This window comes from Trichocoleus desertorum ATA4-8-CV12 (assembly GCA_019358975.1).
GTDB lineage: Bacteria > Cyanobacteriota > Cyanobacteriia > FACHB-46 > FACHB-46 > Trichocoleus > Trichocoleus desertorum_A.
The window spans coordinates 1-44,016 of the sequence record JAHHIL010000049.1 but is presented as its reverse complement, the minus strand read 5'-3'; the positions used below and the strand labels follow the sequence as shown (position 1 = coordinate 44,016).

The window sequence follows — 44,016 nt, the reverse complement described above, 5'->3', positions numbered from 1 at the left end:
GCGATCGCTTCTCTGATTTTTTGAATTTTGAACTTTGAATTTTGAATTGTTCTGCCGTCGCTTTGCGATCGCGATAATCCACTTCACTCGTATCTTGAATCGCTAAAACGGCTTGATAGCCTGCCGTTCGTTCTACGGTCCGCCTCTGATGCGAGCTCAAGATCTCTTGATCACTCACTCGCGCGTTATCCCACAACCCATACACGCCCTGCACCGCCGCTTCATCTCGGCTTGCTTGCGGCACACTTTCATTGGGCTGCGCCACCAGGTCTTCCACGATCTTCACCAGCCGCCGATTCCGCCGCTCATCCCCTAAATCTAAATCCCATAACTCCTCCGCTACCCAACTCATTCCTAACTCCTCACGGCATCTGTGCAACACCTGACGCGCAACGGACACTCGGAATACAAGACGGAAATTCTATTGCATATGCATTCGGCTGTTGAAGACAGCAACAACCACCACACGGCTGCCGCACAAAACTTTCATCCTTATCCATTTTTCTAGAGCTTTTCACCCCGAAGCCGAGAGCGATCGCTCTTAGGAGTAAGAACTTTTGTTGCAATCCGGTCTCTCTAACTCACCTCAATCCCTTACACTTAAAGACATTCAACCCTTTTCTATCGCCAATGGGCGTTTCTTGAAGCGATCTCAACATCTCTTCCATGAACGAAAAATTTAGTCATGTTTGGTCATGGAAACCGTGTACTTTCCTTAAATTCGCGATCGCTGTGGGGAGGGGAGGGAAAGGAGGCGATCGCTCAATCGCTTGCCAAATAAGCCTTTTGATGACTTCTCTGTTTGTGAAGAAAGATGTGACAATGGATAGCGTGAGGCGGCTGGAGCGGGATTGATAAGCTCAGTTGAATCCGGCTATCCGAAATCTTTAAACCAACGCTAGAGCTATACTTTTCGGCATCTACTCCACGAAACCGGAATTTCCAGGAAGAGGTGTACCAACCCCTTTGAAGAGTTTTGTAACGAAAAGTTTCATTTGGCATAACTTTGGCGCTTCATATCTGAGACCAATATAGAGAGTTCGCCTTGGCTCTTTGATAGTTAAAGCGTAGGTTCCGGTAGTTATGTCAGACATCAATGCCTTAATTGACCAAGGTCTGGAGAGAATGCAAGACCTCTCCCAGGAAGCGGACCGTGCCTTAGATGGAGTAAGCCAAATTGAGCAATTCTTAACAACCTTAACGGAAAGCCTGACTAATACAGAACAGTCAGCTCAAGAAAGTTTTGAAACCTTAGGGAATAAGCTTACAGAAACTGAGCAAAATCTTGAGACTGAGTTACAAAGTGCCAAGGAAGATTTGAATGAACTGCGAGAGAAAGCCGCAGCCGTAGAAACTCAGTTAGAGGAAATGGCGAGTGAGATAAAAAGCCAACTGAGTGATTTGAAGAGTCAGGCAGAAGAAATGCTCTCACAAATCGAAGATAAGGCGCAAGAAACCCAAGAAAATCTTAGTAGTTTATCCCAGCAGTCTCAAGAGTTTGAGTCTAATGCTGATAGTTGGGAAGATACTGCTACCAGTAACATTGAGGCGCTGCGTCAAGCCGTTGAGACAGCGAGAAATGGCTTCGACGAAAATCAGACTGAGTTGATGGAACAGTTCGGAACGCTGGAGCAGGAAATCGGCGAAAAGCTAGAAATTGTGATGGAAGATTTTGGTGAATTGATGGAGGAGAGTAATAACCAGTTAACAGAACTCGATAATGCTCTAGACACAGCCGCTAATGAGGCAGTTACAGAGATAGGGCAAAAGTTTATGGAGGCTAATGGTGAGATTACTAATGCAGCACAACAATTGGCTGAGGCTCTATCAACTTTGGGTGAATCTAGTACAGACAATTGTGAGCAGATGAATGACAAGTTTGGCGAAGTTATAGACAAGATTGCTGACGTAGTCGAAATTATTCAGGAGGTTATGCCAGTTCTAGAAGAGGTCGCGGAAAAACTGGGCTAGTTCATAGACTACGTAGATAAAAGACTTGTCGGGTGATAACAAGAAAAAGCTCTGAAAGCTTTACCCAGTAAGGATTACAGCGATTTTTATCTAAAATAGCTATAATCCTTACTGGGTAAAGCTTTCAAGGATTTTTGGTCTTATTTCCAGACAGCTCTAAAGAAGAAGTAGAGGATATGGAAACCGTACTCTTGGTTTTTATCGTTGTTGCGTTTTCGATGCTTATTGCTGGTGCAAATGGAAGCAGAAACTTTCGTCGTTCTAGTAGGCGTGGTGGAAGTAGAAACAATAGCTACATCGACTACGGCGGCAGTTCTAGTAGTGATTACAGCAGCAGTTCTAGTAGCGACTGCGGTGGCAGTTCTAGTAGCGACTGCGGCGGTAGCTCTGGTGGTGACTGCGGTGGCGGCAGTGCAGGCGGCAGTTAGTTATTGACTGAGCGATCGCCTACTACACTCAAATCAGTTGGATTTACATTGCATTAGTTCACAGCAAGAGATCGCATTCCAGAGCAGGTATCGAAACGAAAATTGTTTCCCAAAGGAGATGGTGTAAATTGTCATGGCAGAGGTTGTAGAGCTTAATCAAACCGTTGAAGAGACTAGTGAGAGTTTAGATCGGCTTTTAGCTGTTCTTGAGCAAGCTTGTACTCAATTTGATCAAGTTTGTTCAGAAATTGAATCAGAAAGTGATGCTCTGAATGAAGGAACTGAAATAGCAACTCACTGGGAAGCGTTAGCCCAGACTTTACAAGAGGCTGAGGATAATCTTGAGAGTGCTGAAGCGGAAGTAGTAGAGGAGTTAAAGGGGCTGCAACAGGTTACGACTGAAGGAGTCAAAGGATTAGATGAAGCTCTACAAACCCTCGAAGAAATTCATAGTGCTTTTGAGACAGAGATTAATGAGAGTAAAACCAAACTTGAAGGAGAGATGACGGAAGTTGAAGAAGCTTTTGCTGAAATGGTAGAAGCGGTTGATCAGGTTGAAGAGTCTCTAACTGAGGCAATCAATGAAACAAAAGAGTCATTTAATAATTTAGATGAAGCCGTTACAGACCTTGAGCAACAAGTAAAAGCATTTTCTGAGATAGACACAGATTTTGAGGAATTGATTAGTGAGATAACTGAGAGCCAAGAAGAAGTAGAAACTGCCTTAACTGATTTCAGTGAGCAATTGAGTCAGGGAGAGAGTGAGTTGACAACTTCTTTTAACGATTGTGAAACAGAAGTAACAGAACTGTTTGACACGTTCAAGACAGAGGTTGAAGAGATTGCTGACAACTATAAAGAGGAAAGTTCAGAAGTTCTCTCCGATCTTGGTGAGGAGTGTGAGAACACATTCCAAGACGAGATAGAGACCGCTGTCGAGGAGGTAACCGAAGAGGTAGTTGAGGCGATTCTTGGTGAGGTGGATGAGAGTGCAACGGTGATGAATTCAGGAGAAGATACGACTGCTGAATTGGAGCCAATCTTGGCAGAGTTAGAGGCGGCAGGAACAACAATGGTCGCGGTTAATGATGCGCTGGAAGAAATTGCTGTGGGTTGATCAAGCAATGTCTTTACCTTTTGGCGACGTTTACTACGTTAAAGAGATTTGAATTATGAGTGGATCAGCTAATTTGATGCCTCGGATCGACCAAGCTAGGACTCGTCTCCAATCAGCTAACAATTTGTTGTCAGAAGCCCAAGCAATACAGAAGCACTCAGCTTCGGGTCTTTCAAGCGGCAGTGATTATGATCGGGAGATCGTCCGAGGTGGTCGAGCTAGGTACACACCCGCAGAGGCGGCTGAATATACCACTAACGGCCCTAACGACGAGGTTATGGCACCTAAAGATAAACTAGTTTCCGATATCTTTAACAGCCCCATCAATCCTGTTATTGGGCTAGCGAACCTACTCGGCTACGATACCTCGCGGCGATCGCCCACCAAAGACAACGACTTTTACCGTGATTATGCCCAGTATATGCCAGGTTACAACATAAACGGCATTCCCAGTGGTGCTTGGGCGCAGAATGGAGCAACCAATTATGTCGGACATGGCATAGGGCCGGGGAATGCGTGGTATAACGCTCGTAATTCCTTGGTCAGTCAGCAAAGATCCATGATTGAGGCAAATATTGCTGCCGGAGGGTCTGGTCAACTCTCCTTTGGCGATGTGTATCAGGCTCACGTCAACGCCTACGACACATCAGGCGGTGGGGGGAACGGCTTCATCGATCCGGCACACTTCGGCATAGCAGTCTATGGAGTACCTTTGCTCGAAACAGTAGGAATTAACTCAGGCCCCTTCACGGGTGCCTCCATCGATCTTTTGAACAACCCTGAGGATAGCGTGACCGAGGGCTGGGCGAAACGGATAGCTCTAGCCGCAGTTGAGACAACTGTTGTCCCTGGTGGAGTGGTTCTGGGTGTGCCCGGAGCCGTCTGGAACACGGCAAGTGCCATTGATCGCGGGATGCTCGGAGATTGGAAGGACACCATCGTTGGATTGAATCCCTTGGATTGATTGGCGAACCTAAGGTTCAAAGATGAATTTGGGAGAATCTGCGATCGCTTCTTCACTAATCAATATTGGCAGAGTTAGAGGCGACGATAACGACAATGGTTGCTGTTAATGATGCGCTTGAAGAAATTGCTGTGGGTTGATGGCTCGATGACTCTGCAAGTTTGGCAACGTTCATTACGGAGATTTGAAGATGAGTGGATCAGCTGATGAGTTGGGCGCTCGTATCGAGCGAGCCAGAAGGGGTGTTCAGACAGCCAATGAGCTGTTGTCAGAAGCTAGGGGCAACCTTGTGACTCTTTATAGGGCTATCAGTGAGATGGAATTAAAAGATGTGCTTCGATATGGAGACTATTGTTTAAATCCCCACGGTAGCGGTAAGTACTTTGCCCTTGATGAAGCAGGCGCTCGAAGATTTGCCAGCACAAGTATCAATGATGGGTTACGCATGACCATAACTAGCTGGCGGGTTCCTGAGGCGTTTCTTGAATTCGGGGATACAGTTGACGATCCCGGAGGAGCAATAGAAGCAATTCACTTCTCAGACGAAGTTCTTCCCGATCTTTATCGCTTCACCGGTCAAATTGAGATTATAGATGCACCTTGGGTACCTTCTATCGGGGGAGATTTTGGACAGGGCGGTTCGTCTTTCGCCTTTCGTCCTGACCTACCTACAACACCAGGAGCAAATTCATTTCTTGAATCACCTACAGCACGAGCTGCAAACATACCTGGGGGAGCTGCTTTTCGAGGGGCTGACAGAGTGTTAGGACCTTTGGGATATGCAATGGATGCCTACGAGTTGAAAGAAGCTTATGAGGCTGATGGTGGATTTGGTGAAAACTTCCGGTCAACGGCAGGTGGGATTGCAGGAAGTATGGGAGGTGCGGCGGCTGGAGCTAAGGCAGGAGTGGCAGCAGGTGCTGCAATTGGTGCCTTGTTTGGGGGAGTGGGTGCGGCTCCAGGTGCAGTAATTGGTGGTTTAGTTGGGAGCATAGCTGGAGGAATTGCTGGAAACACGATCGGCTCTGAGATCGGTGAAAACCTAGGCTAAATTGCCCTTGACATTCTTGTAAGAATGGATGCTGGTTGATAGACCAACAACTCTGCCAGTTTTGATATATTCGCTACTTTGAGGACATTTAAAAATGAGTGCAACAGCAGAATCACTAGAACAAAGGGCGACAGAAGTTCCAGAAAAACTGAACACTTTGGTTGAGGAAACAAAAGAAGTTCAGACTGGCGTAAATGAATTAGAAACTAGCCTTGAAGAAAAGCAATCCCAAGCCACAGAACTTCTTAGTCAGATTGACACTGCTCTCGATGAACTTCAAACAGAAGTATCAACTCAGAAGACAGAGACAGAACAAGCGGTAACTGAGTTAGAAAGTGATATTGAGACTTTAAAAACTGAAATCACTGAAGCGCAAGAGCAGCTAGTTAGTGAAATTCAAGAAGCTCAAGAAAAATTGACGGCTCTCCAAAGTCAGTTAGATGAAGGGCAGACAACTGTAGAGACGGCTGGTGAAGAAGTTCAGACGGCACTCAATGAAGCTCAGGAAAAAATTAATTCTAGTCAAGAACAGCTAGCCAATGCCGTAGATTCGACTAAGCAGGAAGTTGATGAGCTACAACAGAGCCTTGAAACGGCAAAAACAACTGCCAATGACCAAATTAACCAATTAACTGAGGAAATAAAGGAAACTCAACAAGAAGTCAGCGATAAGATTCAAGAAATCATTGATAGTTTTACTGACTTGCAAGAAGAGTTGGAAACAAAAGTCACGGATGTTCAAACAGAAATTGTGCAAGGAGAAGTTGAGCAATTAGTAGAAACTGCTCAGCAAAAGACAGAGGAACTCAAAGAGATGGTTGAGCCTGCTGTTCAGAAGGTAGTAAACGCAGTTCGAGATACGAGTAGCCAACTTACAGATGCAAAAGATGATGCCGTAAGTGAGCGCGAGGAGTTAGAGCCACTCATCAATGAATTGAAAGAATTGATTGGACCACTAGAAGAAGGAATTGAGCGGGTGAAAGAAGTCGCTGAGAAAGTGGGAGTTCCATTTGGTTGATGAATAAGGGCTACGCTGTCAACCCGCCCGGAAATTAATTTCCGGGCTAATAGCTCAAGTCCGTTAAAACGGACTGAAGCCTCTATGTTCAGTCCTCTTAAGAGGACTTTAGCCATAAGCCAGGGATTAAAATTCCTGGTGGGTTGACAACGGAGCAGTTAGTTAAATTTCTCTTTTTCGTTACAGACTTATAAACCGAACAAATTGAAGGGGGAGCAATGGCTGATTTTCAGACAATGACATCAGAGACAACAGCTAAATTAACGACACTGTTTGGGCAAACTGAAGAAACACAAACTAACTTGCAAGAAACACAAGAACAGGTGTCGAGAGTTCAAGAACAAGTTGAGGCAGCTTGGACGCAATTGAATGACCAGGCTCAGTCTCTACTAGAGCAAGTGACAACTAGCAAAAGTGAACTGACTGCTGAAGCTGAGTCAGTTAGTCAGGTACTAGAACAACTCAAGAGTAGAATTGAAGCCTTGGGAGAAGAGCTGACGCATGAGCTAGAGGAAACCAAGAATGCGATCTCTACTTTAGATGATCGGATTGAAGCACTAACACCAGAATTAGAAGAAAGCGTAAAAGAGGCTGAGGAAGCTCTAAACTCTGTACAAGAGAAAGAAATTGGCTCAGAAATAGAAGAAATCGTTTCTCAAACAGATGACTATTTACAACAAGTAGATAGTGAACTAGAAAGCTATCAAACAGCTATAGACCAACGAGTTGAAGCTCTGCAAACCTACATTTCTGAACAGTGTACACCTGAAATCACCACGAAAGCGACCGAATTTGTCCAGCAGCTTGAGGGAGTGGTAGAACACTTCACAGAAAAGTTCCAAGCAGTAGGAGATGGGACTGAACAAGCGGCACAAGAAACAGTTGACCAGGTAAGTGAGGGTCAGGATAGCTTGTTTGAAGAACTTACGAGTACAACTCAAAAAATTGAGGAACTGATGGAGAAACTGACCAGTGCAGTTGATGAGGCAAGTGCAAGCGTGATAGATGCTAATGCTACTTTGGTCGATGGCATCGATTTAACAAATACTGGTTTCAAAACAGCGACAAATTTGTTGACAGAAGCCAAAGAAGCTCTAGCGCAGGTTTAAGTAGGTAGGCAGAATCAAATCAGAACATTATAAAACAGCTCCCTCATTGCCAAGCAGGGAGCTGTTTTATATCTTTTAATGTCTACGTACTTAAGTCAAATTCGCTTGAGTTTCTGTAACTCACTCAGCTCCTTCCTCAAATTATTCTGTTGTTCTTTATGTTTACTCATCCGCAATTTGAGTGGTAACTGACTACCTTCTGCTTGTGCAATAAATTGCTCGGCAAGCTGCTTAACGGTTCTAATAAGTTCATCCAACCGTTGTTCTTCTGCTTCTAAAGCTTGTATGATTTTTTGGCTTATTTTTTCTACCAAGCGATTTTTTACAAAAGACTGGTAGTAACTACGCAACTCATTTCTCATCTTCTCTACAGCTTTTTCTTGTTCGGCTTCCTTAAAATCTTGATAAGTACGCTTCAAAAATTTAAACAAGAAGTAACAAAGACCAGCTAGGAAAAGAAATGATACCAAAGGGGAATTTTGGAACGCTTCACGTATCGGTTGAGTAATGCTTTGCATCAATTGCCTTCTACCACCACCACCCGCAATCCCTAGAACACTCAAGAAGCTGAATAGAAACATAAACTGCATCCATTGGCTTCTGACCTTCTTAAGAAGATAGAATAACGGAGAAACTTCTTGATATCGAGTTTCACAAGCAGGTTTTTTGAGGGATGAAGCAAAGATTTCTTGAAAGTCTATCGTTTGTCTAGGCTGCAAAGCGGAATGGCTCAAGTTCAAACCAGGAATAGAACTTAGTGTTTCATAATTCCTCTGTAAAATTCCTTTCAATCCCCCTTCAGTATACTGAGTACAAATTCGTTCCCATTCTTCATTAGCCCACTGACTTAATTCGGAACGACAAAGGTCTATCAATGCAGTATTTGCATCAACAATTTTCTCTTTAGACTTACTACTTTTAATCCCTCGCCGCTCTGTCACTTGTTTAGTGACGATTGCCCTCAGCTCAATATACTTACAACCCTCTTTCTTTATGACCTGGGATTTTAGCTTATCTACAGCTTCGCCGATTTTAGAAGTGAGACTTTCGCTCAAATACTCATCCAATAAGTTTGCCCTTGATTGGCTGAGTTTAGCTTTAGCCTGTTTAAAAATCTCTATTTTATCATCAGATAGTTGTCTAATACTTTTATCCGTTTTCTTTTGTAAATCCTCGCCTTTTCCTTCTCGTAATTTTGCTTCATCTTGCTGAATTTCGATTTCCAGAGCTTTTTCTTGATTATTGAAAAATTTTTCTATTAAAGCAATTTGGGATACCACCTGTGCAGTCAGCCGTTTTATCAAAATGTCTTCAGGCTTACGCTTGACTAGTTTTTCTAGGGACTTGCAAAAACTGTCTATGTCTAGTTCCTTTGCATCCGGATCGGCAAGGGGCGATCGCAAAGGAACTAGCTCAAGAGATAAGCTAGAATTTTGATTTTGAAGCCGAGCCTTAACATCAGCGATGCTAGTTTTAATCTCTTGAGCTACCGGGTGATGAGGCTCTGGGATTTCTACCACTAATACAAGTAAAGAAATTGGACTAATACTAGCTTTCTCAATCAGCTGTTTTTCATCAGGTGTTAGCATCTGGTTGGGTTCAAGCACTAAACATAAAACATCGCAGTCAACCAGCTGCCTGTAAAATTCATCCAGTTTAGGAAAAACGTCGCTATCCAAATGGGATTGACACTCAAAGATAAATTCTGGACTTTTTTCAGTTGGATTTTCGTAGCCTAGAGTGATGCGATCGCCTGATTGTAACGCTTGACACTCCTGTAACCGCTGACCATTTAAATAAGTACCATTGGTGCTGTTAAGGTTGCAAATTTGCCAATTTGGATTGCTAGAATCAACTTCGGAATTTAAGACAGATTGAATTTCGGCATGACGTCCAGAAACCCATGCGTACTGGTTTGGCAGACAAATCTGACACTGAGAGTCATCGCGCCCAATCAGTACTCTGTGATTAATAGAAAGCTCATAACGAGTCTGCTGTAATCCAGGCGTGCTGGCAGAAGAAATTTGAAGAATCAGAGCAGCGGCTGGTTCGGAAGCAGCTGGTTCAGGCTCCCTAGGTAATAGCATCCTCTGAAAATTGTAGAACTCTGGCAGAGGGTTGTAACTACTAAGAAAGTTTTGTAGCGCTTGAGCCGGGACTGGGTTATGACTTACAATTTGCACCGTAAGTTTCCCTTGCTTCAAAGAATCGGCAATTTTTACCAATTCTTGCTCAACTACTTGAAGTGTCGCATTTTGACCAGTTCTGACAGCAACAAATTGCTGAATTTCCTGAAGGCGATTTGCCAATTTATCAGATTTGAGTGACATCACTTCGTACAACTACTGGAATCTACTTTTGTCAATTAAGTAGCCGCTCGGAAACGCTTTGGCTCCCTACGGTACTTGCCAAATCTTGATTGTCTTGTCCTGCCTGCTACTAGCAATAGTCTGACCGTCAGGGCTAAAAGCCACAGAATTAATTGGGTCGGCATTCCCAAAGAAAGCATGAATCAAATCGCCAGTATGCAAATTCCAAATTCTGATTGTTCCGTCCTTATCACCGCTGACAATCGTCTGGCTGTCAGGACTAATAGCGACTGATTCAACTGAGTCTGAATGCCCTGTAAGAGAATGGAGTAATTCCCCAGCGTAGAGGTTCCAAATCTTGATTGTCCCGTCGGCACTGCCACTGGCGAGAATTGCGCTGTTGGAAGCGATCGCCACTGAATTAACCTGTCCGGAATGCCCTCTAAGAATATGGAGGAGTTTTCCCGTATGCAACTCCCAAATTTTGATAGTGTTATCCAAACTGCCACCGGCAAGGAGCGTACCATCTGCACCAATTTCAACAGAATAGAAAGCAGATGTATACCCAGAAAGCGTATTGAGTAATTTACCCGTCTTCAGATTCCAAATTTTGATGGTGTTATCCTCACTGCCACTGGCAAGGGTCTGACCATCAGGACTAATAGCAACTGATAAAACTGACCATAAATGTCCTTTAAGAGTACGGAGCAGTTCACCTGTATGCAAATTCCAAATCTTGATCGTGTTATCCTCACTGCCGCTCGCCAAAGTCTGACCATCAGGATTTACGGCAACATCGTAAACCCTTCCTGAGTGGTCAGAAAGAGTTTGATTTGAGTTCTCTGTCTTTAGATCCCAAATCTCAACTATCTGGTCTACGCTACCACTGACAAGCATTTTTCCGTCCGAACTGAAGGCAATCGACTCGCTGGTGAAGGAGCTAGTAAGTGTATCTACTAGAAATTCTTCTTGCGGGACAGTTCGCGTCGAGGAGTTTCCACTCTGATATCTAGAGCCAAAACCGACAATAAAGATTAAAAAAATAGCGATTCCTGCTGTAATCAATCCTGCTCCAATTAGTAAAGAAATTTTTTGATAAGAGGTAGAACCTTTAATCAGGTTAGGCAATCTACGGGTATCTTTCTTGCTCCTAACTTTGTAAGCCCGGGTCAAAATCGGAGGATGTTCAATCGCTGAATCGATTTTTTCGCTTAGCCGCTCAGAAACTGACGGTGCGTTTTGCTCAGATAATTCCGGTGCAGGTTGAGCTACTGAAGGTGCTGGTGCTTGAGGGGAGGTGGCTATCTCTGTTGGTAGTCTAGGGCGACTGGCAATTTCTGTTCGTGGAAATCTGGGGGGATTTATAATTTGCGTTGATGAGTTTATGTTGGTTGATTGTTGGAGGGCTTGTAGCGTTTCTGCTACAGACTGGTAGCGATCCTTGAAGTGATAGCGCACCATCTTGCTTAGGACAGCTTCCAGCCCAGAACTAATCTGAACCTGTTGCTGCCACAAAAGTTCACCAGTCCCAGAGTCTTCCTGAAATTGTGTCGGATTCAACCCCGTTAATGCTTGGATGCCAATAATTCCCAGCGCATAAATGTCGCTGTTGGAACGAGGTTTGCCTTGCCCCTGTTCTGTGGGCATATACCCCGTAGTGCCAATAGCTACCGTTATGTTTGGCTGTTCCGGCAGCATCGCTAGCTGTGTCCGCACTTGTTTTACGGTGCCAAAGTCAATCAGAACTAATTTTTTGTCCCGGTTACGTCGGATGAGATTATCAGGTTTGATATCGCGATGGATGACTTCGTAGCTGTGAACGAATTCCAGGATGCTCAAAACTTCACAGAGCAGTTGGATAACTTGGCTTTCATTCCAGCATTGACCCGGTTGTAGTTCTTCACTGAGCAGTTGCCCTTCAATGAACTCTTGTACCAAGTAAAACTCTTGGTTTTCTTCAAAGTAGGCTAACAGCCGGGGAATTTGGTCATGGTAGCCCAATTTTTCCAACATTTCGGCTTCGCTACAGAATAAACGCCGAGCAATTTGCAAGGATTCGGAATCGCTACTAGTAGGTTTGAGGTGTTTAACGACACAGGTTGGGTTTCCAGGGCGACGAGTATCTTGGGCAATGTAGGTTTGACCAAATCCACCTCTGCCCAAGCTGTCACTTATCTGATAGCGTCCGTCTAATAGCTTGCCGAGCATTGGGTGACTTACTGAGGTGGACAAATCATCAGTAGCAGTATTTCTGGGCATAAGAACTTTACTCTTAAGACGTATGGAGCTGGCGCAAGCTTTTGGTGCCCTAGCTTGAAGTTCATCAGCCTGCTTTCGGGTAAACAAGTGAGAATTTAGGTTCGATTACCAAGATGAAACTAGCAAACCTCTATTTACCTCTCGGACTCAAAACCCCGGAATTATGCAGTAGTTTACAAAAGTTCATATTTAGCTGGTGGACGGTAAATTGATTTTGGATTAGCTTCGTCCTCGCTGGAAAGTGTCGAATAACAAATTATTAGGCGTCATAATAGATTAATGTGCTCAGGCATAAGATAATAAAAGTCTTGACTATAGAGGTTTTGGTTCAAGTTTAGTAGTGGAAAAATCACTCTAAGTAGCTAGCCAGAATTAAACTTAAAACGTTCGAGGGCGTATCCCCCTTTGATGCTACGGGCTGCCATTCCATCCATGATGGCAACGGCTAAATCATATCCATCCTCAAACATCTGACTTGCAATCTCATGCGTCTTGAGTTGATGCCATTGCTCCTCAATGCGATTCATCTCAGAACCGTAGGGGGCAAAAAGAACACCAATAAGCCCTGCTGCTGCTACTGTTGCTGAGCCAGTTGACTTGTATGCAACGAACCATTGTCTTGCACAATCACTGTTAGACGCCCAGTTTGAGTGAGAGTGATCAAAGCTTTATCAGCAATCGAGTCCATCACTTTGATGTAACCGGAACTCTTAAAACTGCCTAGCGCTAGAGCATACTCAAACCCTTGATGCGGTTGCGAGAGTCGCAGGATGCTAATGCATCTACCCCGTCGCTGCGTTTGCTCCGATCGCTTCTGTTGTCTGACTCGACTGTAACTGTAGCTGACTGGACTCCAGAGGCAACACCCAGACCCATCAAGATACTTCAGTTGGATGTGTCCTTCGGCTGCGGCTAGTTTCAGAGTCTCTAAATCCGCCTGTTTCAGCCGTTTCTGCTCCGGGTTTTGCTTGCCTCGGTGGGAGGCTTGGATGCGTTCCCAGCGAAAGCCCTTTTTTGCAGTACATGGCGCAATCGTCTTGGACTCAGTTTGAAGTGACGCTCTTCAGCTAACTTTTGAGCTAACTGGAAACTGCTGTAAGTGCGGGGGGCTTGCTCAATCCACTGCTCGACGGCTTGGAGGTCCGCTTCTTGCCATCGGCGCTTCGCCCCTTGCTCAGGGGCTTCCCATAACCGTTCGAGGCCATTGCGCTCCCAACGGCTTAGGGTGGCTCGAACGGTCTGCTCGTGACACTCGAAGATATTGGCAATGGCAGGGACAGTCCACCCTTGAGCATTGAGTCGGATCATATGAGCCCGATCTCTGGTTCGTTGTGGAACCGTGGTGGAAACACCGCAATTCGCTCAATGCGGGGTCTTCCTCGTCGCTGAGAATGAGATGAATTGGGACAGGCATAGAGGTTGTGTGAAGCAAATTAACCCACACCTCTCTATATTAGATTTAATTACAGCCGCCTACTTACCAGTTAGAACAAGGTTTAGCATCAACACTTCTGTGTGATTCCGAAAAGTTTGCTGTTTACTAAGGATTCACCGTAAGGCTCCACGTTTTATGCAACTTTCTCAAAAATTAATTTTTGTAACGAATGTCGTAAATACAGCAGAGTAAATTCGAACAATCATTGAAGTCTTTGGAGCAAGTGGTTTCATCACTACGCTTGCAGGATGATTGTTCTCATCTAAAGCAATTCACCCTCTGCTAGGTGCTTGCTTAGCTGTTTGTAGAAGGAGAATTAGATAATGAGTGGGGATTCAGAAGAAACGCTCGTGGGCGATGATCTTGATCAGTACTTGCAGCAACTTGTTCAATCAGCCCAACAGTATCCCCTGCAAAGCCTGCAACGGCAACTTGCACTCAATCGGTTGGTTCAGTCAATTCTGAATTCCAATCGACTCGGACATCCACAGCAAGGCAGGTGGCCACCAAATCTATATGAAGATCTGTACAACGAAGCACTTCAGAAAACGTTGCTCGAGATTTGTCAGCGAGTTGACAAATATAATCCAGACCATCCCGTGATGGCATGGGTAAATTTTTGCCTGAAAAATAGGTTTATTGATGTCGTAAATGATTACAAACGAGCAGGGCTTACGTATGCTCCAAAGTCAAAGCAGGGATATGCCACGGAAATCTTTTCTTTAGATGACCTGGATCGCCCAGTTCCAGTGGAAGAGACTATTTCAAACGAACAGCTTCTCCGGCAATTTCTGGAAAACGACCCGGAAGATTTGCTCAAGGCTGAGCGGTTAAGGAGTTATCCACACATAACATTTCAAACGTTAGCGATCGCTAAATTCGTTGAAGACCAAACATGGACAGACATTGCTGTCTGCTTAGGAATTTCAATTCAAACCCTTTGCAGTTTTTTCGATCGCCGCTTGCAAAAATTAATGCCTTATTTTCAGAAGTATTTACAGGAATAATCGAGGGAGCTTGTTAAATTTATGGAACTTACAACTTTTACTGTACCACTCTCGTTTGAAGCACATTCCCTAGCACAGCAGATGCGTTTGCAGCAATTTGATCAACAAAGAGCGAAGCAAGTTTATCTCAACCAGTTAGCCGTTTACGCCGTAGAGTTTTACTTGAAATGTTTAGGCATTGAAGTTGACACCGCCCCAATCAATAGTCGGAATCCCATTTATCTACAATTCATGGATGTAGGCAACCTGTGGATCAAAGACTTCGGCCAGGTGGAGTGCCGTCCAGTTTTACCGGAGGAGACCGTCTGCTACATACCACCAGAAACTTGGTCAAACCGACTCGCGTATATTGCTGTTCGCGTTAGTCAATCCTTGAGGCAGGCAACCCTGCTAGGATTCACGGATACAGCTACCGCCGAATTTTTTCTTGATCAATTACAACCGATGGAGAACCTCCCGGTTTATGTGGAGCAAATTCGACACGCTGCATCAGTTGTGACGCAAGCAACCAGCGCAGGGGTGAATCTCAGGCAATGGTTTGACAATCTGTTTGAAGCCGGGTGGCAAGAGTTGGAGACGCTTCTACGTCCAGAGGCATTAACACCTGCCTTTCGAGTAAGAAGTACAGTGGAACACTCAGCGCAAGGGGGCAAGGTGATTCGGTTGACAACTCAAGTTATCCAGCAATCAGTCATTTTAGCCATGAAGCTCAACCCACAATCAGAAGGTAATATCAACATCCTGGTTGAAGTCCATCCGATGAGCGGTCAATCCTATCTACCAGAATCGCTGCAAATGAAAGTCATTGATCAACATGGAACAAGCGTGATGCAAGCGACCGCAGGCGATATCAATCAGAATATCCAATTCGATTTCAATGCTGAAGCAGGAGAACAGTTCGGTGTGGAATTGATACTGGGAGACGCCAATGTCATTGAAGAGTTTGTGGTTTAGAAATTGGCAACTTCTGATGGTTGCAGGGTTGATGTCACCGTGAAGCAAGCAGGGGCAGCAATGGATAAATTGGCAATTCTGAGACTGGATGGCGATCTGGAACAAGGCGTACGTGGGATGCTAACAATCACCTCACAACAGCCCCATTCCAGCATTGAGATCAACGGTAGTCTACCGCCAAATGCCAATTTAGCCGCCACCGTCCAGCAATGGCAATTGCATTACCGCAGTCTGAGCTCGACTCGTATTCAGCCCAACAAAATCACCTACAACGTCTCAATCCAACAACAGCGTTTACACTGCCACAAGCTAGCCCAATCACTCAGATCACAGCTCAATCACTGGCTGTTATCAGAATCGTTTCGTCCTGTTCGGGATGGTTGGCTAGAACACTTGATGCAGGATGAGGTACGCGTGTTGATTCGTACGGCAAACTCATCACTTTTAAAACTACCCTGGTACTTATGGGAGCTTGTTGAGCGTAATCCACGAGCAGAAGTGGCATTGAGTATACCGGACTCACAGGCAAATGTAGTATCTGAAACTCCCAGATTGCGCGAGCAAGTGAGAATTCTGGCAATTTTAGGCGACAGCACTGGGATTGATGTTCAGCATGATCAACGATTGCTCGATACCCTTGTGGATGCTGAAACAAAATTTCTTGTGGAACCACAGCGACAAGAGATCAATCGCTACTTGTGGGAACACACCTGGGATATTCTCTTTTTTGCCGGTCACAGCTGCACCGAAAAAGAGCAGGGCCGAATTTACATTAACCAAACTGATAGTTTGACCATTGCGGAACTGAGATACGCCTTACAAACAGCGGTTGAGCGAGGTCTACAACTGGCGATCTTCAATTCCTGTGATGGGATGGGATTAGCATTTGAACTACAACAACTGCAAATTCCGCAAACCATTGTGATGCGAGAACCCGTTCCTGACCAAGTGGCCCAAGCATTTCTAACTCATCTTCTGCCAACTTATGCTCAAGGACAATCTTTATATTTAGCCGTGCGAGAAGCCCGCTTAAGACTGCAAGGGCTAGAAAATGAATTTCCAGGAGCAAGTTGGTTGCCCGTGATTTTCCAGAATCCTGCTATCTCACCACCCCTATGGCAGGATTTAGGCCGTCGTCCCACTAACGTTTGTCCTTATCGAGGGTTATTTGCATTTCGGGAAGAGGATACCGCCTTTTTCTATGGACGGGATGCTTTTACACAGATGCTGGTGGAGGCGGTGCAACAACAATTTTTGGTAGCAGTGATTGGCCCGTCTGGTAGTGGCAAGTCCTCGGTAGTTTTTGCCGGTCTTATTCCTCAGTTGCGTTCCGAACGGACTTGGCTCATTGAGGCTTTTCGGCCAGGCGATCGCCCTTTCCGTAACTTAGCAGCTAAGCTTGTTCCCCTGCTGGAAACTCATCGAAGCGAAACTGACCAGCTGCTTGAAATTAATAAGCAGACAAAAGCGCTGCAACAGGGAGACTTAGCACTGCGAGATGTGATCGCGTGCATCTTGGAGAAGAATCCAGGGGATCGCTTTTTGCTGGTAGTCGATCAGTTTGAGGAACTGTATACCCTGTGTCGGGATGCACGAGAGCGCCTACTATTTCTAGATAGCTTGCTGGAAGCGGTTAAGTACACGCCAAATTTTACCCTCGTCCTCACCCTGAGAGCTGACTTTTTGGGGCAGGCACTCTCCTACCGTCCTTTTGGGGATGCGTTGCAGTATGCTGACTTGAAACTTAGCCCGATGAATCGGGAGGAACTGCAAGCGGCGGTGGAACAGCCAGCAGCGATGCTGGGGGTAGCGATTGAGTCGGGGCTGACCCAACGCATTCTAGATGCGGTGAGTACCCAACCGGGGGATTTGCCGTTATTGGAGTTTGCCCTGAATCAGTTGTGGGCAAAACAGCGAGATGCTCAGCTAACTCATGCGGCTTACGAGGAAATTGGCGGTGTAGAAGCTGCCCTGAGTCGCTATGCAGAGGAGGCGTATGGCAGGCTCAATGAGGAAGAAAAGGAACGGGCGCGGCGAATATTTATTCAATTAGTGCGTCCTGGGGAAGGAACAGAGGATACTCGCCGTCTGGCTACTTGCACTGAGGTGGGAGAAGAAAACTGGGATTTAGTGACGCGCTTGGCTGATGCTCGTCTCGTGGTCAGCAGCAGGGACGAAGCATTGGGTGAAGAGACAGTTGAGATTGTGCATGAAGCGTTGATTGGCGGATGGTTTAGCCTGCGCCTGTGGATTGAACTTGACCGTGCCTTCCGTATTTGGCAAGAGCGGCTGCGGGCATCTTTGCGTCAGTGGGAGGCTACTGGTAAGGACGAAGGAGCGTTGTTGCGTGGTGTGCCTTTGGCAGAGGCAGAAGGTTGGCTTGCGTCACGAGCCGTGGAACTAAGCCCTGCTGAGCGTGTGTTCATTCAGATAAGTTTAGACCTTCGGGATAGAGACCGCAAGGAGCAGTTGCGCCTACGGAAGCGTACTATCTTTGGGCTTGCTGGTAGCTTGGCAGTAGTCTCGATTCTAGCTGGAGGAACTTTTTGGCAATGGCAGCAAGCTGAAATAAGACAGAACCAAGCTGAACAGAGTGCCAAGATTGCTTTCTCAAACCAATTAGTTGCACAAGCTCAAACTCAGTTAGATCAACAGCCCGACTTAGCTTTGTTGTTAAGTGTGGAAGCGAACCGAATTGCCAAGACAATCGATGCACAAAGCTTCCTGCTCACCGCATTGCAATACAGACCCTTCACTAGTTTTCTGCACGGTCACACCAGTGATGTAAACAGCGTAGCCTTCAGCCCAAATGGCAAAATACTAGCTTCAGCTAGTGGCACCCAAACTAGAGACGATAACACAGTGCGACTATGGAATATCTCTACTAGACAATCTCTGGGCAAGCCCCTTAAAGGCCACACTGCTCCTGTGAAGAGTGTTGCATTCAGCCCAGATGGTCAAATCCTGGCTTCGGGGAGCATTGACCGTACCATCATCCTGTGGGATGTTGCTACTGGACTACCTATTGGTCCTCCCCTTAAAGGTCATGATGATCCAGTTCATACATTAACTTTCAGCCCAGATGGTCAAACCTTGGCTTCTGGCAGTTGCGGTGGGAGGGACTCAGAAGGAACTTGCGATCAGGGTGAAATCCGGTTGTGGAATGTAGCTACCCGCAAGCCACTTGGGCAACCTCTCATGGAGCACACTAGCGCAGTGTATGATTTGGCATTCAGCCCAGATGGTAAAATCTTGGCTTCTGGCAGTGGTGGAGCTATATATTTTGGCAGTGATTCTGATTACACAATCAGACTATGGGATGTAGCTACCCGCAAACCGCTCCGTCAACTGCTCAAGGGTCACAAGGCTGGTGTGAACACCTTGGCTTTTAGTCCAGACAGTAAAACTTTGGCTTCAGGAAGTGCAGACACCACTGTCATCCTATGGGACATAACCACCGGTAAGCCTCGTCAGCAGGCTCTCGAAGGCGACAAAAGTACAGTGATTAAGGTAGCCTTCAGCCGAGATGGAAAAGAGTTAATTATGGGGACTTCTGACAACACTGTCATCATAGCAAGTAAGGTTGATTTTTTCTATCCTACCGTCGTCAACCGTGGCGGCTTTAAGCTTCACAGCCTTACCTTTAACCCCGATACCTCCTTGTGGGCTGGGGGCAGTTGTAGTAAGAGAGCTTCAAATGGACTTTGCACTCAAGGCTCAGTCAGCCTTTGGAGTATTTCTACTCCTTCTTCTATAAGTCAGCCTATTACTGGTAGTTCCAACTCGGTGAACGGTGTCGCCTTTAGTCCGAATGGCAAAATACTGGCTTCTGGAGGTTGTGGAGTTGAATTTAGTCCTTGCAAAGAAGGTGGCGAAGTCCAATTGTGGGATAGAGCAACTCGCCAGCCTATAGGTCAGCCTTTGAAAGGTCTACAGGATGAAGTAGAAAGTCTAACCTTCAGCCCGGACGGTAAAACATTGGCAGCAGGTAGTTGCGGAAATACTGGCCAAGGGTGTCAGCAGGGTGGAATTTATTTGTGGGATGCCTTTACTCATAAGGCACTTGGCTCACCACTTGCTGGTCACACTAACACTATTAGTATTTTAGTTTTCAGCTCGGACAGTAAAACTCTGATATCGAGTGATAAGGACACTATCATCTTGTGGGATGTGACTTCTCGACAACCCTTAGTTAAACCGATCAAGTTTCATAGTAATGTAGTAGCGAGCATAGCCTTAAGTCCAGATGGCAAAACCTTAGCAATAGGCAGCTGTGGCAAGAAAGGTGAGCGAAGCGGAGCTTATGAATGGAGTGAAAACGGCTGCCTACAGGGTGAGATTCTTCTGTGGGATGTGACTACTCGGCAGTTGCTTGGTCAACCTCTTAAAGCTCACACTGATCAGGTGACAAGCGTTGCTTTCAGCCCGGATGGCAAAATCTTAGCTTCAGCTTCAGGCAATTTCGACGGAACCATTTCCCTTTGGGATGTAAGCACTCGCAAGGCTATTGGACCCCCTCTTCAGGGTCATACTAGTGGCGTGGAGCAGGTGACCTTCAGTCCAGATGGCAAAACTTTAGCTTCCATGTCAGACATATTCGACATGGAAAGTAATTCCATTTTCCTGTGGGATGTTGTAACCCGCCGGAAGATAGGTGTACTTCTCGCTGGTCACACTAAATACGTTCAGAATGTGGCATTTAGTCCGGATGGCAAGACGTTGGCTTCGGGTAATTTGAATAACAAGATCATTTTGTGGGATATTTATCCTGCGTCATGGATAAACAAAGCCTGTAGCATTGCCAATCGCAATTTGACTCCTGAGGAGTGGGAACAATTTATGAAAGATAGCCCAGGAGATAGATCCTATCGTGCTACTTGCCCTAGCTTTCCTATGGATATTAACTTGTCATCGAATACTTCAGCAACCCCCTAATTTTGCTTGTGTTGCAAAATCGAGGGAGATGAACCTTTCCCGAAACCATCCACCGAGAACACTCCGATCGCTACAGTATTACAGCTGCTTCGTGTGGGGCTGAAACTTGCGATATTCAAAGCTTCAAAAAGGCTTCAAAATTTGATAGTGCATCAAAAGATGGTGGGTTAGACAAAATAGAGAGACATCTACTCTCAAGCTTGGTCTATGGAATTTCGCCTCTGTGGTCATCCCACTACACACAAACACGGTAAAGTTCCCAATGGCAGTCAACGGTGTTTCTGCCCACAATGGAAACAAACGTGTAACGAGCAATTCGACACCTTGTACTACAGGTGTTGGACGACAGTTAAATAGGCCCGGATGACAACCGCATAGGCTGCTCCTGAAATCGCTTTAGAGACAATAGTTTAGCAACTGCTTCAATGGTTTCCCCTAAGCCAACTTCGTCGGCGAGTAGGTATCGAATGCGATCGCCGCAAGCGAAGAGCGAGGGTGTTTCCAATCGATCGCCTGAACAACCATCAGAAGTTGAGCATATTCGTAATAGCGATACCTATTGCCCTTTGCAATAAGATGAATCTCTGGTAGTGCATTAGATTAGTGTGGGGCAGATGGCAATGTCATACCAATTCCAGGATCGCGTCGTTAATCCTGCTCGTTGAGCAGCAGTGTTTTGTAAGTCGGCTGTGTTGCCAAATCCAGTTGAAGTAACTCACGACTAACCGAGTTGTCACTTTGGCTTGTTCCCATACCTTGCCAAACTTATTCTGCCGTCGTTCGCGTAGCGTGCCGCAGGCTTAGCCATCTTCCGGTTTGTTGTCGCAAAATTCCATTAGTGCGCTCCAAGCGCTGGGTTTTGTCTTTGCCAATGTCATGTTGAATCTCCGATGGTAAAACTCGCTCATATCCGCCCCACCCATCGGTGTTGAACTGTTTGCAGGCAGTCCTCCCTTCGGTGCTCATGACTAATTGGGCAATGAACGCATCGCTATGTTTGCCTACCCGAGCTGCAAGAATCAAGCCACTAGAGGGGGCAAGACTTAAACCAATCCAGCAGTCTCCTTTGTTTAGCTCCCCGGTTGTACATTGCTTCTGTTTTTTGAAACAAATGACCACATCTCATCGGCAGTGACTGCTTCGGTCTCGACTACTTGCACCTCCTGATTTTGTACTAGTTGCGCTTTTTGACTGGCAGCGCGCACAATGCTGACAACTGTGTTGTAGGCAAGTTTGGTTGTGCGACTAATTCCCCGTAAGCTACTACCTTCACTATGAGTTTGCAGCACTTGACGAATTTGTTCAGGACTGACATGGCGACGATAGTAGAGACTGTCAAAGGATTCAGAAAAGGTTTGATGGCAAGCAGGACAGAGATAGCGTTGATGAGCGTTGGGCATTTTGCCATGCTTATGAGCTTTAGCATGACCGCACAGAGGACACTGCATCACCTGGTTTCTAGTGAAGGGCTCTCTCTACTTTATCAATCCCACATTCGATTGATGCACTACCCTCACCTCAAACCCTTACGCCTTCTGCTATTCAACCGCTTTCTATTAGCATTAGGGGTTTCTTAAAGCGATCGCTACATCTCTTGGATTAACGAAAAATACAGTCATGATGGTTTGGCATAGAAACCGCGTACTTTCCTCAGTTGAGCGATCGCCCCCTTTCCCTGTCCCCTTTGGGCGATCGCTCAACTGCTCACTAGGCAAACGTTTTGGCAATTATTCTACTTATGAAGAAAGATGTGACAATGCATAGCCCCTTTTCTACAGAATTTGCGATCTACTGAGTTTCTCCACTCATAGCCTACTCTATCGATGTGCCCGCCCTGAATTCAGAATTGGTAGTACATTGATAAAGAATACATCTGTGGTTACAGCATCCTGAACCGTCACTGTTTGCGGAGGCGTTGGGGTACTTGAGGTAGGTATCATATTCGCTGTAGCGCCATTCCGTCGGAAATAGTTGCCTGAAGCACTGTCATCTTCAGGGCCGCCTTGGGTATCGCGTTGCACACCGGGTAAGTTACCTGGTTGTGGGTCGCGAGGACTACCTTGCTGATTCTGCCATTGAGGATCTTTCTGAGTGACGAGGCCCAATTCTCCATTCGGCTCTGCTAAGGTGCGATCGGCTCCACTGGCTTTACCCAAAGCTAGTAAGAACTCGAAGATCTGAGGAGACGGTGCGCGTACCACTGTGGGCTCACCGAAGGGACTGAAGGGCACCACATAGGTGTTGAATTCCCCGTTCCAGTCAAATAAGCGATCGTTGCCGGTATTGGCAATCATCACATCTAAGCCACCGCCACCGAAGGCAAAGTCACCATCCGCGAATTCCGGTGCGTCCGGTGCGTTGTTCTTACCGCCGTTGGTGTCATGGTTATCATCGGCATTGAGTACATCGTCTCCCAACCCACCAAACAGGCGATCGTTAAGCGTACCACCGACAAGCCAATCATTGCCGAGGTCGCCAAAGATGTTGTCCTTACCATCATCGATCTTGTTGCCTGCTGCATCGGTGGCCTCGAAGTTGAACAAGAAGCCGTTGATCTTCTGGCGAGGATTGTTAGCGTCGTAAGCAGCGAGCTTACGGGTGACTGGATCGTAGTTGAGCGGATTGAGATTAGTGACAGGGTTACTGTTGTAGAACTCAGCCAGCGCTTCTGCTCCGGAGATCGCATCATCACCTGCACCACCATGCAGGAAGTCATCGCCTAAGCCACCGTAGATGACATCGTTACCGCCTTGGTCAAAGGCCACTAAATCCACTTCTTTCTTTAATCGCCCAGTAATGTTGATCACTGCGCCAGTGAACGGGCCAGGGAGACTAATGGCCATTTCCTGATTCGGGGTCGTGATGCCATAGAGCGTCTCGGTTTGACCGTTGCGACTGGTGAGGATCTTGCCATCGTCGCCGATGATGCCGTCTTCGCCTGTGCCACCGTAGAGGCGATCGCTGCCAGTGCCGCCATAGATGTCGTCATCTTGACCTTCGCCAAAGACCACGTCGTTGCCTGTCATAGCATGGATGGTATCGTCGCCTGCTTCCCCATGAATCAGGTCGTCACTTCCTAGGTTATTGGGACTGCCACCTTGAACATAATCGAGAAGTTCGATCGCGCGGGGAATAATGGGCAGATTATTGCTGTAGTTGTCGTAGGTGAACTTCAAGAATGAACCGCTGTTGACACCATTGGTACCGACTAAACGGAAGATGTTGCCGTTATCTCCTACAATTGTGTCTGCATCCCGGGCATGGCCTTCAGCAGTGGCATCTCCAGGATCGTTGCGAGCGATCCGAGTGCCAGCCCCACCAAGGATCGTGTCTTTACCGTCAGGTCGTTCTTGTGGGGTGTCGTTGCCAAACAAGTTGGAACTACCACCAATGATGTCATCTTGACCCAAATTGCCGAAGATCAGGTCGTCACCGCCACCTCCTTCGATGTAGTCATCACCATCTGTTGGAGCTTCCACAGAAGGATCGGTGGTACTCGCGGATTCTGCGATCGCGCTGTCACCTTGAATGGTGTCGTTACCCAGTTGACCGAAGCTCAGGTCATCTCCTGCACCACCCGCAATCCGATCATGACCAAATCTTTCTGTGGGGGTATCTACAGCATGATCCAATAGTTCGATGCTGCGTCCTGCTGCGCCTGTAGGGTCGGGCTGTGCGGCTGCGGTGACTTGGGGATTGCCATTTTCGTCATAGATGATGGCACCCTTGAGAACTCGCATCCGAGGGCTGAGGTTTTGGGCTTGGCGGTTGACTTTGGCGTTATCTCCAGCAGCCACATCATTTCCGATGCCGCTATCGATCGCGTCATTGCCATCCGCACCGCCTGCCACGTTATGACCACCGATCAGGTCGTCATCCCCTACATCACCAAAGAGATGATCATTACCTTGCTGACCTAGAATGATGTCGTCACCGTCACCACCGTGAATGATCTCATCGCCCCCACAATCGGTAATTTGAGTATCGATCGCGGTGAAGGTGAAGGGTGGCTGTGCTTAATTGAGGGGCAAGGCACTAAGGTCAATTACCCCTTCCACCTTGCCGTGATCGCCAAACACTAGGTCATTGCCACTGCCGGCGGTAATATTATCGCTGCCTGTGCCACCAAATGCGATCGCTACCTGAACCACCAATGAGAATGTCATCTCCTACATTTCCTTCCAGGGTGTCATCTCCGCCATGCTCAGGCAGAATGGTGACGATTCGCTCAATCACATCACTGCTGTTGCGGGTAATCCGGGCGTTGTCACCGACCACGACATCATTGCCATCATTGCCAAAGAGTTGATCTCCGTTGACGCCAGCAGTATCAATGCCGCCAGAGCCACCGACGATAATGTCATCCCCTGCATCGCCGTTAATCGTGTCGCGACCCCCGAACGTGGGAGCTTGGCTGAAGATGTCGTTGGCTTCTGAGCTGCCATCATGACGCACCACCACGCCGTTATCTCCTAAGAGGATATCAGCGCCTGTGCCACCGCTCAGGTTGTCATCACCCGTTCCACCCAAGGCAACATCATCTTCGGTACCCCCTGTGATCGTATCGGTTCCTCCCTCTTCTGGATCACTTGTGGCAATTCTTGTGGCTACAACGCCATTGCGGGTCACAACCCCATGATCACCCAGGAGAATGTCCAAGCCTCGATCACCAGAGATTTGGTCATCGCCACCACCACCCAGTGCAATGTCATTGCCACCGCTACCGAAGATTGTGTCATTGCCACTTGCACTTGCCACTGTAGAAGCTTGCGATCGGATCTCAGTTGCATCCAATAAACCTTGGTCACCGACGATGATGTCATCACCACTGTTGTTGGCGTCATCTCCGACTAAGAGATCGCCTTGACCACCGCCAAAGAGGATGTCGTTGCCCACACCGCCAAAGATGTGGTCAGCCCCAGAGCCACCTTGGGCTTCAGTGGTGACAGCAGTGACAACCCCAGCTGCGATCGCAATCGTGCCATTGTCACCCAGTAAAACATCATTGCCAGCGTCTCCTTGAATCAGATCGCTGCCATCAAGTTGCCCCTCTAGATCAGCCAGAGTGGAGACACCTCCAATGATCGCATCATCACCTTGCCCCCCAAACAGTTGGTCGCTGCCTGCGCCGCCTTCGATGTAGTCATTGTCTTCTTGACCCCGAACCGTGTCATCTCCGGTGCCGCCGAAGAGGCGATCGCGATCGATACCACCTTCAATCAGATCATTGCCACCCTGACCATCCGCCGTGTCATTGCCTGCACCACCAAAGATTTGGTCGTTACCAGCACCCCCAATGCGGCTGATTACTCCTGCTGCAGAGATGATGCCGTGGTCACCCAGAAGGATGTCGTCACCGCCTTCGCCATAGAGGAGGTCATCACCATCAGCATCTCCAGCACTGGCTGTGGAGCTACCGCCAATCAAGCGATCGCTGCCTTCACCCGCATGTAATGTGTCGTTGCCCGTACCACCTTCCAGGTAGTCATCCCCTGCTCCAGCAGTCAGCGTGTCATTGTCAGCGCCACCATCCAGGAGGTCACTACCACCACCCGCCGTGATTTGGTCATTGCCGCCCTCACCATAGAGCTGGTTATTACCTTCTAAGTCAGTGATTTGGTCATCTCCTGCACTACCGCGAACTTTGTCATTGCCCGCGTTACCGGAGAGCACATCGGCATCATCACCACCTTCAATGTCGTCATTGCCGCGATCGCCATCAATAATATCGATGCCCTGACCGCCTTTAATGGTATCAATGCCGTCGCCACCCTTGATGCGATCCTTGCCGTTACCACCCTCGATATCGTCGTCGCCGTGTTCACCAAAGATTTGATCGTTGCCTTCGCCACCTTTGATCACGTCATCGTAGACTAGGCCAGCCTGAGCTGCATTTTGGTCATCACCGTGGAGAACATCGTCGCCAACTCCACCATCAACAGTATCCTGACCCACATTGCCAAAGATTTGGTCGTTGCCTTCGCCCCCCTCGATGTTGTCATTGCCATCGCCGCCTTGGATGTTATCCTTGCCAGCACCACCTTTAATCACATCAGCGCCTGTACCACCTAGAATTTGGTCATCGCCATTGCCACCCAAGATTGTGGTTGCGATCGCCAGATTCTGACCACTGCTAGTGCTTGACTTGATGGTGATGCGATCGTTGCCTTCGCCACCATCGACATAAATCTGGGAGACATCGCTGGACTTGAAGTATTTGGTGTCTCCGTTCACCTTCACTTCCCAAACCAGGTCTCGAACACCATCTTCATTGAAATCGCGGCTTTCGGCATTTTCGTCGCGTAAGGTTACCAAGACCTCATCATCACCATCGGTTGCGCCAGGGAATCGATTAGCGGTGAACTGCCCAGTATGAATCACGAGGGTACCTGCTGCCAGGTCTCCATAATTCGAGCCGTTGCTAATTCCGGCAGGATCAGGTTCGATTGGTGGGCAACTGTGGTTAAACTCAAATAATGTCACCGAGGCTAATTCAAAGGTTTCACGCCAAGAAGTAAAGAGCAGTTCTACCTCGACAAACGCTTCTAAAAAGGCTTTGAAGGCTCCATGGAGATCAAAGACGCAATCTAAGCCACGAGCGATGTTGAGTGCTAATTTATCTCCATAAATCTTGCTGTCGGGTACAGGGTCGTTCCAGTCAGCGGTAATGTCAGCCCGGATACCACCACGAACGCCAGCCGAAGCAATGCCTAGGCTCAGAGATGCTCCAGCCGTGAACTGAGCAGACAGACCCAGTTCGGGCGCTTCTACACCATTCTTGAAGTCATCAAAGAAGAAGCCATCAAGGAAATTACCTGTTTGCAGACCACGGGTATCGAGACCTACGCGGAAGTCAGCAAACATGCTCAATGCGCCACCCAGTTCGGCAAAGATAGGGAAAGGCGGAATAATCGGGCCAAAGCGTTGGCTAAAGCTAAATTCAGCACTGAGAACAGGCAGTTGCCAGTTGACGAGATCAGCCGTCTGCCCAAACAAAAGCTTAAAGATATTCTCTGGACTGAGAATCGGGAAGGTAATACCCAACCCATCAGAGGCATTCAAGCTGGTGAGAACAGTGCGAGAATTTTGTACCTGAGTGTTATCGGGTCCGCTAATGCTGTTTAAAGCATCATCAAAGCTGAAATCTTCTGAGAAGAGATTACCACTACCATCTCTCACTTGACCGAAATCTAAACTCCCCGGAGTTGCAGGCGCAGAGAGGTCTAGGTTGGTCAGGTCAAAGGTGCCGAAATTGAGGACTACATCTCCAGCAGCAGCGAACTCAGCCGCATCATCAACGAACTGGGCAATTTGGGTGACGACGCGAATAATATCTTTCGCACTTTCACCGCCAGAACCGAACAAGCTGAAGGCATCCAGGAAGGTAACAGGCCCAGAGCCAAATAGTTCAGAAAGGTCGGAGAGAACGGGAATCTTCGTATTGAGGATATCCAATAAGGGTCGGATCGGGTCGAGGGCTTGATCGACAGCTTTAAGGATGGGTGCGATCGCCTCTCCTAAGAAATCGCCAATATCCAACCGCACATCATGAAGCACCACGCTCAAATCATCCGAGTAGAAACCTGAAGTGCCGAGTTCAAAACCCCAATCTATTTCTAAATCGGTCTTGATTGATGGCAGATTTTGATTAACTTCCAGGCTACCGCCATCTATTCCATCACTCAGACCTGTTTGCAGAGCTAAATTGATCTGGGCTGTGGCCTCAAGCTGCGGTGTTAGCTTCACATTGGAGAAGTCAAACAGCGACATTCGCTGATTGGCATTTGAAGTGCGATTCGTTGTTAGGGGAATCACGGTAGCCAGTCCGTAACAATAGCCTAACCAACCAAGTCTCCCAAGACTCGTTGAACTCTCGGTCTGATGAAGGTGCAAGCCCTTCCTTCAAGACTCATGAATGACTCCCGACCTGCCCACACCGACTAGACTCGGTTTCTAGAGAGTGAAGCTGGGAACAGGACGCAATCAGATAGCTGTTGTGAGCTAACACTGGCGTTAAGGGGGAGTTCCCATGATGAAATAGAGCCTAAAAAAGCAACCTAGTCAAAAGCAGGTCACAACACTAACAACGCTTAGAAGCCTGACTTCATTGGAGTTTATTCCCGCTGCGTATGTCAAAGACAGCAGCAAGAGTCCAGGGAATCCAGTGGTTGAATTGGCTACATCTAAAGGAACGAACAATCTAACTGAGGGAACGAATAAAAACGCAGTTAAGGTCTGTGGGGAGTCACCCCCATAGTAGGTACGACGAGGTACGGAACCCCTTGACAGCGGGTAGGATGGGGCGTAATTGCCTCAAGGTTTTCAGCGTACACAACACGAAGTAAATCATGGTTAGACACAGCAGCAATGCTAGTGAACTGTGGAAAAACATCAAATGGAAGAAATTCCGAAAGATACTATTCCGATTACAATGTCGCCTGTACAAAGCTATTACCATTGGAAACAAGCGGAAAGCGCGGGGATTGCAGAAACTAATTCTCAAATCTCAAGCGGCTAGACTATTAGCGATCCGACAAGTGACACAGCTCAACGCGGGTAAAAAGACGGCTGGAGTTGATGGAAAATCGTCCCTCAGCATTGAGGCACGTCTAAAATTGAGCGAACAGCTCGAAGCAAGCGCCACCAACTGGAAACATCAAAAGCTTAGGGAAATCCCTATCCTCAAGAAGGACGGCACAACCCGAATGCTCAAAATTCCCACCATCGCAGACAGAGCTTGGCAATGCCTAGCAAAATATGCGTTGGAACCAGCTCACGAAGCAACCTTCCATGCCAGCAGCTACGGGTTCAGGACAGGACGTTCGGCGCACGATGCCCAAAAAATCCTATTTCTGAATCTCAACAGCTCTTGCAATGGCATCAACAAGCGAGTCATCGAACTCGACATTGAAAGATGCTTTGAGCGGATTAGCCACTCTGCAATCATGGACAATCTCATTGCACCGAAAAGCTTAAAGCTCGGAATTTTTCGCTGCCTAAAAGCCGGAACCAATATTGGATTTCCTGACCAAGGGACGCCACAAGGTGGAGTGGCAAGCCCATTACTCGCAAATATTGCTCTGAACGGTATTGAAGAGATTCACCCCAGCCTCCGATACGCGGACGACATGGTGATTATCCTAAAACCAGGAGACGATGAAGCCAAAATTCTTGAACAGGTCAGCGCATTTCTAGTAGCACGGGGAATGAGTGTAAGTGAACGCAAAACCAAAGTAACCGCTACGACAGATGGATTTGACTTCCTTGGCTGGCACTTCAAAGTCCAGCAAAACGGAAAGTTTAGAAGTACTCCTTCAGAGGACAACTTCAGAGCGTTTCGTCAGAAGGTAAAACACATCGTTAACAATGGGAATTATGGTGCCACGGTGAAAGCCGAAAAATTAGCCGTCGTGGTCAGAGGATGGAGGAATTACCATAAGTACTGCAAGATGGATGGGTCTCGAAACTCTCTGTATCACATCCAGTACAGAACTTACCAGGTATTCAACCAGGAAGCTAAGCAAGACCGCCATTCCAGCAAAGAATTGTTGGACAAGGCATTCCCCAAGGTTCCCTACTCCGAATGGAGGTATGCCAATGTCAAAGGAAATAAATCCCCCTATGACGGAGACATTGTCTACTGGAGCAAACGTAGCAGTAAACTCTACGATGGCAGCACCTCCAAAACCCTCAAGAAGCAAAACCATCAATGCAACTCATGTGGACTCAAGTTCATCAGCGAGGAAAGCATTCATTTACATCATGTAGATGGAAAGCACTCAAACTGGAGACACAATAACCTGGTAGTTATCCATAAGAGCTGCCACGATTACATCCACATGGGAAGCACAAGCAAGGCAAGAGCCTAGAAAATCGGGAGCTGGATGCACAGAAATGGGCACGTCCAGATCTAAATGGGAGGGGCAGGACTTAATAGTCCTCCTCGACCCAACCAGGTTGGATGACTCTACGATTAAAATTTTCTCCCGTTGTGCCGTCGAACCAGAGCCAAACGCCAGAAATAAGTCGCCCTTTGGGGTGGCAACGGTGGTACAGGCTTCTAAATCTAGTTTGAAGCGTTTATTGCCGCGCAAGTCGTCAAACTGCCGCGCTCCTGCCTCTCCCGCCACGAGGGTGATGGCCTCAACGGTCAGGCTCTCCGGATCAATCAACACCAGAAAGTTGGCATCATCTTGAATCAGGGCCAGTTTATCGCCCAACCAACTGAGGCTGGAACCGGCGCGAACATGAGCGGGGCGATCGCTAGATGGATCTTGGGTGAAGAACACGCTAAACGCGCTTAAAGCTGCATCTTCCATCCCATAGCGGGTATTCTTACCAGTGCGTTTGTCCGGTAGCAAAGACAGTCGCTGGCGAAAGGAACCGACTATGGTGTCAAACAACCCCCGTTCTTGCAACGGTTCTGGCTCTCTTGGCTCTCTCAGATGTCATTACAATACCGATATTTCCAGGACTTGAACAGCTTTTCGCCAAAATGAGAATTGCTGGGTCCTGCTCAATGATGTTGTTCAAATATTTGATCTGCCGTAATTCGGTCTCAGCTTTCAACGTTTGGGCTTCCTTCAATTCATCCATTGCCACAGGATAAGCTGCATTCTTATCGACGGTGATTATTCGTGGAGTCTGAGTGTGCTGCGCTTTCAGCACTTTACAGAAAAAGCGTGCCGCTGCTTTGCCATCGCGTTTCGCGCTCAGCAGGAAGTCTAATGGGTTGCCTTCCGAATCGACCGCTCGGTACAAATACTTCCACTCTCTTCGGATCTCGATGTAAGTTTCGTCCACCCGCCATGAATCGTTCGTCGCTTGCAAATGCGGTCGAACTCGTTTATCTAACTCTGGGGCGTATTTCAGCACCCAGCGATTGATGGTGGAGTGGTCTACCTTGACCCCTCGCTCGGCCATCATCTCCTCCAAATCTCGATAACTTAAGGCGTAACGGCAGTACCACCGCACATTCAACAGGATAATTTCGGGAAGAACGTGCCGCCACTTAAAGAGATTGGGAGATGCCATTCGATTTAGGTCGGAGAAAATTCAGCCCCACCATCCTACTTGCAGGCCAAGTTTTTGCAACACAACCTTTTTTCGCGGGGTAGATGTGACTAAAACCCATCAAGTCGGTGGCTTTCAAGTGGCAGCCTGTTGGCGAGGCAAATACCGAGGCAAAGTTGCCAAAGAAGGTTGGTTCTTGTTAACCAACTTATCATCCCTGCAAGCGGCAACTCGGGCTTATGCCAAGCGCATAGGGATTGTTGGCGTAGCCTTCCCGAAGGGTACAGATGCTCAGAGATTGCAAAAGGGGAGGCTATCATCTGGAGGGAACAGGGCTCAAAGGCAATCGCTTAATCGCTTTGCTTTTAGTTCTGACTTTAGCCTATGGGGCCGCAACCTTTGCGGGACAAAAACTGCGTCAACACGGGGTGGCCCATTACATTGCTCGTCCCTCCCAATTGCAGCGAAGCCGCCCTAGACATAGCTATTTTTATACAGGTTTGTATGCCTACAGCTGGGTCCACTTTGCCGACACCTGTGCGGATTTGGTTGATGCCTTATTGCAACTGCGTCCTGGAAAGCGACCCTTTTACCAACGAAGTCAACGGGCTATGTCCCTGATTCGCTCTGCTTTGTAACCCCTTCTGTCCCCCCAGCAGCCTAATTGCACTTCATGGCAGCTCCACTTCAATCACCCCAAAATGAGTGAGAACACTGGATTTTTTATATTTTTCAGTTCAAGTATCCGTAATCTACTAATTCTCAAAAGAGAGAAAGGAGATTAAGGTGCAGTTAAGTATTTAGTTTTAATGCGTGTATCCACCATGAGAAAGACGACCCAATTAAAAAATTTACTCCAGTCGCAACAGCTAGAGTTTTTGATGGAAGCTCATAATGGCCTCAGTGCAAAGATTGTTGAAGAAACAGGCTTTAAGGGAATTTGGGCAAGTGGTTTGAGTATTTCTGCCCAGTTAGGGGTCCGTGATAATAACGAAGCCAGTTGGACTCAAGTTTTAGAAGTCATTGAGTTTATGTCCGATGCAACTTCAATCCCCATTCTTTTAGATGGAGATACGGGATATGGTAATTTCAATAACTTGCAACGCCTGATTCGAAAACTTGAGCAACGACACATTGCCGGAGTGTGTATCGAGGACAAAATCTTTCCGAAAACCAATAGTTTCATCAATGGTGATGCGCAGCCTTTAGCAGATATTGATGAATTCTGCGGCAAAATTAAAGCTGCAAAAGATACCCAAACAGATGATGATTTTGTTCTGATCGCTCGAATCGAAGCTTTTATTGCAGGTTGGGGCTTAGCTGAAGCTTTAAAGCGGGCAGAAGCATACCATGCAGTAGGAGCGGACGGAATTCTGATTCACAGCGCACTGCGGATACCCGATGAAATTTTAGCCTTTAAAAAAGAGTGGGGAAACCGCTGCCCGGTTGTGATTGTGCCAACTAAATACTACGCCACGCCAACGGGTATATTTCGGGATCACCAGTTTTCGATCGCCATCTGGGCGAATCATCTACTTCGAGCAGCAGTCACTGGAATGCAGAAGGTGGCGCAGCAGATCAAGGAGGAAGAAAATTTACTGAATGTGGAAGAATCGGTTGCACCCGTGTCTGAGGTATTTAGATTACAGGGAGCAGATGATTTACTAGAGGCAGAAAAGCGTTACTTACCGCAAGAGACTCGAAAAGTACAATCTATCATTCTTGCAGCATCACGAGGAGTTCAGTTAGGGGAACTCACAGAAGACAAACCTAAATGCATGTTAGAGGTTCATGGACAACCGCTACTAATGTCGATCGTGGATACCTACCAAGCAGTTGGAATCAAAAATATCACGGTTGTACGAGGGTACAAAAAAGAATCAGTTAATGTACCGAATCTAAAATACATCGACAACGATGATTACCACTGCACTGGAGAATTGGTATCTCTTGCAATGGCTATGAAGCCGGCAATGCAACACTCTGATGAATTGGTAATCAGCTTCGGCGATGTGATGTACAAGAAATACATTCTGCAAATGCTGCTTGATTCAGGTCACGATTTTACAGTGGTTGTGGATGCTGACAAAAGCAATGATCCCACCCTGGTTCGTCAAAATTACGTCAATTGCTCAATCCCAAATGTAAAACATGCTTTTTATGCCTCCGTTTATTTAAAGCAGGTCAATCGGAGTTTGCCAAAAAATGAAATCTGCGGCATGTGGACAGGATTGCTCAAAGTCTCTAACGAAGGAAAGCAAGTTCTTCAATCGGCGTTAGACTCTCTTTTGCAAGACCAAGAACTTTATCGGCAAGGGCGAGTTACGGCTCTCCTGAATGAACTGATCCAACTCGGTTATCCCATTCACGTTATTTACGTCACGGGGCATTGGCTGAATGTCGATGCGATTAGAGACATGATTGAAGCAGGGAGTTTCTAAATGATTAACGCTAATCAGTTTATTCAAGCTGCAAAAAGATATGGCTTTCAGTTCTACACGGGCGTACCCTGCTCCTATCTCACTCCATTCATCAACTATGTTATTGATTCGCCTGACTTACAGTATGTTGGTGCAGCAAATGAAGGGGATGCAGTGGCGATCGCTTCTGGAATGGAGTTATCTGGAAAGCATAGTGTTGTAATGTTCCAAAATTCTGGGTTAGGGAATGCCGTTAATCCCTTAACGTCCCTGAATCAGATTTTCAAAATTCCAATTCTGATCATTACAACCTGGCGAGGCGAACCTGGCGGGGCACCCGATGAACCTCAACACCAACTGATGGGGGCGATCACTCCACCATTACTGGAATTAATGCAAATTCCCTGGGAGTTCTTTCCTACAGAACCAGAGCAGATTGAACCTGCATTACACCGTGCAATCAATCACATGACTCAACAAAAAACCCCCTATGCACTGATCATGCGGAAGGGTTCAGTAGAAACCTGCGCCCTGAACTCACAGTTACCCGTTAAACCCTTGCCCGTGATACCTGCTTCAATAGCATTTAAACCACAGGCGATCGCGACTCGAACTGACATCTTGAGAGCAATCCAGGCAGCAAGCCAATCACAAGACATTTTATTGGCAACAACCGGCTTTTGTGGACGAGAGCTTTATGCGTTGGATGATCACACAAATCAACTCTATATGGTCGGCTCCATGGGGTGTATCTCCAGCCTGGCGTTAGGAATTGCCCTAGCACAACCACAACGACGAGTCATTGCGATTGATGGGGATGGTGCAGCTTTGATGAGACTGGGTGCCCTAGCAACGATCGGGTATGAACGTCCAACAAACCTACTACACATTCTTTTGGACAACCAGATTCATGAATCCACAGGTGGGCAGTCTACCGTTTCCCATTCAGTTGACTTTTGTACAATCGCCTCTGCCTGTGGTTACGGCAAAGTAGCGTATGCCGTAACACCAGAGCAGGTAAAGGCAGCAATTGAAATGCCTGCCGAACAACTCACATTCCTGTATGTCAAGACAAAGCCTGGTGTACCTGAGAATTTGCCGCGCCCCAAAATCACACCTGACTTTGTTGCCCAACGACTCCGGCACTTTTTGGAGGCATCTGCATGAACCGAACTATTTTATTGAATCCCGGTCCTGTGACGCTGAGCGACCGTGTGCGTCAGGCTCTGTTACGAGGAGATTGGTGTCATCGAGAACCGGAGTTTGCGGAGTTAACCTTGGACATCAAATGTCGTTTGGTGCAGGTTTATCCAGAGGCTATTCAAGAGTATGAAGCTGTGTTGCTGACAGGGTCTGGAACTTGTGCCGTAGAAGCCATGCTCTCAACCCTGATTCCGCAACAGGGTAAGGCTTTAGTTGTGTGTAATGGGGTTTATGGTGAACGCATGGCAGCAATGATTGCTGCTCACCGAAAGGCGATCGCAACGGTTACATCCGAATGGCATAAGCCAATGGATTTGGCAACGATTGAGAACTACTTGATTCACGATCCAGCCATTACCCATGTTGTTGCGGTGCATCATGAAACAACAACCGGACGGTTAAATGACATCGCTAAGTTAGGGCAGCTTTGTAAACGGCGAGAAGTTGCCCTCTTACTTGATACCGTTTCTAGCTTTGGTGCCGAAGCGATCGACTTTGCCAACTGGAACCTGGAAGCCTGTGCCTCAACTGCTAATAAGTGCTTGCATGGAGTACCTGGTCTGGCTTTTGTTTTAGTAAAACGCTCCGTATTCGAGACTCGTACTTCAGCAGCCAATAGTTTATACCTTGATTTGTATCGCTATTATCAGGAACAAAAGCAAGGATTTTCACCATTTACGCAAGCAGTACAAGTTGCCTTTGCTTTACAAGAAGCCCTTAAAGAATTAGAGGAGCTGGGCGGTTGGAAGACCCGCCATCTACGATATCGAATGCTTGCTCAACGAATTCGCGGAGAGTTAAAGAGTCTGGGCTTCGATCTACTCTTGCCTGATTCTGATTGTAGTATTTCGTTAACATCCTTCCAACTCCTACCTAATCTTTCCTATACCGAAATTCATGACAGCCTGAAGCGGGCAGACTTCATCATCTATGCCGGACAAGGGGGGTTGAAAAATTCCATTTTTCGGATTGCCAATATGGGAGACATTCAAAACGAGGATGTTGACCGATTACTGAATTGTTTTCGGGCCATCGCTCTTCGACTTGAGGAACAGTGCCTATGACTTGGTTAGCGATCTCGTTAGTTCTAACATCTGCTGTTATTCATGCAACTTGGAATCTTCTAGCACATTCAAAAAAAGCGGATGGGCTCGTTTTTCTGCGACTCTCACTTCTGACAGGACTGGTAGGATTACTGCCAGCTCTATTCGCAGAGTACAAGAGTGCTTTTCCACTAACCGTCTGGGGGTTGCTCATTTTAACAGGTTTATTCGAGGCTGTGTACTACTTAGGGCTAACAATGGGTTACCGTCACGGAAACTTTAGCGTTGTTTACCCGGTGGCACGTGCCCTACCAATTCTCTTCCTATCGATCGTGGATGTTAGTCGTGGACGAACCCCCTCTCTGCTCGGTTGGTTAGGGATTTTACTGGTTGTAATTGGATGTGTTCTGGCTCCCTTACAATCCCTACGAAATGTCAAATTAACCGATTACTGGAACCAAGCAACTGTTTGGATTCTAGTCATTATGTTCGCCACAGTTGGGTATACAACGGTTGATAAATTTGCAGCAGAATTGATTCCTACGGGAGCTGAAACGTCAGCGCGTTATATTATTTGGCAGTCCCTCCTGACTATACCCTTTTTAGGCATTGCTCTTAAATGTATGGGCGAACCAATAAGCAAGCAAAAGATCTTGATGGATTGGAAAGGAACCACCATTTATGCGTCTTTTGTTTTTGGTTCCTACTGGCTGATGCTATGGGCATACCAGTTGAGTCCCTACGTCAGCTACTTATCCGCTTTACGCCAATTCAGCATTGTCCTTGGTGTTGCCTATGCAACGGTAGTTTTTCGAGAACCATCACCCGCTCTCCGCATTAGTGCTGCGATATTAATAACGTTAGGAATGCTTTGTATCAGCCAAACTTCTTGAGGAAGTATTACGGTTAGAAATTGCACCCAGTCTCGCTTGCCATACAAAGGCGAATCTGATCCCTGAGGAGTTGCAGGAGGTCCGGCGCTTCTTGGGGCAGACCTCAGGGGGTAACAAGAAGGCTAGAACAAGGACTGGAGGCGGGAAATAGCGTGTAAACCTCGCTGAAGATAGGGTTGCTTATTGTCACTAAGCTGCATCCAAGACTCTACCCAATCGGTGGCTAAATCCATGCCATCTAACCAGGCTTGGGCATACAAACCCACCCAAAAATCGCTATGTCTGCGGCGCATTCTTCGTCCTTCTCTGGCGCGACAAATATAGCTAGCTAAGCCTTGAGTGCGAACTTCATGACCTTGAATGACTGCGCTGGTGTAAGCAAGGGCTAAGAGGACAAATAAACCCGATAAGCGTTGAGGATTGAGACGGGTAGATTCCACCTGATACCCTCCACTTTTGTAGTCACGAAAAAAAGCTTCAATGCCCATGCGATGTTGGTAAGCCTTCACAGCAACCCCTAAAGCGGGCAGATTGGTTAGGAGAAACCAAGCACTGTTCTCACAATGGCCTCGATAAGCTCGTTTCCAATAACTAGCCACATTAAACAGTCCAACTCCTGCTTGTTTCGTCACCTTCACCTGCTCGAAGAATTGTGATTGACCTGGCTTTAATCCCAAGGATTGGAGTTGCCCAAAAAAACCCGTTTCATCTTGAATATACTCGTTACAGCGTAAGCGTAAACAGAAGTTGAACTGCTCTTGGCACAGCCATCTCGCTAGATGCACCGAGCAAAATTCTCGGTCGCCTAAGACCACGACTTGATAAGGTTTAAGCAAGGCTAAGAGTGGGCGTAAAACCGCTTGTTGTTGCGCTAAACCCGAACTCCCAGAATGCGACAAGAACTGCCAGTACAAAGGTAAAGCTCGCCCTCGATAAATCACACTGGCCGTCAGCACATTCACCCCTTGCCACTGCGTGCGGTCAAGGACCACGTAGAGAGTTTGTCCCATTCGGAATTGGTGAGACAGCAACTAGCCCACCAAAGGCAACCAGAGGGTATCAATGTGCAACTGAGGGCTAGAAAACAAGCGTTGCAAACAGCGGCGACGGCCCTCAAATTGAATCGGCAGCGGTAAGTTGGCAGCGAGCCTTTCGAGGCGCACTTGTTGGTGCCATTGCAATAGCAACACCAGCAGATTCACGAGTCGATAATGGCGAGGACTGAGGCACTGTTGGAGATGAGCTTGGTAGAATAGAGGCAACATTTTTCGGGGGTAGGCTTGTGGTCAAGTAGCAAGCCTATCTTTTTTTGTACTTAGCGGCTCTATTCCTTGCTACACCCCTGCTTCAAGCTTCCTGTTACCCCCTGAGTGGGGCAGACCCAACTGCGTGATTTGGTTGAAGGTGGAGCGATCGCAGTTAATACTTGAGCACCAACCGAGATCGCTCTGACCGTTCAAGTTCCCGGGGTAGCGAGAAGCCTATGCATTGTCACATCTTTCTTCACAAAAAGGATAACTATCAAAAAGGCTTACGTGACATAGGGTTGAGCGATCGCCCCTTCATCCATCTCACCTTTTCACACGCGCGAATTTAACGAAAGTACAGATGATATGTGACCAAACATCACGGAATTTCTCGTTAATGAAAGAGATGTTGAGATCGCTTCAAGGGTAGTGCATCAAATAATAGTGGGATAGGTAATGAGATCATGCCAAGTCCAGGGCTGTAGCGTTAATCCTGCTCGTTGAGCTGCGGTCGTCTTCAATCGACTATGCTGCCAAATCCAGTTGAAGTAACTCACGACTATCCGTGTCGTTACCTTGGTTTGTTCCCACACCTTGCCAAACTTATTCTGTCTGTGGTGCCACCGTCCGGTCTGTTGTCTCACCACTCCATTGGTTCTCTCTAAGCGTTGCGTCTTGTCTTTGCCAATGTAATGGAGAATCTCAGGTGGCAATACTCTCTCGTAGCTTCCCCAACCATCACTATTCCAACATTTACAGACGGTTTTGCCTTCACTACTAACCACTAACTCCTCAATCAATTCGTCCGTATGTTTTCCCACTCGGGCCGCTAGGATCAGCCCACTCGAATCAGCTAGACTCACTCCAATCCAGCAATCCCCAACTTCTAACTCGTCGGGAAGGCACTGCTTCTGTTTTTTGCGACAAATGACCACAGTTCATCCGCGCTCACTTCCTGCGTTTGTACTGCCTGAACTTGAGCATTATGCACCAACTGCGCCTGCTGGCTGGCGGCACGAACGATGCTCACGACCGTGTTATAGGCAAGTCCACTCGTGCGGCTAATCCCTCTCAGACTGCTGCCTTCGCTATGTGCCTGTAATACCTGTCGAATCTGTTCTGGTGTGACTTGGCGATGGTAGTACAAGGTGTCAAAGCGTTCATTGAATGTTTGCTGGCACTGCGGACAGAAATATCGTTGGCTGCCGTTAGGAGCTTTGCCATGCTTATGTATACGGGGGTAAGCACAGAGTTTGCATTCCATAGATCATGCTTGGGGGTAGGTGCTTTTCTACTTTACCGAACCCACCACGTTTTGATGCACGACCGATAATAGCTATTACCGTTAGCTGTTCAATTTTTCAGATCTTTCAGTGCCGTCAAGTAACCCTGTTTAGTTCATCTGAAGCGATCGCTTAGGTAGCATTACAAAGCAAATATGAGCTGGTAACATATCCCTCCAACCCTCCAGGAGCCATAACATAGTAAAACTCTGAGGTATTAGGAGCCAATCCTTTGACGCTGACTTTGGTGCCATCTTTCAACACGCCTGCAACCAACGTTTCACTGCCTCCCCAAACTGTCGCCTCTTTACGAAGGTTGACATAGCCTCCTGGTTCCAAGGTTTTGATGCGCATTTTGCCAGCAAAACGCCCACTCGAAGCAATTTTCACTAAAGAACGGAACTGGAGGTTATCAACCACGACAGGTGCCTTTTCTCCAGTTACCAACAGACTGGCTCCACGTCGTCCCTCACCCAAAAACTTGATCAACGTCCCGTTAGCCAGTGACCGCAAGGAGCCATCTGAGCGGCGAGCTACCAAGCCTAACCCATCAGAAGTTTTGACTTGATAAAAGCTCGATCGTTGGCAAGCATTTTCAGGAATTGGTTTTAGGCCTGAAGGCATAGCGTGGGATGGATTCGCAGCGCTTATGGCTCCAACTACTGTAGCTAAACTTAACCCCGCGATCGCCCAGCGTTGTAACAGAAATTCCATAGTGTTTCTCTCAGGAGCAATGAAACAGTAAACATTCGGTTCAAACGTTTCTCTCAAGCAACTTCACAACAGGCCCCTTAGGATTTCGGATGGGACTGATGGTGGCTTCCCAAAAGCGTTAACCCACCCCCTCGCATGCACAATCAAGGCCTAATTGAAGCGAAGCTGTCACCGGATGCAATTAGGTCTAATTCGGAGTTTGAAACAACGCAAACTCGTTGTTTGGTTGAGGCTCGCGTGGAGGATGATAGAACTTTTTGGTACAGAACAACTAGGCTCAATCCCTTGTTCTATGAGAATTTCAGCTTAATTGCACTTCGTGACAGCCTCGCTTCAAACACCCCAATGAGCAGGTCATACATTACGGCACCCAGTCAAAGCGCCGACAACATCACTTACAGCGGTTCTTGCTTGAGTGAGCTACAGTTTGATAGCCTAAGCAAGTCTTGTAAGATCAGGAACTAGCTGCTCATGCCTGCCCCTCTGTCTGTTGATTTGCGGCAAAGAATTATCGCTTTGTATGAGGCGAAAGAAGGATCTCAACGACAACTGGCAAAGCGATTCAAGGTGAGTCTATCGTTCATCAGAGATTTGATGCGACACTATCGCAAAACAGGAACTGTGCAACCAAAACCTCACGGGGGAGGAGCAGTTGCCAAGTTAGGGAAGGAACAGTTGCCCATCGTTGCAGCCTTAGTCACGGCTCAACCGGATGCTCTGCTCAGAGAGTTGTGTGAACGCTTTGCTCAACAAACTGGGATAGAGGTGAGCGTATCGACCATGCAACAAGCTGTGTGCAAGCTCAAGCTCAGCGTCAAAAAAAACATTGATTGCGGCTGAACAAGACACGCAACGGGTCCAGGATCTGCGGTTTGCTTACCGATTGTGGAGTCTCACAATCGACCCTCGGAACTTGGTATTTATTGATGAAACGGGTATCCATCTGGCAATGACACGCTTATATGGTCGCGCCCCCATTGGCGAACGCTTGTATGACAGTGAGGCTCCTAGTAACGGTGGTCAGAACATCTCGTTGATTGGGGGCATGAGTATCGATGGGCTGATTGCAACCCTGAGTATTGTTGGCAGCGTCAATACCGATGTGTTCTTGTTCTACATCCAAGAGATTTTGATTCCTCAATTATGGGTGGGAGCGATCATCGTAATGGATAACTTACCTGTTCATCATGCTTCAGTCGTGCAGGAGGCAATTGCTGCGGTCGGAGCAAACGTTGTGTTTTTGCCGCCTTACTCTCCCGACCTTTCACCCATTGAGTTATGTTGGTCAAAACTCAAGCAACTGTTGCGATCGGCTAAAGCTCGAACTAAGGAAGCACTTGATCAAGCGTTAACCCAGATTATCAATGAGTGCATTTCTGATGATGATGCCCTTGGTTGGTTCGCTCACTGTGGTTTATTCATCTGAAAACCGCTGTAATTACCACGGCTCAAAGCAATCGTAGTTGCGTTGGGCACTGATCTTGCCGTCACGAAATTCCAAAAACACGGCAAAGTGGGCACGCATCGTGTCACCTGCGGCAAGCGGGCCGACGGCGTGGGCAAGTGTTCCACTCCATTGCGCTTCCAGCACGATGAGATCCCTGGCTTCAACAATGTTTGTTATATCGTAAGATTGGCGTGCCGTGATTTGCTTGCCGCGCTCGTTCCCCTCAAGCAAAGCGTTCAGATCGCGCGTAGCTCCGTTTGGGACGAGCCGATTAGGAAACTCCTCTTGCACCACATCATCCGTGAAAAACGTGGCGAGTTCGTCCGCCCGACGCCTCGCTCCAACGCGCTCAAATACTGGCGTGCAATGGTGAGATGTGTATTCATACTGCTCTCGTCACTGGGCTCAGCTGTAAACAAACTCATCAATCGTGCGAAGAACTGAAACGTTGATTTAAGAACAAGCTTATTGACAGTTGTAGAGCGCTGCAAGCTACATTTTGATTCAGATGCATTAACTGTAAAACGAAGAACCCGATACTGTTGGCAAAGTTCGACGGGGATCACACCTCACTTAATCTGGAGCTAGAACCGCGAAACGAGAAATCCGAGTTTTTGATCTCGGCACTCCAGTCAACCAGTTGACTAAGCGATCGAGATTCATCGCTGCAGCGATCGCTTCTTTCCAGTGGGTTAAGGCTTGAGTGTAATCTTGAGCCCTATAGGCTTCTACACCCTTGTTATAACTAAAGAGTGGAGCTTCTGGACTAGAGCGCTGGCCTTGGATAGCAGTGCAGCTATTGAGTAGAACAGCACTTAGGAGCAGCATAAAGGTCAAGCTAGTCAAGCACAGCTTGCTTTTGTTAAACATAAAGTAGAGATTTAGGCAGTAGAGGTTATCCAGAGAGGGTTCCAAGATAACCTGAGAAAACAGCGCCTCAGGCAGAAGGAATTAACTGCCGCTTTAACCAAGCATCAGCTTCAGCGTGGAGATAGCAAGGATCAGGATGTGTTTTGCAATAGCTCGATCGTAGGCAGCTAGGATCAAGCCATAGTCTCCCCGCTCGATCCGCAACATGCCTTAATGGAATCAAGCCTGACACTAAGTAGGATTGAGAAAGCTGCAAACAGGCAAAAATCAGGCATAGAACAGGTAAAGCTTTGGAGGCGATCGCTCGCGCCGCTCAATTAATAGAGCTAGCCCAACAGCGGCTGGAAGAAATTGCCCGGATGCTAGGAGAAATTGAGATAACTGAGCAAGGCATTCAACAGGCGAAGATTACTGGTCAGGGGATGCAACAGCCAGAGATTTTTAGCCGTTATCAACAAAGCCTCAACCGAGAGATATATGACGCGATCGAGCAGCTAGAGGCGATTCAACAGCGGAAGAATAAGAGTTCTATGGGTTCGTTTGGGCATGACCAAAAGCCTAAGGGGAACTAGTACCCTAGAACCTAACTCAACTACAGATTGCCAGCTCATATAACACATCTCAAATCTCTCAAAAATAGTCTACGCCTGCTTATGCTGGGCTGGGTACCCTCAGGGACAAACAATGTTGAGGTTGCTTTTGCCATGAGCAGCGTAGCTAGCGGAATGAGTAGAGCGAGAAGTGTATCCAAATTCAAGATTCTTGTTTTAGAAGCTTGCACCCTCGCCCAAAGCCAAACTACGAAACGTTTCCAAGAGAACAAAAATGTTGAGTATAAATACTATAAAGATTTTCTTGTTGAGCACTATTATGGTTACCTTGACAGGATGTAGTGCTTCTGCGGGTTCCTCATCTTCAAGTACCACAAATAGTGATTCAAGTAGCATTGCTATAAAAGATTATTCAGCTAGGGTTACCTACAATGACTATTCAGCTAGGGTTACCCACGATGGTTATTCAACTCACATTACTAGTCGTTCTGACAAACTCTCTGTCACTATCGATAATGGGCAAGAAAAGACTTTTAGTAGTTTCACCGAATTATGCTTAGATCGAACACTATATAACGACATAAAAACTTCAATAGATGAAATACTTAAAGAAATTAATATTGTCGATTGCAATAAAGCCGAGGAAAAGTTGCATAGTCTTACAGAAATAGATTTAAGCAATAGTCGAATCTACAATTTATTGCCTTTTGTATGGTTTACAAACTTGCAAAAGATTAACTTAAGTAATACGCAAGTTAAAAACTTAGTATATTTC

The 44,016-nt window shown here is 47.1% G+C and carries 36 protein-coding genes and 5 pseudogenes; 21 read left to right on the top strand and 20 right to left on the bottom strand.

The genetic code is table 11. The features are described 5' to 3' along the window. Positions 1–352 (bottom strand): hypothetical protein (locus KME12_22970; GenBank protein MBW4490646.1); only part of this gene is annotated, 352 nt, incomplete at its 3' end. A 731-nt stretch (positions 353–1,083) separates the two neighbouring features. Between KME12_22970 and KME12_22965 the strand changes: the two genes are divergently transcribed. The 7 genes from KME12_22965 (at position 1,084) to KME12_22935 (ending at position 7,658) form a co-directional block, all read left to right on the top strand. Beyond that, positions 1,084–1,971, top strand: coding sequence for a hypothetical protein (locus KME12_22965; protein MBW4490645.1), 888 nt, complete (start codon positions 1,084–1,086; stop codon positions 1,969–1,971). Positions 1,972–2,175: 204 nt separating this feature from the next. Next, positions 2,176–2,406, top strand: a complete 231-nt coding sequence (locus KME12_22960) for a hypothetical protein (GenBank protein ID MBW4490644.1) — start codon at positions 2,176–2,178, stop codon at positions 2,404–2,406. A gap of 126 nt (positions 2,407–2,532) precedes the next feature. Then, complete coding sequence (locus KME12_22955; GenBank protein ID MBW4490643.1) at positions 2,533–3,516, top strand: hypothetical protein; 984 nt, start codon at positions 2,533–2,535, stop codon at positions 3,514–3,516. Positions 3,517–3,571: 55 nt separating this feature from the next. Continuing rightward, on the top strand, positions 3,572–4,480 hold the full coding sequence (locus KME12_22950; protein ID MBW4490642.1) for a hypothetical protein: 909 nt from the start codon (positions 3,572–3,574) through the stop codon (positions 4,478–4,480). A 190-nt stretch (positions 4,481–4,670) separates the two neighbouring features. Further along, positions 4,671–5,531, top strand: a complete 861-nt coding sequence (locus KME12_22945; protein ID MBW4490641.1) for a hypothetical protein — start codon at positions 4,671–4,673, stop codon at positions 5,529–5,531. A gap of 94 nt (positions 5,532–5,625) precedes the next feature. Beyond that, positions 5,626–6,549 carry a hypothetical protein gene (locus KME12_22940; GenBank protein ID MBW4490640.1) on the top strand — a complete coding sequence of 308 codons (924 nt, stop codon included), beginning with the start codon at positions 5,626–5,628 and terminating at the stop codon, positions 6,547–6,549. A gap of 218 nt (positions 6,550–6,767) precedes the next feature. Then, positions 6,768–7,658 carry a hypothetical protein gene (locus KME12_22935; protein ID MBW4490639.1) on the top strand — a complete coding sequence of 297 codons (891 nt, stop codon included), beginning with the start codon at positions 6,768–6,770 and terminating at the stop codon, positions 7,656–7,658. A 95-nt stretch (positions 7,659–7,753) separates the two neighbouring features. Here KME12_22935 and KME12_22930 read toward each other — a convergent pair whose 3' ends face one another. The 4 genes from KME12_22930 to KME12_22915 all read right to left on the bottom strand — a co-directional run bounded on the left by KME12_22930 (position 7,754) and on the right by KME12_22915 (position 13,534). Next, a complete protein-coding gene (locus tag KME12_22930) occupies positions 7,754–9,988 on the bottom strand; it encodes an FHA domain-containing protein (protein MBW4490638.1) in 2,235 nt (744 codons plus the stop codon). A 66-nt stretch (positions 9,989–10,054) separates the two neighbouring features. Further along, positions 10,055–12,226, bottom strand: coding sequence for a serine/threonine protein kinase (locus KME12_22925; protein ID MBW4490637.1), 2,172 nt, complete (start codon positions 12,224–12,226; stop codon positions 10,055–10,057). Positions 12,227–12,588: 362 nt separating this feature from the next. Beyond that, the gene (locus KME12_22920; GenBank protein MBW4490636.1) at positions 12,589–12,753 is read right to left on the bottom strand and encodes a hypothetical protein; all 165 of its coding nucleotides are present in this window, start codon (positions 12,751–12,753) and stop codon (positions 12,589–12,591) included. A 415-nt stretch (positions 12,754–13,168) separates the two neighbouring features. Continuing rightward, positions 13,169–13,534 carry a helix-turn-helix domain-containing protein gene (locus KME12_22915; protein ID MBW4490635.1) on the bottom strand — a complete coding sequence of 122 codons (366 nt, stop codon included), beginning with the start codon at positions 13,532–13,534 and terminating at the stop codon, positions 13,169–13,171. A 450-nt stretch (positions 13,535–13,984) separates the two neighbouring features. Here KME12_22915 and KME12_22910 point away from each other — a divergent pair, with 450 nt between their 5' ends. The 3 genes from KME12_22910 to KME12_22900 are packed head-to-tail and all read left to right on the top strand — an operon-like array spanning position 13,985 to position 20,557. Beyond that, positions 13,985–14,668: a hypothetical protein gene (locus KME12_22910; protein ID MBW4490634.1), complete on the top strand. Its 684-nt coding sequence runs from the start codon at positions 13,985–13,987 to the stop codon at positions 14,666–14,668. A 21-nt stretch (positions 14,669–14,689) separates the two neighbouring features. Then, complete coding sequence (locus KME12_22905; GenBank protein MBW4490633.1) at positions 14,690–15,622, top strand: DUF1822 family protein; 933 nt, start codon at positions 14,690–14,692, stop codon at positions 15,620–15,622. A gap of 60 nt (positions 15,623–15,682) precedes the next feature. Then, a complete protein-coding gene (locus KME12_22900; GenBank protein MBW4490632.1) occupies positions 15,683–20,557 on the top strand; it encodes a CHAT domain-containing protein in 4,875 nt (1,624 codons plus the stop codon). Between the two features lie 349 nt (positions 20,558–20,906). Here KME12_22900 and KME12_22895 read toward each other — a convergent pair whose 3' ends face one another. The 5 genes and pseudogenes from KME12_22895 to KME12_22875 form a co-directional block, all read right to left on the bottom strand. After that, positions 20,907–21,062 (bottom strand): hypothetical protein, encoded by a 156-nt coding sequence (locus tag KME12_22895; protein ID MBW4490631.1) that lies wholly within the window; start codon positions 21,060–21,062, stop codon positions 20,907–20,909. Between the two features lie 90 nt (positions 21,063–21,152). Beyond that, positions 21,153–22,005: pseudogene (locus KME12_22890) on the bottom strand (IS1 family transposase). Between the two features lie 114 nt (positions 22,006–22,119). Next, the gene (locus tag KME12_22885; protein ID MBW4490630.1) at positions 22,120–22,284 is read right to left on the bottom strand and encodes a hypothetical protein; all 165 of its coding nucleotides are present in this window, start codon (positions 22,282–22,284) and stop codon (positions 22,120–22,122) included. Positions 22,285–22,374: 90 nt separating this feature from the next. After that, the gene (locus KME12_22880) at positions 22,375–24,408 is read right to left on the bottom strand and encodes a hypothetical protein (protein ID MBW4490629.1); all 2,034 of its coding nucleotides are present in this window, start codon (positions 24,406–24,408) and stop codon (positions 22,375–22,377) included. Positions 24,409–24,423: 15 nt separating this feature from the next. Further along, positions 24,424–24,546: pseudogene (locus KME12_22875) on the bottom strand (calcium-binding protein). Between KME12_22875 and KME12_22870 the strand changes: the two are divergent. Continuing rightward, the gene (locus KME12_22870; protein ID MBW4490628.1) at positions 24,502–24,639 is read left to right on the top strand and encodes a hypothetical protein; all 138 of its coding nucleotides are present in this window, start codon (positions 24,502–24,504) and stop codon (positions 24,637–24,639) included. The pseudogene KME12_22875 and the gene KME12_22870 sit on opposite strands and share 45 nt — an antisense overlap. Here KME12_22870 and KME12_22865 read toward each other — a convergent pair. Further along, a complete protein-coding gene (locus KME12_22865; GenBank protein ID MBW4490627.1) occupies positions 24,574–24,723 on the bottom strand; it encodes a hypothetical protein in 150 nt (49 codons plus the stop codon). The two genes, KME12_22870 and KME12_22865, sit on opposite strands and share 66 nt — an antisense overlap. Continuing rightward, positions 24,665–28,372 (bottom strand): calcium-binding protein, encoded by a 3,708-nt coding sequence (locus KME12_22860; protein MBW4490626.1) that lies wholly within the window; start codon positions 28,370–28,372, stop codon positions 24,665–24,667. Before KME12_22860 ends, KME12_22865 begins: the two co-directional genes overlap by 59 nt. A gap of 533 nt (positions 28,373–28,905) precedes the next feature. Here KME12_22860 and KME12_22855 point away from each other — a divergent pair. Further along, entirely contained in the window at positions 28,906–30,426 is a 1,521-nt protein-coding gene (locus KME12_22855; GenBank protein MBW4490625.1) for a reverse transcriptase N-terminal domain-containing protein, read from the top strand. Positions 30,427–30,822: 396 nt separating this feature from the next. Here the strand turns inward: KME12_22855 and KME12_22850 are convergent. Continuing rightward, positions 30,823–30,948, bottom strand: a pseudogene (locus KME12_22850) (ISNCY family transposase). Between the two features lie 118 nt (positions 30,949–31,066). Beyond that, positions 31,067–31,591: pseudogene (locus KME12_22845) on the bottom strand (IS6 family transposase). A 266-nt stretch (positions 31,592–31,857) separates the two neighbouring features. Between KME12_22845 and KME12_22840 the strand changes: the two are divergent. From KME12_22840 to KME12_22820, 5 genes are all read left to right on the top strand, one after another. After that, entirely contained in the window at positions 31,858–32,208 is a 351-nt protein-coding gene (locus tag KME12_22840; GenBank protein ID MBW4490624.1) for a hypothetical protein, read from the top strand. Between the two features lie 243 nt (positions 32,209–32,451). Next, positions 32,452–34,011, top strand: a complete 1,560-nt coding sequence (aepX, locus tag KME12_22835; protein MBW4490623.1) for a phosphoenolpyruvate mutase — start codon at positions 32,452–32,454, stop codon at positions 34,009–34,011. Then, entirely contained in the window at positions 34,012–35,157 is a 1,146-nt protein-coding gene (aepY, locus tag KME12_22830; protein ID MBW4490622.1) for a phosphonopyruvate decarboxylase, read from the top strand. Continuing rightward, positions 35,154–36,257 (top strand): 2-aminoethylphosphonate--pyruvate transaminase, encoded by a 1,104-nt coding sequence (locus tag KME12_22825; protein ID MBW4490621.1) that lies wholly within the window; start codon positions 35,154–35,156, stop codon positions 36,255–36,257. Before aepY ends, KME12_22825 begins: the two co-directional genes overlap by 4 nt. Continuing rightward, positions 36,254–37,129 (top strand): EamA family transporter, encoded by an 876-nt coding sequence (locus KME12_22820; protein ID MBW4490620.1) that lies wholly within the window; start codon positions 36,254–36,256, stop codon positions 37,127–37,129. The genes KME12_22825 and KME12_22820 overlap by 4 nt, the downstream gene beginning before the upstream one ends. 122 nt (positions 37,130–37,251) lie before the next feature. Here the strand turns inward: KME12_22820 and KME12_22815 are convergent, their stop codons facing one another. The 4 genes from KME12_22815 to KME12_22800 form a co-directional block, all read right to left on the bottom strand. After that, the gene (locus KME12_22815) at positions 37,252–38,139 is read right to left on the bottom strand and encodes an IS4 family transposase (GenBank protein MBW4490619.1); all 888 of its coding nucleotides are present in this window, start codon (positions 38,137–38,139) and stop codon (positions 37,252–37,254) included. A 21-nt stretch (positions 38,140–38,160) separates the two neighbouring features. After that, the gene (locus tag KME12_22810; GenBank protein MBW4490618.1) at positions 38,161–38,394 is read right to left on the bottom strand and encodes a hypothetical protein; all 234 of its coding nucleotides are present in this window, start codon (positions 38,392–38,394) and stop codon (positions 38,161–38,163) included. Between the two features lie 416 nt (positions 38,395–38,810). Then, positions 38,811–39,640, bottom strand: a protein-coding gene (locus tag KME12_22805; protein MBW4490617.1) for an IS1 family transposase whose coding sequence is annotated in 2 segments (ribosomal slippage) — positions 38,811–39,296 and positions 39,299–39,640 — 828 coding nt in all. Because the reading frame shifts where the segments join, the coding sequence is not laid out codon by codon here. A 151-nt stretch (positions 39,641–39,791) separates the two neighbouring features. Then, on the bottom strand, positions 39,792–40,373 hold the full coding sequence (locus KME12_22800; protein MBW4490616.1) for an SH3 domain-containing protein: 582 nt from the start codon (positions 40,371–40,373) through the stop codon (positions 39,792–39,794). 471 nt (positions 40,374–40,844) lie between these two features. On the opposite strand from KME12_22800, the gene KME12_22795 reads away from it, so the two are divergent. Both KME12_22795 and KME12_22790 read left to right on the top strand, forming a co-directional pair. Beyond that, complete coding sequence (locus KME12_22795; GenBank protein ID MBW4490615.1) at positions 40,845–41,213, top strand: transposase; 369 nt, start codon at positions 40,845–40,847, stop codon at positions 41,211–41,213. Next, a complete protein-coding gene (locus KME12_22790) occupies positions 41,200–41,799 on the top strand; it encodes an IS630 family transposase (protein ID MBW4490614.1) in 600 nt (199 codons plus the stop codon). Before KME12_22795 ends, KME12_22790 begins: the two co-directional genes overlap by 14 nt. A 12-nt stretch (positions 41,800–41,811) precedes the next feature. On the opposite strand, the pseudogene KME12_22785 reads toward KME12_22790, so the two are convergent. Next, positions 41,812–42,159 (bottom strand): annotated as a pseudogene (locus KME12_22785) (nuclear transport factor 2 family protein). Positions 42,160–42,393: 234 nt separating this feature from the next. Further along, positions 42,394–42,666, bottom strand: a complete 273-nt coding sequence (locus KME12_22780; protein MBW4490613.1) for a hypothetical protein — start codon at positions 42,664–42,666, stop codon at positions 42,394–42,396. Between the two features lie 314 nt (positions 42,667–42,980). Between KME12_22780 and KME12_22775 the strand changes: the two genes are divergently transcribed. Both KME12_22775 and KME12_22770 read left to right on the top strand, forming a co-directional pair. Next, positions 42,981–43,262 (top strand): hypothetical protein, encoded by a 282-nt coding sequence (locus KME12_22775; protein ID MBW4490612.1) that lies wholly within the window; start codon positions 42,981–42,983, stop codon positions 43,260–43,262. A gap of 298 nt (positions 43,263–43,560) precedes the next feature. Then, a partial coding sequence (locus KME12_22770; GenBank protein ID MBW4490611.1) for a hypothetical protein occupies positions 43,561–44,016 on the top strand: 456 nt, incomplete at its 3' end.

Excerpts from the sequence above, each read along its gene's own strand:
- KME12_22965 (MBW4490645.1), top strand. The coding sequence starts at position 1,084 with ATGTCAGACATCAATGCCTTAATTGACCAAGGTCTGGAGAGAATGCAA.
- KME12_22955 (MBW4490643.1), top strand. The coding sequence starts at position 2,533 with ATGGCAGAGGTTGTAGAGCTTAATCAAACCGTTGAAGAGACTAGTGAG.
- KME12_22950 (MBW4490642.1), top strand. The coding sequence starts at position 3,572 with ATGAGTGGATCAGCTAATTTGATGCCTCGGATCGACCAAGCTAGGACT.
- KME12_22945 (MBW4490641.1), top strand. The coding sequence starts at position 4,671 with ATGAGTGGATCAGCTGATGAGTTGGGCGCTCGTATCGAGCGAGCCAGA.
- KME12_22940 (MBW4490640.1), top strand. The coding sequence starts at position 5,626 with ATGAGTGCAACAGCAGAATCACTAGAACAAAGGGCGACAGAAGTTCCA.
- KME12_22935 (MBW4490639.1), top strand. The coding sequence starts at position 6,768 with ATGGCTGATTTTCAGACAATGACATCAGAGACAACAGCTAAATTAACG.
- KME12_22930 (MBW4490638.1), bottom strand. The coding sequence starts at position 9,988 with ATGTCACTCAAATCTGATAAATTGGCAAATCGCCTTCAGGAAATTCAG.
- KME12_22925 (MBW4490637.1), bottom strand. The coding sequence starts at position 12,226 with ATGCCCAGAAATACTGCTACTGATGATTTGTCCACCTCAGTAAGTCAC.
- KME12_22920 (MBW4490636.1), bottom strand. The coding sequence starts at position 12,753 with ATGAATCGCATTGAGGAGCAATGGCATCAACTCAAGACGCATGAGATT.
- KME12_22915 (MBW4490635.1), bottom strand. The coding sequence starts at position 13,534 with ATGATCCGACTCAATGCTCAAGGGTGGACTGTCCCTGCCATTGCCAAT.
- KME12_22910 (MBW4490634.1), top strand. The coding sequence starts at position 13,985 with ATGAGTGGGGATTCAGAAGAAACGCTCGTGGGCGATGATCTTGATCAG.
- KME12_22905 (MBW4490633.1), top strand. The coding sequence starts at position 14,690 with ATGGAACTTACAACTTTTACTGTACCACTCTCGTTTGAAGCACATTCC.
- KME12_22900 (MBW4490632.1), top strand. The coding sequence starts at position 15,683 with ATGGATAAATTGGCAATTCTGAGACTGGATGGCGATCTGGAACAAGGC.
- KME12_22865 (MBW4490627.1), bottom strand. The coding sequence starts at position 24,723 with ATGACATTCTCATTGGTGGTTCAGGTAGCGATCGCATTTGGTGGCACA.
- KME12_22855 (MBW4490625.1), top strand. The coding sequence starts at position 28,906 with ATGGTTAGACACAGCAGCAATGCTAGTGAACTGTGGAAAAACATCAAA.
- KME12_22840 (MBW4490624.1), top strand. The coding sequence starts at position 31,858 with ATGCTCAGAGATTGCAAAAGGGGAGGCTATCATCTGGAGGGAACAGGG.
- aepX (MBW4490623.1), top strand. The coding sequence starts at position 32,452 with ATGGAAGCTCATAATGGCCTCAGTGCAAAGATTGTTGAAGAAACAGGC.
- aepY (MBW4490622.1), top strand. The coding sequence starts at position 34,012 with ATGATTAACGCTAATCAGTTTATTCAAGCTGCAAAAAGATATGGCTTT.
- KME12_22825 (MBW4490621.1), top strand. The coding sequence starts at position 35,154 with ATGAACCGAACTATTTTATTGAATCCCGGTCCTGTGACGCTGAGCGAC.
- KME12_22820 (MBW4490620.1), top strand. The coding sequence starts at position 36,254 with ATGACTTGGTTAGCGATCTCGTTAGTTCTAACATCTGCTGTTATTCAT.
- KME12_22815 (MBW4490619.1), bottom strand. The coding sequence starts at position 38,139 with ATGGGACAAACTCTCTACGTGGTCCTTGACCGCACGCAGTGGCAAGGG.
- KME12_22810 (MBW4490618.1), bottom strand. The coding sequence starts at position 38,394 with ATGTTGCCTCTATTCTACCAAGCTCATCTCCAACAGTGCCTCAGTCCT.
- KME12_22800 (MBW4490616.1), bottom strand. The coding sequence starts at position 40,373 with ATGGAATTTCTGTTACAACGCTGGGCGATCGCGGGGTTAAGTTTAGCT.
- KME12_22795 (MBW4490615.1), top strand. The coding sequence starts at position 40,845 with ATGCCTGCCCCTCTGTCTGTTGATTTGCGGCAAAGAATTATCGCTTTG.